The following is a 41,794-nucleotide window of genomic DNA, read 5'->3' as shown; positions in this document are numbered from 1 at the left end:
GTATTAGTAGCGAGCAAGATGCAAAGCCTGCGGCATGGCTTCGCTTAACGCACTACAAGAATTTCGTCATTGTGTAAGCTAAAGGTGATTGGTGATTTGGCGACTTGAACTCACGATCGCATGTCTCAGAAAAACGAAATTCAATGTACAATAAAACTTTACCGATTGGACGCAAACCCGATGAACTAATTCCGCCTTACCAGGAACCCTTTGTGCCGCTTTCCCAATGTCCCGGACGCAATGTCCCGGACGGCGAAATCAGCTCAATAAGCAGGCGTTTCATTCAGGAAGTTATCCGATTACCCGCCGATTATTTATCATTGTTAAACAAATATGTCACAGAAGAACGAAACTGGAACACTTATTGCTGCGTTGGTAATTACACTTGTTATATTAGCGGGTGGTTTTTGGTGGTTTACTCGTCAATCGGGTATGAATTTGGGAACATTGACGGGAGGTGAGAATAACTCGACTCAAAATCCATCCCCACCCACTCAACCTGTTAATCCGGGAACGCCAGCCGCGAATCCTAACACGGCTTTTGCACCGCCTCAAACTGTCCCCAGTGGTACAATTGTTCGGATCGCCGGTTCGACGAGTATGGTGCAAATTAATCAAGCCTTGAAACAAAGTTTTGAACAGCAGTTTCAAGGTACAACTGTGGAAACCCAAGCTGGGGGTTCAGATCAGGGGATTCGGACGCTGTTAACTGGAGGTACAGATATTGCGGCGATTTCTCGTCCTCTAATCTCCCCAGAACCGTCCCAAGGCTTAGTGGCTGTACCTGTGACAAAAGATGCGATCGCGATCGTGGTGGGTGAGGCAAATCCCTTTCAGCGAGGTTTAACTCAGGCGCAAGTGCAGCAAATTTTTCAAGGACAGATTACCAATTGGTCACAAGTCGGTGATGCTTCAAAACAGATTCGCGTGATTAATCGTCCCCCGGTTAGCGGAACTCGTCAGGCGTTTCAAGAACTGGTACTCAATGGTGGGCAATTTGGTACAACACCCAACATTGTCACAATGCAGCAAGATGCAACAACTCCAATTTTGCGAGAATTGGGCAACAACGGAATTAGTTATACCACCTACGCCCAGGTTGCGGATCAACAAACGGTGCGAACTGTACCCGTCGATGGGTTAACTCCAGAAGCGGCGAATTATCCCTATCAACGAGAACTTTACTACGTCTACAAGCAACCTGCAACTCCTCAGGTGCAAGCCTTTCTGGGTTATGTTGGTTCACCCCAAGGACAAGGTGCGATCGCGGCGACTAATCAGTAAATGGATATAGATATAACGATATCATGCTAACAACTCATCGACGGCTACGCTAAACCCAGTCAGAACAACCTGCGTACTCACTACGTCACCGGAACGAAATGCTAATGTCTGATTCTGAGTGATCACCAAAATCCAACGAGTCTCCGGAAACACTAACCAAACTTCTTGACAGCCTGACTCTAAATACTCCGTCGCCTTGGCAAATAAGTCCTCGGCTGTATCTGTCGGTGAGGCAATTTCGGCAATCAGAGGGGGGCTTTGGGGTTGGAAATTCATAGATCCATTAGGATGGAGATCCCACTTGTCTTTCAGTGTATATGGAGTCAAAAGTAGCTAAAGATACATTTAACCACCGAGTTTTCACGGTGAAATCCTTTAGTAACGATGTGAGTATCAAATCTCAGTTTCAACGACAGCTTTGGCAGGCAATTGACAGAATCAACACCTTACCCATAGCGGCTCAGTTGACACCGAAGACTGTACCTTTACACCGTGTATCTACTTATAATTATGTATGCTATCGGTCTGCGATCGCACTCAAGTTATCTTCGGCTTGGCAACAGACTCCCTTAGACATCGCCCATCAGCTTACCGCCGCTTTGTTGACGCTTTCTCAAGAGTCTGCTGACGCGATTGGTATCAATTTTACCGTTGAAGTATTGCCTCCAGGCTGGATTATTTTCCGACTTAGCGATCGCGCCTTAGCCATCTACTTACAAGGGTGCTTTAAAATTACCCCTTTTCCATCAGTCCCCGAAAATTACTTAAACGAGAAACTTCAGAAAAAAGGGGGAGCCGGGGATAGGGAAAAACAACAACAAAATCAGCTAAATTCTGACAAAATTTTTCCCGTTCAATATATTCATGCCCGTTGCTGTTCGCTTTTACGCTTGGCTGACGAGCAGGGGTTAATTCAGGTATTAATTACGATCATTTTCCCAAATCCAATTCCTTGGGTTGAAGTAGCAAGAGAGTCGGATCGGGAGTCGGTGCACCTACGTTTAACCCATCCTGCTGAATGGGAGTTGATTGTCCAGCTTTTAGATTTGTTAGACGTGATGAGTGCTTCCGATTGTCAGCGTTGGGTTAAACAAGGATTGGCTGTAAGTGAGGCTTATGAGCAATTTGACAAATCCTGCCGAATTTGGGGAGAGGTGAAGATTCATGACTTGCCCTTGGCTCAAGCGAGATTGGGGTTAATCGGGGTTACGCAGGTGGTGTTGCGATCGCTCCTGGAAAAATTGGGTGTATCTGCTCCTAGAGCGTTGTAGGCACTGGGGAAGATGGGGGAGCAATGTTCCAGACGTAGCATGCTACGTCTGGGATCTGGGGGAGAAGAAATTAAATTTAGCTGATCCGGCGATAGGTTCCCCACGCTCTAATCTTCGATTGAGCGTGGGATGAATCGCCAGTACCCGTAGGGTCGGTGTAGGAGGACGTCACAGCTTATTTGAGGAGCATAGAAAAACAACTTTTCTTACGAGGCGTGACATTTTCCACTTATTCCGGTATCATTCTGAATGTGTGAGGAGCGAACCAGCGAGGGAACCGAGACGAAACACGGACAGTCGTCGGTTCCCTTTCTGATCTAGGGAATGTCACAGAATTAACGCTTCAATGGCTGTGGCTACGCCATCTTGTTCAACCGAGGGAGCTACCCACTGCGCGATCGCCTGAACTTCGAGAGGCGCATTGCCCATGGCGACGCCAAACCCTGCATAGTCCAGCATTTCGATATCGTTAAAGTTATCGCCAATTGTCATAATATTTTGGGCAGATAATCCCAGCAAGTCTTCGGCTAGGTAGCGCACGGCTTCTCCTTTGTTGACGAGGGGATTGGTGGCTTCAAAGAAGGTGGCGACTGATTTAGTCAGGTAAAGTTCAGCGGGGGTGTATTGCTGGCGCAATCTGCTAAATAATTGGTCGATAACCGTTGTATCCTGACAGAGGGCTAATACCTTGGTGGGTTCGTTGGTGAGTACCTGACGCAAGTCACCCACTGATAGCGGTTGAATATCTGCCCGTTGAGCATAGCGCTGGGTTTCGGGGGTCATTTCCCGAACATACAACTGATCGTTGATATAGAAATGGACGGAAAGCTGCGATCGCAGCATGTCACTCTCAAAATAATCCAATAATTGTTCAGCCCTAGCACGGGAGACGGATAAATGGCGGTGAATTGTCTCTGTGGCGGGATCTTGAATCCATGCGCCTTGATACGCCAGAATCGGTAGGGTAGAACCCACCTGCCGATGGAAGCGTAAAGCAGAACAGTACATGCGTCCGGTTGCGATCGCGACTTGAATCCCCTTTGCTTGTACCCTACGAATGGCTTGCTTGACAGGTTCTGTAATCGTGTTGGATTCACCTGCGATCGTGCCATCAATATCCAGAACCAGTAATTGAATGTCCAGGCTATCTCGCTCTTGAGGTTCTAAGGATTGGGACATCTGTTTTATAGTGTTTATTTAGGGCTTACTGAATTAAGCTGAAAGCTATACTATACAAGGGTTTTAATCCATTTTTACACAGGGCGATACCGGGGAAAACTTGGTAACTCAATTGATGACAATGACTTAATTTTTTTCGGGCGTCGTAGGGGATAAACCACAGGTGAGGGCCAATTGGGTTGGGGGAGAGTCACCTCATTCTCTTCATCCCATTCATCTTCAGTCGCCTCAGTCTCTGCTGAGGATAGTTCGGATTCATCACCGGTTTCTGTGTCCCTTCCGGGTTCGAGCATCCAAGGGTTTGGCTCCTGAACTAAATCGTATGCGACTTCTGATAATCCTGAAGCTTGCGCCAGGGAGTTCATTTCCGCCAGAAGTTGTCGTTCGGCTTCTAACTCCGCCGCCGTACTGTCTGAAATCGGGGTTACGGTTGAGTCGATTGGCGTTGTTAATGGGTGAGACTCCGAGGGTTCAGTAACGTCTTCGGTATCTGAAGCAGATGTCGCCAATAATGAATCGAGCTGGAGGGGACGATTCCAAAGGGGTTCGGTATCAGTTGAGGATTCATCGACTAAGAAATCCTGTTGAGCAGACCAAGGTTGGATCGGTTGGGCTTTGGGGACAACACCGCCTACATCCCGTTTTGGACGGGTGGCTTGGGCAACGCTATCCTGACGATTCGGCATTTCCAGGCATTTTTCCAGGGCGACTTTGAATTGTAAGGTTTGCTGTTGTTGTCGGTGTAAGCGGGTTTTAAGTTCTCGACAGGTATTGGCGGATTGCAGTAAGTGATGGGATTGTTCGTTATTCCGTTGCTGGGTGAGAGCGCATTCCCGTTCTAGTTGTGCCACTCGTTCTTGAGAGCTTTGTAGTTGCTCGGACAAGGTTTCAATCAGAATTTGCTGGCGAGTTGCGGCTTGATGGGAGGATTCTAGGGTATGGAAGAGACGAGTTAATTGGTCTTGCAGCGTGTTAAGTTCCTCGCCTTGGCGGACAATTAGACTATCCTGCTCTTGCGATCGCACCATCTCGGCGTTTAAGGCGTCCTGTTTTTCACTCAGGGCGTTCTGTAGTTGGGCAATTTGTTCCAGCAAGCGGCGATTGCGCTGGCGCATTTTTTGGGCAAGGGCAAACCAATCCGCGTCTTTGTTGCGAGATTCTGCCAGGGTGGGGAGTGATTCAGGATAGCTTGTGTCTGCCTCAACGTTGACTGTGGAGTCTGACTCGACGGTTTGGTCGATTTCCACATCCGGCTGTGGTTCATCCTCATTCATGTCGGCTATCTGAAAGAGGTTGATCAGCGTCTCAGATGCAGGATTCTCTTGCTCATCGGGGTTGGGTTCAGCACTCTCATCTGTCCATTCACTGGACTCCGGGAGAGGCTCTTTATTGGGGGTGTCAGAATCACTCATAGCTCTTCATCCAGAGGGTCACAAATCAACCCAATTATGAATTATGGGTTATAAATTTTAATAAGACACAAAACTCGCCAGATTACAAATTGTGCTGGGAGAATTTGAGAACCGCCGAAGACGAGTGATAAGAGCATTGGCATAAAGTCCCTCTGCTCCTCTGCCCCTCTGCCTTTGTTTTTCATGACTCCTTGACGAGAATGTCTACCAATAAATCTTGATGCATCAACGCCCGATCCACTAAGGATTGGATTTGATCGCGGCTCTTGGAATTACCATTGGCATAGTAATCGATCCAGGTATGCGCGATCGCGTTTTGGTCATCGGGTATGTCGGTTAACTTCCATCCGGGTAAGTCAAGTTCTGCCATTAGGGAATCAACCTTCGGGTCATAGCTTAAGGCAAAACAGCGACAGTCTTGGGCTGCTGCCATAATCAGACTGTGGTAGCGCATCCCAATTGCCATTTCTACTCCCCGAAACAATCCTTTTAATTGTTGGGGTTCATCGAGCTGAAAAATCTGATGGGTATCCGGAAGCTGGGAGGCAATGGATTGGGCGATGCTCAGATCTTGAGATGCCTGAAATGGCACCAGTAGTATACAGGTTTTGGTTGCCCCCTGAAAGTTTATCAGAGCTTGGGTGAGGTTGGCGAGACGCTCTTGGGTAAGATGGGGGTGCGATCGCAAGGTGACGGCGACTCTCGGTGCAGGTAAGTCCCATAATCCAGGGACTGGGGTTGAGTCTAATGCCCAGACTGGATCAGGAGCAACCCGAAACGGAACCTGCCAATCGGCGAGGAGGGCGGCTGAGGTGCGATCGCGCACACTGACGCCTGTACACCCTTGAAAACATTGTCGCGCCATCCAGCGCGTTAGAGGACGCTGCAAGGGACCAATTCCCTGCGCCCAAGCAATGGTTTTTAAGCCCCGCTTTTGAGCTAATCCCATAAGTCCACTGTAGTACACTGGACTCATGGCACTGGTGGCGTCTTGGATTAAACTCCCACCCCCCCAGATCAAACTATCGGCTTGGTTAAAGGCTTCTAGCACACGAAACGCTGAGGTGCGATCGCAGGTTTCTACCCCATACCGTTTACGTGTCTGGTTCGGATTACCAGAAAGCACCAGTGGTGTTATCGATTTAGGCAACATTTGTAGCAACGACGCCAGTAACGCCTCATCACCCCCATTGCCCTTGCCATAATATCCGCATACTATTGCCCGTTTCTGCCCCATGCCCTGATTTGTGATCCGTGTTTGCCTATCAGTTTAGGACAGTCCGCGATCGCTGTGTCGATTATGTTTGAGATAGTTATGTCGTTTTCTTGTTACATTTGTAATACGTTGAGATTACTAACGATCTGTTTCTGGCGATCGCACATCCAATTCACAGAATGAATCCTAACTTAATCCTGCCCGTCGGCACACAAGTTGTTAGTCGTGTCGAGGTAAAAAATTCTGCCAATGAACCCTTATGTGTACGCGGTGCGGTTGGTGTTATCGTCAAATCACCCACCGATAATTCCCATGCGTATCTTATCCGTTTGCCAAACAACGTTGAAATCACCCTAAATCGACAGGAATTTAGTATCCGCAAGCATTTTCAAAACGAAGGATTACAGCAAGCCGCTGATAGCCTGAGTGATTACAATTTATACGAATATGTCATCTATCGTTGTATTGTCGGGTCTAGAGCTTTTGGTTTAGATCAGGAAACCTCAGATATTGACCGTCGCGGGATTTACTTACCCCCTGCTGATATTCACTGGTCACTTTACGGCATTCCCGAACAGTTAGAAAATCAGGAAAATCAGGAATGTTATTGGGAATTGCAAAAGTTTTTAATCTTAGCGCTTAAAGCCAATCCCAATGTTCTAGAATGCTTGTATACACCCTTAGTCGAGACAGCAACCCCCATCGCCAAAGACCTACTAGACCAGCGAGAAATGTTTCTCTCGCAATTAGTCTATCAAACCTATAACGGTTATGTAATGTCCCAATTCAAAAAAATGGAGCAAGATCTCCGTACAAAAGGACAGATTCGCTTAAAACACGCCATGCATCTGATCCGCTTGTTATTATCAGGGATTACAATTCTCAAAGAAGGCTTTGTTCCCGTTAAAGTCGAGGACTATCGACAGCAATTGCTAGCGATTCGCCAGGGAGACATGGCGTGGGAGGAAGTAAATGCTTGGCGGTTAGCGTTACATCATCAGTTTGATGAAACCTTGAGAAAAACCTCATTACCCGAACGCCCAGACTATGAAAAAGCCAACACCTTCTTAATAAAAGCACGGCGAAGTCGCTCGTAATTGTGCTTGTAATTGCGCTTGTAGTTGAGCTGTCTTCGCCCTAAACGTTTACCTCCCTTCCTATAATGAATAATGGATCAAAATATTTGCCACACATCATAACCTTGTAGAGACGTAGCATGCTACGTCTCTACTGTTTAGAAAATTAAATCGCAAATAAACCTCATGTGTGATACATTTGTTGCCCTACCAAACTCAACACTCAACGGTGATATTATTTTCGGCAAAAATAGCGATCGCCCCCAGGGTGAAATTCAAGATGTTGTCGTCATTCCCGCCAGAAACTACAACTCAAACACAACAGTTGAATGCACCTATATCTCAATTCTCCAAGTTGAGAAAACCCTAGCCGTGATCCTCTCCAAACCCCGATGGATGTGGGGTGCAGAAATGGGGGCAAATGAATGTGGCGTTGTGATTGGCAATGAAGCCGTTTGGACAGTTGAACCCTATAAAACTAAAGGTTTGCTGGGCATGGATTTAGTCCGCTTAGGATTAGAACGAGGCAAAACAGCATTAGAGGCGCTTCATGTCATCACCCAGTTGCTAAAAGAATATGGACAAGGAGGGAATTGTGCCGAAAATTTTTCCATGAATTATCATAACTCATTTATTTTGGCAGACTCCCAAGACGCCTGGGTATTAGAAACCGCCGGTGAGTATTGGGTAGCTGAACGAATACAACAAGGAACCCGCTCAATTTCTAATAATCTCAGTATTCGGAATTCAGGTGATCTGCGCCATCCAGAGATAATTAACTATGCAGTGAATCGGGGATGGTGTACGGGAGAGGAAGATTTTGATTTCGCCAGCATCTTTTCGGAAGGAGGATATTCAGAATCACTATCCATTGATTCCAGAGAAGGGCGAGTCAGACAGTTATGTCAAGTTAATGAAGGCAAATTTTCGATTGAGACAGCACAATCAATTTTACGAGAACACAAAGGTAATATTTGTATGCACGGCGCCTTTGAAAGTGCCGGAAGTCAAGTTTCGTCTCTATCCCACGATGGATGCAAACACTGGTTTATTGAGCAGCCGTTTCCCTGTCAGCAAACTTATAAACAAAAGCGTTTTTTAGTCGATTCAGTGTCAGTATAGCCTCGTTCCCCGGCTTTACCTCCGGTAGTCGCGGCTCCATCCGCCAAGAATTTCCGGATCAAAATTGGTAAAAATTGTAGCTTAAGTTGACACGGATGCCGCCTATTAGAGGCGTATCCACCTACTAAAAGTGTCCCTGGAAGACTACTCACTGGTTTTAGGCAAGTCATGATTGAAAGACAAAATCGCTTACTTCCCGCTGTTGGCAAACAGCCGTATCCACTATTATTTGTCACCATTAGCGGGTCACATTTGTATGGGTTTCCCTCACCCGATTCGGATTACGATTTGCGCGGTAGTCACATTTTACCAATACAAGACGTCATCGGACTAGAAACCGGACGTGAGACGATTGAAGTGTCGCAAATTCGAGACGGATTGGAACTAGATTTAGTTACTCACGATATCAAAAAGTTCTTTTCTCTACTCCTAAAAAAGAATGGATATGTCTTAGAGCAATTGTACTCTCCGCTTATTGTTCATACAACACCAGAACATCAAGAACTCAAAGCGATCGCGCAAGGGTGCATCACTCGCCACCACAGCCATCATTACTTAGGTTTTGCCCGCACTCAATGGCGACTGTTTGGCAAAGAATGTCCGCGTCGCATTAAGCCCTTGCTTTATGTCTATCGGGTTTTACTCACGGGTATTCATTTAATAAAAACGGGTGAAGTGGAAGCCAATTTGCTCAAATTGAATGAAGAATTTGGATTATCATATATTTCCGATTTAATTGCCCAGAAATTAGCCAGTGCGGAAAAATCTCCGATAGAAGAGGGAGATTTAGCGTTTTATCGGGGAGAATACGAACGGCTGTATGAGGAATTAGAACAAGCCAGTCAGTCGAGTGAACTCCCTGCCGCACCCTCGGCAAAAGAGGCGTTAAATGACCTGCTAATTCGGTTACGCTTGAATGGGGAAGATGGGGCAAATAAATGACATCGTGTCTTGCTACGCAAGGATTATATAAATCCCCAAAAATCAATTTTAACAAAAAGTAATTTTTGTTGGTAGTGCGAGCATCTTGCTCGCTACCCATTCCCAATTTAAATGTATAACAGCTTATGTCTGTATAACGATGTTCAAGGAAAAATCAAGCCAAATCATGGCAACTCTCATTCAGATTTGGCGATCGCAAGCTAATAAGCCTCTGTTCTGGAAGCTTGCTATTATCCCGATTTTAGGGGTAATCCTAACAGTTGCGGGGCTTTGGGTATTTCTAGAAATTGCGGATGAGGTGTTAGAAAAGCAAACTCAGGCAATTGACACAACCCTAATGTTGCTGGTTAAACAATTTCATTCACCGCTGCTGGATTGGGTAATGCGGGGTGCTTCGATTATTGGTGGAACCGTAGTTTTTACTCTAATGTGTTTAATTTTAGGGGCAATATTTTGGGGGCGACAACAGCGGGTTTATTTTACCGCGTTAGCGATTACAGCTATTGGTGGAACTGGATTAAACCTGTTAATTAAACAGTTATTTAACCGTCCACGTCCCCAACTCTGGCAAATTACCAAGGGTGAACCCAATACATCAAGTTTTCCCAGTGGTCATGCCATGTTATCACTGGTTATCTATGGTTTTATTGGCTATTTACTAGCCCGTCATTTTCGCCGTTGGCGGTGGTGGATTGTCAGCTTAATTATTGTATTGATTGTCCTGATTGGCTTCAGTCGGGTTTATCTGGGTGTTCATTGGTTCACGGATATTGTAGCCGGACAAGCGGCGGGATTAACCTGGCTGATGGCTTGTTTGTTAAACCTTGAGATTTACCGACGCTATCACCAATACCGTAAAAAATCACCGCCGTCACTCTCATCCTAATTTGAGGACAATGGCACGCTCAATAAGCATTTTTATTCACCGAAATTCTTGATATACCGTAGGGTGGGCATTGCCCACCAGCCAAAATTTCAGTACCCTTCAATTTAAGGGTTATGGAGTTGTCGCAGCAATAAAGCAAAACCACCATGGAAGCGGTTATCTTAATCGGAATTCAGGCGTCAGGGAAATCATCATTTTGCCGCGATCGCTTTTATAATACTCATATCCGGATTAACTTGGATATGCTCAAAACTCGGCATCGGGAAAAGATTCTGGTTCAAGCTTGTCTCGATGCTCAACAGCGGTTTGTTGTAGATAACACGAATCCAAAGCCGGCAGATAGGGCGCGTTATATTGTACCCGCGAAGGACAATAGATTTCGGGTAGTGGGGTATTATTTTCAATCGGTTCTAGAGGATTGTAAGCGACGAAATTCTCAACGCCAAGGGAAACAAGTGATTCCTGTAACAGGGATTTTAGCAACGCACAAAAAGCTGGTTTTACCGCGTTGGCATGAAGGCTTTGATGCGCTTTATTATGTGAAAATAGGGACAAATTATTCGTTTATTGTCAAAGAGTGGGATCAATACAGCAAGGGATAGTTGTACTTATATCTTGCGCCACTCCCGTTAAACCACCTTGGGTTCAAACCCAAGGATTAACGCGAAAGTCAGCTAAGGTTGTCAAGTTCTAATAATTTAAACTATTAGTTTATCCAGAACGGTTTAAATTTTCCAATCATGTTACTGTCTTAACAAAACGTCATAATTGCTCGTTTTTTACCTCTGTTTGGGAAAAAGCTACGATTTTTCAGGGGTTTCGGCGATTGTGAGGGGATTGTACCATTTTAAGGTATACTCTTTACTGTGGGTGTTTTGTAAGTCAAAATAATCTTGACCCAGCTAAATCCCTTGAATATTCGTAGAACTTTGTATAATTTATGGTTTTCGTCTCACGCCCAATATCCCATTGGACGCATGTATTTTGTTAAAGTTACGATAAAAATTATTGCCAAGTATTGACAAAAACACAGATTACACAGATGAGATGGTATGTTCCCAAACACTGAATAGTGAGAGACACAGATTGACACAGACAACTAAACTGAAGTTCCCCCCATTCAGATGTACTACACCCAGGCTAAAGCATTACACCGTAGGGGTTTTAGCGCTAAAACCCCTCAAAAATCGTACATAAGTAGCACTTGCCAAAATAGCGCGTTGGCGGAGCCTGTTCCTTCAGAACGTATCGCTAATGATTGCAATATGACAAGAGATCGGTTGAAACCCACGCTACATCAAGGTTGAGCGCGATTGTACACATGTAGGGCGGCTAAAAAATCGCGGAAAGCCGCACGGTGAGGCAGTTTTGATTTTTTGGCTGGGGGAACTTCAGTTTAAAAGGTCAGCATCAGCGCCGAGGAATAATAATGTTACTACCTCTATGTCTCAGTCTTGGTCTATTCACTGAGGGGCAAATATCACTGACTCGCGTTGAACCAGTAGGGACAACTTTCTCTCTCCAGTCCGAACAACGAATCTTAGCAGAATTTCTTTGAGTCACTCTGATTAAATCATTGGGATTCAGAGATTCAGGAGCATTGATACGTCTATACCGTAACCAGTGACTAATCTAGCCCAGCCTAATTCTTATATAAACTATATTGGACAAACTCTTTACCCTCAAGAGATGAATAATCTGAATCTGGTCTTTCGAGGGCAAAAATACCTTTGAGGAGCAGGTTAACAGCAACCGGATAGTTTTTGGATAAGATATGTAAACGAGCTAAATTACTGTTAGCCACGGGAAAGCCACTTTGTACAGCAATACCATACTCTTTACGAGCGCGTTTTAAATCTTGCAGATCCTCGTAAATAATCCCTAAGTGATAATGAGCTTCCGCGTAGTCTGGGTTAAGTTTTATGGCGCGTTGAAATTGAGACTCGGCACTGTCTAAACGTCCGGCTTGATAATCTCGATATCCCATATTGTTGTAGATAAGAGCAATGCGCGGCAGAGACAAGCGAAAACCCACAAAAAACAACAACAGTAAACTAGCCGCGCCAAACTTAGCTTCTTGCCAAAATTGCTTGGGAATCCGCCATCGTTTCAGCGTTCCTTCAACAACTGTCTGTCCTGTTTTCGTCAGTGCGCCTCCCCCAGCCAAAGCCAACATACTTTGACCAATGACCGCAAAGGCACCAAATGTACCCACTCCACCATTTAAAAAACGGGACGAGATATCAGTCAATAGGCTAAATGTCGCTGCTAGCCAAACAATAGCCAGGGTATCCCAGGCGAGATCTAACTGATCCCACCAATGGACGGGAATTTTGGCAAACCACCACCACGCCTTAACTGGAGGATGGCGGATGTCGCGCAGTTCGTCCAGTTTAGCCACCATGAGGCTAAGATGTTCCCGACCAATTTTTTTGGGTAGGGTTTCATACTGTTGTTCTAGGCGACTATCCAGATCACTAATTTTGACTAAACTCTCTGCATCACTCTCGGCGTTATCGAGTTGGTTTTGTAATCCATCACGCGCCACAACAGTATCTACAACCTGTTGCAGCAATACCTTATAATCCGTGGTTTTTGATTGAGCTGTTGTTTCTTCCAGGGTTTTTATGGCTGTTTCATAGCGGGTGAGCCAGTTGTGTAACTCACTGGAGGGTTGGGGATTGGTCAAAAACCACCACCAGGCTGCTGATGGAGGATGAAAACTTGCTCGCCAGTTGGCTAAGTCAACACTTTGAACAATTTTTTCGGTTTGTCCCTTGAGGCGTTCGTCGAGTTGCAGCAGAGCTAGGAGAAGTTGGGCTGATTGGTGAGAAGATTGAGAAAGGGCTACTCCAACGGCGTCACGAGCGATTAAAACGTCTAGGATTTGCTCCGGTGATGGGGACTCAACTGCCTCGACTGTATGCAAGGCAGTATCATAATCCTTTAATGCCGTCTCTAATGGAGAGCTCATTCTCAATCCCAGAGATTTTTTCTAGATTTTGGATAATATCCAGTATGCCACAGCTTAAATAACAGCACTGGCTTGGATAAAGCAAAAGCATTATCCATTCAAGCTATTTAGGGGACTACCTTGGATTCTCGGGTAGGGGCGACCCGCTTGCATAAATGAACAACTGTATCCACTCAATTGGGTCGGGTCGCCCTCCACTTACGGCAGATTGCAGGGGGAGTGACAAGCTAGGGCGGGTTTTGTTGTTCATTTAGTGAGGAGGGCGGGTTTTGTTATTCATTTATCGGTGGGGAGGGCGGGTGCAAGTTGTTCCGTTATTGGTGAATATTTGAATTGAGTCCCTAAACCCGCCCCTACAATTGTCCCTAAACCCGCCCCTAGACTATTGCTTTATCATCTTGATTCACGACCCGATTTAACTTACCACTGTGATACCCTTCTAAATCTAGGGTGACATATAAAAAGCCTAAATCTTGAAACGCTGACACCAGGGTCGGTAAATCCATGGTCAACACAAATTCTTTAATTTGTTCCGGCGATAATTCAATGCGTGCGGTATCCCCTTGGGAACGCACCCGCAAATTTTTCCACCCTAATTTCCGTAAATAAACTTCTGCCCGCCCTACCCGTTGCAGTTTCGCGATCGTAATTTCTTCGCCGTAAGGAAAGCGAGAACTTAGACAAGGTTGTGCAGGTTTATCCCACCAGGGAAGTCCTAACTGTTGCGAAAGTTGGCGCACTTCCGCTTTCGTCACCCCCACTTCCGCTAAAGGCGATCGCGCCCCTCGTTCTTGCGCGGCTTGAATCCCTGGGCGATAGTCCCCCAAGTCATCAGCATTGATGCCATCCACGACATAGGGATAACCCCGTTGCAGTGCCAAAGGTTTCAGCGTATCGTGAAGTTCACTTTTGCAAAAATAGCAACGGTTAACCGGATTCGCCTTATAATTGGGATTATTCATTTCATCGGTTTGCACCAATTCATGAGGAATGCCAATCACCGCTGCTTGAATCCGGGCATCTTCCAATTCTTCAGGTAGCAGAGACGGGGATTCGGCAGTTACAGCTAAAGCGCGATCGCCTAAAGCCTGATAAGCAATCTTGGCAACTAAGGTGCTATCCACTCCTCCAGAATAGGCAATCAATGCCCGATCCATTTGAGCAAATAAGCGGGTGAGTTGTTCAAGTTTATTATTTAACATAGTTGTCAAGACAGATGACTCCAAGGCAGAAGGCAGGAGGCAGAAGGCAGAAGTTATGCCTTATTGTAGGGGATTGTAGGGGATTGTAGGGGCGGGTTTAGCCGTTTAATTGGCGGGTATACCGATAAGTTATCAACAAAACCCGCCCTCTTATCGTTTAGATTTGAGCGGAATGGTAAATGACGAGCCGTTTAATTGACGGGTATACCGATAAGTTATCAACAAAACCCGCCCTCTTGTCGTTTATATTTGAGCGGAATGGTAAATGACGTAGCTTGCTTGGAGAAGAGCGAGTATGACACAAACAAAGGACAAATGACCAATAACAATTAAGCCAAAAGCGATTCCCCTTGTTCATCCGAAGTTGCCAACTCTTCTAAACGTTCCTGTTGATCCTGGGTAATACAAGATTGAATCACAGACTCCAAATCCCCTTCCAGCAAGCTATTCAGAGAATAGTTTTGACTCAAGCGATGATCCGTGACCCGATTGTCCTTATAATTATACGTGCGAATCTTCTCCGATCGCGAACCCGTCCCCACCTGCGAGCGCCGCATCGAGGTTACAGCTTCCTGTTGCTCCCGCAGCTTCATTTCATACAGTTTAGCGCGGAGAATTTGCAACGCCCGCTCTCGGTTTTGCAGTTGAGAACGCTCCTCAGTACAAAAGATCCGAATCCCAGTCGGCTTGTGGAACAGATCAACCGCTGTTTCCACCTTGTTCACATTCTGTCCACCAGCACCACCGGAACGGGCTGTGGAAACCTCTAAATCCTTCGGATCAACCTCAATTTCCACATCATCCACTTCTGGCATTACCGCCACAGTCGCGGTTGAGGTATGAACTCGTCCTCCTGCTTCCGTCACCGGGACTCGTTGCACCCGATGAACACCCGCTTCAAACTTCAGCTTGCTATAAACCTGTTCCCCTTGAATTTCCAGAATCGCCTCTTTAAAGCCACCCATGTCAGCCGGGGACTCGCTCAATAGCTTCACCCGCCAGTTCTGAGTTTCGGCATAACGCGAGTACATTCGTACCAAATCCCCCGCCCAAATACTGGCTTCGTCGCCCCCGGTTCCTGCCCGAATCTCCAACATGATGTTCTTATCATCATTAGGATCACGCGGCAAGAGTAAGATTTTCAGGCGTTTTTCCAGTTCCTCAAGCTTGGTTTGCAGTTCCTCAACTTCCAGGGCTGCCATTTCATGCATTTCCGCATCCCCATTGGCTTCCTTAAGGATTTGCCGAGCGCCAGTTAGTTCCTCCTGGGCTGTTTTCCAGAGTTCGTAGGTGATAACCACTTCCTCTAGGGACGAACGGGCTTTTGCCACCCGTTGCACTTCCACCGGATCAGTGGCAATATCAGGGTCAGCCAAACGGCGCGTTAATTCGTGAAAGGTTTGTTCAACCGATTGTAATTTATCGAGTAGGTAAGTTTCCGCCATGGTTACAGCGATCGCTCCATTAAAATAGCCTAAAAAAGCATTGAAGAGCGAAGTCTAACGATTAAGAGTTAGGCTCCGCTACCGTCGAACACACTTCAAGCTACCTCGCTATTTCTCTTTAGACGATTGCTGCTCCGAGGCATTTCCTTCTAACATGCCGTATTTCCGCATAAAGCGTTCCACACGACCTTCCGTGTCAATAATTTTTTGGGTTCCCGTGTAGAAGGGATGATTTCCCGACCACACATCAACATGAATTTCGGGCTGGGTTGAGCCAACCGTCATCACAACTTCTCCGTTGCAATAGACTTTGGCGTCTGGATACCACTGGGGATGAATATCAGGTTTTGGCATGGTTACTTTCCTCTATAAGCAAGCGTTTCTTCGTTCTGTAGTTTTGGGCAAGTCCCCCCAATTTATCTATTGTATTACCCAAATTCTAACGCTTCGAGTATTGGGGAGCTTTGCGGGCTTTATGTAAGCCATATTTCTTCCGTTCTTTGGCACGGGGATCGCGCGTTAAATACCCTTCCATCTTCAACGGAGAGCGATTTCCCGGGTCAAGTTCACAAAGCGCCCGCGCCACACCTAAGCGAATCGCATCCGATTGTCCCGTCAACCCACCGCCGTGAGCATTGACTAAAATGTCGTAATCATTTTCTAGACCCAGGGTTTCCAAGGGTGATTTGGTCACCATTAAATAGGCTGGATTGAGATTAAAGTAGACATCGCCGGGACGCCCGTTAACAACGAGTTGACCCGTCCCTGGAACTAGGCGCACCCGGGCAACTGAGGATTTACGGCGACCCGTTCCCCAGTAAACAGCGCGATTTTCCATCGGTTCTGTTGCTTGCATTAGTCTTGTTCTCCTGGAATAGTTTTAATGGTTAAGGTTTGAGGCTTTTGAGCGTCATGGGGATGAGCTGCACCCGCGTAGACTTTCAGCTTAGTAAAAAGTTTACGACCGAGGGAATTCTTGGGCAGCATCCCTTTAACCGCCTTTTCAATAATCCGTTCTGGTATACGGGCTTGTAAATGGGCAAAGGTTTCCGTCTTCATCCCACCCGGACGACCGGAATGGCGGCGATAGAGCTTCTGGCTGCTTTTCTTGCCGGTGACGACGACTTTCTCGGCATTGACCACGATCACGAAGTCCCCTGTATCCATATGCGGGGAATAGATCGGTTTATTTTTCCCTCTCAGAATCATGGCAATTTCAGTTGCCAATCGTCCCAGACGTTGACCTTCGGCATCAATAACGTACCAATTTTGTTCTAGGGAATCCTGAGTTGGCAGGTAAGTTTTTTCCATGAGTTTTTTTTGATTACTTCAAACGGTAAACAGTTAACCTAAACACAATTGGGCGGGCGTCTCAGTCGGCAAGATAAACTTCGGCTGAGTATCAAACCACGTTTTTGGCGGAAACGGCGAGTTAGGGTAACCCACTCGTAACAAACACAGACCCTTTGCTGGTGCTGAATATTTAATCCGCTCCCGTTGTTGATTCACCCACAGTTGAGTAAACTCGTGGGGATCAAGGTTGCCCCGCCCTACCTCCACCAGCATGCCGACGAGTAGCCGCACCATGCCGTATAAAAATCCATCCGCCTGAATTTCAATATGAATAAATGAACTATTCCGGTAACAGTGGGTGTCCTGAACCGTGACCCAGGAATGCTTCCGTCCAGAGTTGGCGCGATGGAATGCCGCCAGGTGGTGTTTTCCCCGTAGCGGGTTCAGTGCTTCCTGAATCCGATGTTCATCTAAGGGAGCGTGATAGTAATGCCAACTAAACGGTCGCACAAACAAGTTGGGACAAGCGTCTGTATAGATACTGTACCGATACCGACGCCAAATCGCCGAAAAGCGAGCGTGCCAATTGGCGGGTACGGGGGCTGATGCCCGAATCAAGATATCCTCCGGTAGTCGGCTATTGAGCATAGCCATCCACCGCTCACCGGGAATCGGAGTACTACTGTTAAAATGGGCGACTTGGGCAGCGGCATGAACCCCTGTATCAGTACGCCCTGCAGCGTGTAAGGTTACAGGTTTTCCTTCGACGGTGGACAGAACTTGCTCAATGTCCGCTTGTACCGTGCGATGGTGAGGCTGTCGTTGCCAACCATAGAACTTTGTGCCCAGGTATTGAATCACCAGGGCAATGCGTTGAGTTGGCTTAGCCTCGCACTCGGACATGACTTGAGTTCACACCAGCTCGATAATTGCCATTTCCGCATTATCCCCACGACGGCGCAGGGTTCTGAGTACGCGAGTATACCCACCGTTACGATTGCCATAGCGATCATTCACCCCTTCAAACAAGGCATGAACTAACTGCTTGTCGTAAATATAACCCAAGGCTTGACGGCGAGACGCTAGGGAGCCATCTTTTGCCAAGGTAATCATTTTTTCCACTTGGGAACGCACAGCTTTTGCCCGCGTTTTAGTGGTGGTGACTCGACCATGACGAATCAACTCTGTAGCTAAGCTTCTGAGCAGCGCTCGACGCTGGTCGGCTGGTTTTCCCAGTTTGGGTACGCGACAACGATGACGCATTTTCTTTTATTCCTCTACAATCCCACAACAACGAAAACTTTTTCAATCAAATGGCTAATCGAGTTGACGATTAGCCATTTAGTCTCAATCCTTACCTTAAGTTGGTTTAGCCGATTTTTCGTGGGGCAATGTAATCCCCAAGCGTTTTTGCAAGGCATCGATGACTTCTTCGGCAGACTTTTGACCAAAGTTCTTGATTTCGAGCAGATCCTCCTGGCTATAATCTAGTAAATCAGCAACGGAGTTAATTTGCGCTCGCTTGAGGCAGTTATACGCCCGCACCGACAGTTGCAGTTCTTCAATCGGAATTTGGCTGGTTGGATCTTCATCTTCAGGACGACCCACAGGCTCTGGCTTCAGCTCGATATCTTTCAGGGGATTGAATAAATCCACCAGAATATTAGCGGCTTGACTCAGTGCTTCCTGGGGTGACAGGCTGCCATTTGTCCAAACATCTAAAATTAAGCGGTCTTTTTCCAGGGAACCGTCAATACGAGTATCCTCGACGCTGTAGTTGACTTTGGTCACCGGCATGAATACGGCGTCAAGTTGCAGGAAATCGACTGAAGATGTTTCATCACGACCCCGTTCTACAGAGCGATATCCTTTGCCTCTTTCTATACGGAACTCCATTTCCAGTTTGGCACCGTCGGCTAGGGTCGCGATATACTGACCGGGATCAACAAATTCTACGTCCGACGGTAGGTCAAACTGAGCCGATCGCACGGTTGAGGGTCCAGTGATCATGACTCGACCAATATGGGGTCCGGGTGTATAACTTTTGAGGACGACTTCCTTCATATTCAGAAGAATTTCTAGGACATCCTCTCTGATTCCCTCAATGGTGGCAAACTCATGATTGACTCCAGCAATCCGGACAGCCGTAATCGCTGTACCTTCTAGGTTAGACAGGAGAACCCTTCTCAGGGCATTCCCAACTGTTGTACCTTGACCGCGTTCGAGAGGTTCTAGGACAAATTTGCTATATTGACTTTGATTCTTTAGTGTTTTGGATTCTACGCACTCAATCTGAAACTGCGCCACGGAGTGACCTCCCTCCTTTAATTCATAGGAACCCATCAAAAGCACCAAGCGAGTACTTTTGAATTTTTGTTGCGCCTAACCCACAATTTGGTACAAGTGGCAATAAGCAAAGTATTAGTGGTTAGCATAATTCGCTCAATGCTGACACTTGATTTTGTTGTCGAGTCGAGACGGATGCGGGTTAAACCAACGTGAAGGTTTGATTGAGATATACCCTAAATCAAACTCTGGCTTTGGCTTCCCCAATTCCCGCTCCCAATTTCCCGTTCCTAGACGCGGCGTCGTTTCGGGGGACGGCAACCATTATGAGGAATTGGCGTGACATCCCGAATTAGGGTAATTTCTAGTCCTGCCCCTTGCAGGGCGCGAATAGCCGTTTCTCGACCTGCACCAGGACCGCTAACCATTACCTCAATTTGACGCATTCCTTGGTCTATCGCTCGACGGGCGGCGTTATCGGCAGCGGTTTGAGCGGCAAATGGGGTGCCTTTCTTAGCTCCCTTAAACCCACTTGATCCCGCCGATGCCCAGGAAACAACATCACCTCGCGTGTCAGAAATGGTGACAATGGTATTGTTGAAGGTGGACTGGATGAATCCCATTCCATTGGGAACGTTTCGTTTCTGCTTTTTTGTACCAGTTTTTTTAGTTGGTCGCGGCATATCGCTTTAGTTGGCTATCTTAATGATGGGTGTGAACTGAATAAGAGTGTTACTTCTTCGCTGGTGCTTTTTTCTTACCGGCAACGGCAATACGTCTACCCCGGCGGGTACGGGCATTGGTGCGGGTTCGTTGACCGCGCACAGGTAACCCTTGGCGATGACGACGCCCGCGATAGGTACCAATATCAACCAGGCGCTTGATATTCATGGCTTCCCAGCGCCTTAAGTCTCCCTCGACTTGATAGTCGCCCTCTACCACTGATCGCAGGGTGGCTACGTCAGCATCGCTTAAATCCTTGACGCGGATATCCGGATTAACGCCCGTTTTTGCCAGAATTTCTTTGGAGCGAGATAGACCAATTCCGTAGATGTAGGTTAGACCAATTTCTATTCGTTTATCACGAGGTAGGTCTACACTGGCAATTCTTGCCACGGTATTTTTCTCCCTTTTGCTGGTTTTGTGCTACAAATGAGTCTTATAGAGTCTGGTGGATTACCCCTGACGTTGTTTGTGCTTGGGGTTTGGACAAATAACCATTACTCGACCTCTACGTCGAATAACGCGACATTTTTCGCAAATTTTGCGGACGGATGCTCTAACCTTCATGGTTTTTTTAGTGACAACGCAAGCACATTATTATATCATTTTTTGGTTTTCGCGTCAAATAATTCCCGAAATCAACCCTACCGATTTTTATTTTTTGCGAAGTCGGTAGGTGATTCGCCCCTTGCTCAAGTCATAAGGGGTCAGTTCAACTTTGACGCGATCGCCCGGTAAGATTTTGATGTAGTTACGGCGAATTTTGCCAGAAATATGGGCAAGGACGTTGAAGCCATTATCCAAATCAACCCGAAACATGGCGTTCGGCAAGGATTCGGTTACCGTCCCTTCCATTTCAATTAAGTCTTGTTTAGCCAATTTTGTCGTTCCTCAATACAATTGGTCACTGATTACCCTCCACACAGATAGAGATTTGTCCAGGGAGTGTTAACTTATGTTATCAAAATCCTCCCACAAAGAGCCTGTCCCAATTAAGGGAAGCCTTAGAAATAGTAACGACTTACCAGAGAGGAGAACATCCGTTACGTAAAACTGAAACAAATCTCCCCATACCGGGTAAAATCTGCTGTTTACTTCCTGCTTCATTCTGGTAGTGTCGGCACTTGTCCAGTCCACAGGCTACCACCACTTAACTAGCGGCTATCTCCAACTTGATTGATGACTTAACTCGACATCACCTGCTTGAGAGAGTCAGTAACCGCCTCCATTGGTCTATCCCCATCCATCTCGCGCAAGATTGAGTGATCGCGGTAAAACTCAATCACCGGCGCCGTCTGTTGGCGGTAGACGTCTAGGCGTCGCAGAATCGTCTGCTCATTATCATCTTGGCGTCCCCGTGAGAGTAACCGTTTCAGGATTGATTCATCAGGGACATCCAAATAAATGGCATAATCGCACCGCTGATCAAGATCCTGAAGCAGATTTTCCAGAAAAGCCGCTTGGCTAACATTACGAGGAAACCCATCCAAAATCCAACCCGCTTGAGTATCAGGTTGTTTAAGGCGATCGCGAATCAAATCCAGAATCAATTCATCGGGCACCAACTCCCCTCGTTCCATATAAGACTGAGCCTTTTGTCCGAGTGGTGTAGATGCGGCGAGCGCACTCCGTAGAATATCCCCGGTAGATATATGAGGAATCTGATAAAGCTGAGCGATATGCTGAGCTTGTGTTCCTTTTCCTGCCCCTGGTGGTCCTAAAAAAACTAATCGTGTCATTGGTTATTTGTCATTCGTCCTTTGTCCTTTGTCATTTGTCATTTGTCCTCTCCTCTGTCAATTTGATGTCTTTTCTACAACGCGGCTCAAATCCAGCTCTCACCTCTATAGAAAAACTGCCGATTTAGGGTTCATCAACACTGAACAAAGGACAAGTAACCAATGACATAGCCCAAATTTTACTGCTTAACCATACCCTCGTAACGCTGTGAAATCACATACGTTTGAACTTGTTTCGCCGTGTCAATTGCCACACCGACCAAAATCAGTAACGAGGTAGCCCCTAGCCCTCTAAACGTGGTCACTCCCGTGGCACTTTCGACAGCCGTTGGCACAACCGCCACCAGTCCCAGGAAAATAGCACCCAAAAATGTTAACCGATTCAGCACTCGCTCAACATAGTCGCTTGTGGCTTTACCTGGACGAATTCCCGGAATACTCGCTCCCATTTTCTTCAAATTCTGCGACATATCAACCGGATTCACGATCAACGACGCATAGAAATAGCTGAAAAAGAGAATTAACACCAGATAAACCAGTACATACAGCCACGGTGTCGGACCATTCGGGCTGATATAAAGTGCCACCTGATTTACCCCTTGCATGAGCGAACCTAAAAAGCCTTCACCCGTGCCACCACGAGCAAAGCCAGCCAAAGACGTAGGCAGAATCAACACCGCTGAGGCAAAGATAATCGGCATTACCCCACCTTGGTTCAGTCGTAGTGGCAGATAACTCGTCCGTTCTCGATAGAGGCGACGTCCAACTTGTCGTCTTGCCGAAATAATCGGAATCCGGCGCGTTCCCTCCTGAACGAAGACAATCCCGACAATCATCACCAGGAAAACCAGGAGCAAAATGACCACCTTACCTGCCATTTCTCTCCCCCCCGTCTGTGCCAATTCAATCGTTTGACCCAATGTCCGAGGCAAAACTGCCACAATATTGACAAAAATCAACAAGGATGCACCGTTACCAATCCCGCGTTCGGTAATCACTTCCGAAATCCACATCACAAACATTGAACCCGCCGTGATGGCTAGCACAGTTTCCACAAAAAACAGTGTTCCCGGATTTGTGGCAAATCGGCTGGCAAAGATTGCCAGACCCACACTTTGCAATATTGCCCAACCCAGGGCAACATACCGGGTAATCTGAGAAATTTTCCGACGTCCGGCTTCCCCTTCATTCTTCTGCAAATTTTCCAGCGTGGGGATAGCTGCCGTCAGCAACTGTAAGATAATTGACGCATTAATATAGGGCAAAATCCCTAGGGCAAAAATTCCCAAAGCCGAGAATCCTCCCCCAGAGAAAAAATCTAAAATGCCAGCGATGGGAACGTTGCCACCTTGGATGGCTTGGGCAAGTTGTTCCCGATCAATTCCCGGTACAGGTAAAAAGACACCAAACCGGGCTAGGATCAACAAACCGATGGTCAAAAGCAACCGACCTCTAAGACCGGCAGCTTGTGCCATCTGCATAAATGTTTCTTGAGCCGTTGGAGCTTTGTCTCGACTGACGACCATAAAGGGGTACCTCCAGATGACACAGTGTTGACCTCTCCCTGGTATAAATAAACAGGGATTCTAATAGGATACTTCGGGGCTAATTAAAATCGCGTCCCTTCTGATCTTAATTAGAGTTCCAGATCAATAACCTGGATGGCGCGGTCAAAAACGCCCTACAGACCTTGGTTAGATCAAGACCTAACTGTATCTCTACTTTTGTGACATACTCCCACGCTCAATCATAGATTAGAGCGCGGGCTTCTCCATCCCGTTTCCGAGACTTCGCGTTTTTGAGTGAGGCGATGCCCAACCCCACTTTTTTAATCAAAATACCTGAACACAAGTCTCTGGGCATAGATGCACCGCAATGAGGGCAGTCATGCCAACGCTCTGACAGAGACTTAGAGACTCGGTTTAAGCAAACAGCACAATGCTGAGATGTCCCCGCAGGATTCACTTTGATTACCCGCTTACCAGCTTTTTCAGCTTTGTCAGGCAGTATTTCATTGAGGAATCCTGCTATCCCTGCAGGGGTAGGGCGATGCTGAATAAACTTGATTGCTCCAAACTTCGGGAAGATAATTCGATTTCCCTGAATACAATCGGGCTTAATCGAGGGAAAGGTGATAGTGCGATAGCGGTTCTTTCCCTTGAATCGAGGTTTCCCACTACGTTTCCCATTGCTATCCCCCTTTAGGAATCGTTGAAAAGCCAAGTTTACTCGCTTAACGACTTCTTGAAGCACATGAGCATGGATATCTTGATACCCGGGACGCTCTTGCTTCAGTTGTACCAAAGAACGCTTCTGACCATAGTATTCTGGCTGCTCTTTCGGTTCAGCAATACTGCAAGTATTGGGGCAAGCATTAACCGTAGTACGATTCATCTCCCACCAATCAAAACGTTCTGCCAACAGCCAGTTGTACTGACAACGCAACATATCGAGCCAACGAGTCAAACGACAACGTTGTTCGTAATTCGGCTTTAAACGGTACTGGTAGGAGGTGATCATCGGTTATGATTGTACTGTAATTTGCATACTATAACCCCAAATATCAATGGCGACAATAACAATTAGACTTCCAGATCAAGAACTGAATGATCTAAAGAAATATTGCCAACAGAACGACAGGACACAGACCGATGTAATTAGGGAATACATACATTAGAGGACTTGCAGATCGTACCGATTGACAATTCCGCTTCACTCCATTGTCGGGCTATCCTTCCCGACGCTGACCCTATCGGGTACAGCGCGGGGCTGTCGCCCAAAGCTCAAACTATTAGCAGCACCATTACCCGCCAACGCTAAAAAGTTACGCCTCAATTACTTCACAACTCCCGCCAGCCGCCTCAATTTTTTGGCGGGCGCTAGCCGTGAAGGCAGCAGCTTTAACATTTAGCGATACATTCAACTCCCCGTCGCCCAGAATTTTCAGCGGTCCGTCGTTAGTGGTGACGATACCCGCTTCCATCAGTGACGATAATGTCACCTCTGTACTGGCAGGGAGTGATGCCAACTTACCTACATTTATCGTAGTGTAATGTTTGGGATTAATCACCGTAAAGTGTTTTAGCTTAGGTAAGCGGCGGTACAAAGGCATCTGACCCCCTTCAAACCCCGGTCTTGTACCCCGACCTGATCGCGATTTTTGACCCCGCATGCCAAAGCCACAGCTAGCACCTTGACCCGCGCTAATCCCGCGACCAACACGACGACGACGTTTCTTTGCACCTTTTTGGGGTGCTACAGTATGGATTCTCATAATTTAGATCGTGAACCTCAAAACTCTCTCATTTAGGGCGGATTTTGGACAAAGGTTACTATTCATGGCGAAAAGCGAGTCCCTAAACCCGCCCCTACACAATCAGACATAGAGCTTCTCAATCTCAACCCCGCGTTCTTGCGCCACTTCGGAAAAAGTCCGCAGAGCATCTAGGGCATTAACGGCAGCTCTGGCATTATTCAAGGGATTATTAGAACCCAATTGCTTGGCTAAAATATTACGAACCCCTGCCAATTCCAACACCGTCCGCACAGCGCCGCCGGCAATTACCCCTGTACCGGGTGCAGCAGGTCGTACCATAACCTTGGCACCAACAGCCGCTCCATTAGAGGGGTGAGGAATGGAATTCGACTTGGTTAACGGAACGTCGATGACTTGCTTTTTGGCATCGACAACCCCTTTGCGAACAGCGCCAATCACATCACTGGCTTTGCCCACACCAACGCCAACTTGACCACGCTCATTGCCAACGACAACGATTGCACGGAAACTTAATTTTTTCCCGCCTTTGACCACCTTGCTAACCCGACGGATTTGAATAACCCGTTCTTGCCAGGCGCTGTCTTTTTCTTTAGCGCGGCTACTTTTGCGACGATTTGCCATAATTTAAATTTTGCTTTACTTACTTCTAGAAGTTTAACCCAGCTTCACGCGCCGCTTCTGCCAAAGCTTTCACGCGACCATGGTAAAGGTTTCCTCCCCGGTCAAAAACAACCTGAGATATGCCTTTTTCCAATGCTCGCTGGGCAATTAACTGACCCACTTTAACCGAGGCGTCACAGGTGGCACCTGATTTTACCTCTGACTTCAGTCCAGGTTCTAAAGTAGAAGCTGCCACTAGGGTATGTTGCTGAAAATCATCAATAACCTGCACATAAATGTGCTGATTTGAGCGAAAGACCGCTAATCTTGGACGTTCAGCACTACCTTGGACTGTTCGGCGCACGCGCCGATGTCTACGGTGGACTGATTCTTTACGAGTAAGTTTCATGGTTACTTCTTACCTGCTTTACCAGCTTTACGTCTAATCATTTCACCGGCATAGCGAATGCCTTTCCCTTTATAAACTTCAGGGGGACGCACCGCTCGAATTTTAGCCGCTGTGTTGCCGACGATTTCTTTATTGATCCCGCTAACAATCACGTTAGTATTCCCTTCAACGGCTAGCTGCACGTCTTGGGGCGGGACAATTTCCACGGGTTGACTGTATCCGACATTCAGAATTAAGTTACGTCCTTGAACTTGGGCGCGATAACCGACACCTTGGATTTCTAAACGTCTCTGAAAGCCTTGGGAAACTCCTTCAACCATGTTGGCAACCAGGGTACGAGACAATCCGTGGCGCTGACGGGCAAGTCTGGATTCATCCCGTCGCCGCACTTGAATGGTTTCGCCTTCTTGTTCAACGGTGACTTGTTTCGGTAGAACTCGTTGGAGTTCTCCTTTGGGTCCTTTGACGGTAACCTGTTGACCTTCAATGGTCACGGTCACTTTATTGGGAATTGTTATCGGGCGTTTGCCAATACGCGACATAATTTTATACTCCTTATCCGGGCAAAAGAATTCAAAAGAGCTAAAGTGCTGATTTGAGCCGTGCTACCAGATGTAACACAGCACTTCACCACCAACTCCTTGTCGTCGGGCTTCCCGGTCAGTCATGATGCCACTGGAGGTGGAAATAATCGCAATCCCAATACCACCCAGAACTCGCGGTAATTCCTTGCGGTTTTTGTAAACTCTGAGACCGGGTTTACTCACCCGTTTCAGCGCTCGGATAATAGGTTGACGAGTTTTTCCTTTGTATTTCAAAGAAATCACTAAGTATTTTTTGATGCCTTCTCCAGCTTCTTCAAACTCGGCAATAAAACCTTCCTCTCTCAAGACCTGGGCAATTGCACGGGTCATTTTTGTTGCTGGGACATTTGTTGTTTGATGCCGCACCAAGCACGCATTCCGAATGCGGGTCAGCATATCTGCAATTGTATCGTTTGCCGCCATTAGTTCCTTCCTATTCTTACAGGCTTATTTCTCCCGGAAAGGCATTCCCATCTCTTTGAGTAAAGCGCGACCCTCTTCATCGGTGTTTGCGGTTGTGATAATTGAAATATCCATGCCACGAATTTGATCGATACTGTCGTAGTCTATTTCCGGGAAAATCAGTTGTTCTCGGATGCCTAAGGTGTAGTTACCGCGACCGTCGAAACTGCGAGGGCTGATCCCGCGAAAGTCACGAATTCGCGGCAGGGCTAAGCTAATTAGGCGATCCAAGAACGAGTACATCCGTTTCGATCGCAGGGTCACCATGACCCCCACGGGCATTCCTTCACGGATTTTAAATCCCGCGATCGCTTTTTTGGCACGGGTGACCACAGGTTTTTGACCGGTAATGATCGCCAGTTCACTCAATGAGGATTCCAGGGCTTTCGCATTTTGAGAGGCTTCTCCTAATCCCCGGTTGACGGTGATTTTGGTCACACCCGGGACTTGATGGATGTTTGTATACCCAAACTGTTCTTTAAGTTTGGGAACAATTGTGTCTTGATAGAGTGTTTTCAATCGGTCAGACATGGTGGTTATCCTTTTTCCCTGGGCTTGGTCAGGGGGTGTCATTTGTCCTTTGTCCTTTGTCATTCGTCCTTTGTAATGACTCAAAGGACTTGACGAAGATATTAGTCAATTATTTCACCCGTTTTCTTCAGCATTCGTACCTTGCGTCCCTCTTCAGTCAAGGTATAACAGATACGACTTGCCACTTTTTGCTTATTAGAATAAAGCATGACATTGGAACTGTGAATCGGGGATTCAATTGTAGCAATTTGACCCGTTTCGCCTTCTTGCTGAGGCTTGACGTGTTTGGTTTTGACATTCACGCCTTTGACGACAACCTTACTGTCTTTCGGTAAGGTTTGCAGAATTTCTCCGACCTTACCTTTATCGTGACCACTAATCACTTGCACAGTGTCGCCTTTTTTGATATGCATTTTGTAGCGCGGTGGCGCATTTTCTGTCTTTTTAGCCATCAGAGTACCTCCGGCGCTAAGGACACAATTTTCGTGTAATTTCTTTCCCGTAGTTCTCGCGCTACAGGACCAAATACGCGAGTTCCTCTAGGATTGCCTTCCGGGTTAATAATCACAGCCGCGTTATCGTCAAAACGAATACTCATGCCGCTTTCCCGGCGCAATCCTTTACGAGTGCGGACAATAACCGCCCGAACGACATCGGACTTTTTAATTGCCATGTTAGGAATCGCATCCTTAACCACAGCAATAATCACGTCACCCACACTACCGTAACGTCGGTTTCCAGAACCGAGGACGCGAATGCACATTACTTTACGCGCACCGCTATTGTCAGCCACATTTAAATAGGTTTGTTGTTGAATCATCTGATTTGTGCTCTTGATTCAGAGTTATGAGTTGTGAGGCAAGTCGGAGTGGATTTCACGATTATCGTTTCCCACCGATTCGTGAACATTTAAAACCCAAAACCAAGTTCCTTCGAGGGTGGCGAAGGGTCAATACGCCTTAATTAAATTGAGGCCCTATTGAGAATATCCGTAACCTGCCAGCGTTTCGTGCGACTGAGAGGTCGGGTTTCTTGAATGCGGACGCGATCGCCTTCTTGACAGCGATTTTCTTCATCGTGTGCCTTGTATCGCTTGGTATTGACAATGATTTTGCCGTACTTCGGGTGGGGCGATCGGTTTTCGACAGCAACAACCACGGTTTTATCCATTTTGTTGCTCACAACCAAACCAACTCGTTCTTTTACTGCCATCGTGATTTACTCCTCTTCTTTTGCCTCAGATGGTGAGGATTCAGGGGTGACTTCAGTCGCATCGGGTTCACTCACTGACTCTTGCTCATCGGCTTGAACCGACTCTTCCACCTCGGCTTGAGGGGGTTGAGTCGTGGCTGTAGCCGTTGTCGCTGCATCGGCTGAATCACTCACCGTTTGTGGGGTTGTCTCTTCAGACACTGCTGCCAATTGCCGCTCTCGCGCGACAGTCATCATCTGAGAAATGCGATGTTTGAGATGCTTAAACTGATGGGGTTTTTCCAAACGGCGGGTGGCTTGTTGCAACCGCAGTTCAAATAGCTCACGCTTGGCAGCTAAAATTTCATCCGCTAACTCTTGATCGCTTAAGGTTCTGGCGTCGTCTATTTTGGGCAAAGGCATAAATACTTATTCCCCTTCACGAGTAACGAACTTTGTTTTAATGGGAAATTTGTTAGCCGCTAGACGCATGGCTTCGCGGGCAAGGGGTTCGGGAACACCAGCGATTTCATAGAGAATTCGACCGGGTTTAACCACAGCTACCCAATATTCAGGTGACCCTTTCCCGGAACCCATACGAGTTTCAGCGGGACGCATGGTCACAGGTTTATCTGGAAACACGCGAATCCAGATTTTTCCGCCCCGGCGAATATAGCGAGTCATGGCTCGACGACCGGCTTCAATTTGACGAGCCGTAATCCAGGACGGTTCAGTCGCTTGCAAGCCAAAGTCCCCAAAATTGAGGGAGTTGCCGCGAGTCGCTTGACCTCTCATCCGCCCGCGATGCTGTTTGCGGAATTTCGTTCGTTTAGGACTTAACATAGTTATTTTTGTCCGTTATCGGTTATTCGTGGTTGTTTATCGTTTGCCCGTTGTCACCTCACCCCAGACAAAGGACAAATGACTCTTCAAATGACTATTCATTAGAACGATCTTCAAATTGCTGGCGACGCCGTTGTTGACGACGACGGGGTTGAGCCGTTGGCGGGGGAGCGACTTCTTCGGTAGACGGAATGATTTCGCCTTTGAAGATCCAGACTTTCACACCGAGAATCCCGTAGATGGTGCTAGCGGTACGGTAGGAATAATCAATATCCGCTCGCAGGGTATGTAGGGGAACTCGACCTTCACGAGTCCACTCCGTTCGCGCAATTTCAGCACCATTCAGGCGACCACTCACTTGCACTTTGATGCCTTGGACATCTGCCCGTTGCGCCCGTTGAATCGCTTGACGGACAACTCGACGGAAGGATACCCGGCGTTCGAGCTGTTGGGCAATGTACTCGGCAATTAGCTCCGCATCGGCATCCACCCGGGCGACTTCAATGACATTGATGCGAATTTGACGATTGCTCCCTAAAAGGTCTTGGAGACCTGTACGCAAGGATTCAATGCCACTACCGCCACGACCAACCACGACACCAGGTCGCGCTGTATGGACTTCTAAATCAATTTGATCGGCTTTGCGTTCGATCCGGATCATCGAAATTCCGGCGTTACTCAGATTTTTTTCGATGTATTGTCGGATGATGTAGTCCTCTTGCAGGACTTCTGGGTAACGCTTGGTATCAGCAAACCAACAGGAGCGATGCTCTTGAGTGATACCTAAGCGAAAACCAATTGGATGAATTTTTTGTCCCACGAAACCTTCCTTTACTTTGTGTTTGTCCGTTGTCAATCGTGATCATTGATAACGATTAACTAGTCCTCAACTTGGGGTGAAACCGCCACCGTTATATGACAAGTTGGCTTGCGAATCTGATAAGCTCGACCTTGGGCTCTGGGGCGATAGCGCCTAAAGCTGGGTCCCATATCAGCAGAAGCATGGCTAATCACCAAGTTTGTTGGATCTAAACCCGCATTATGTTCGGCATTCGCCACGGCGGATCGTAGGACTTTCAGCACGGGTTCGCACGCCCGGTAGGGCATAAATTCTAGAATAATCAGGGCTTCGCGGTAGGAACGTCCGCGAATCTGATCAAGAACCCGCCTAACTTTCAAGGGGGACATACGAATGTAACGTGCGATCGCTTTGGTTTCTACTGTCGTATCTATCGTCGCCATAGTTTTTGTGATCTCTAATGGGGAAGAGCGAGATAAAAGCTGCCAACTCCGCGAACAGCATCGTGCCGATTAACGCGCCCGGCGATCACTTTTAGAATGACCGCGAAAGGTACGAGTTGGGGCAAATTCGCCCAGTTTATGCCCCACCATCTGCTCATTGATAAAAATCGGCACATGGGTTCTGCCATTATGAACGGCGATGGTATGACCCACCATTTGCGGCAGAATGGTTGAGGCGCGTGACCAGGTTTTAATCACCTGCTTTTCGCCTTTAGTATTTAAGGCTTCAATCTTACTCAGAAGACTGTCGGCAATAAATGGACCTTTTTTTAACGAACGACCCATAATCTCAACATTGTAAATGGTCAGTGATTGGATACAAGCGTTAAGCTTGACGCCCACCCCGTCCTCGCTTCGAGGATTTGCGCCGACGGCGGACAACTAAAGCCGTGCTTTGTTTTTTCGGCTTCCGAGTTTTAGCACCCAAAGTGGGTTTACCCCATGGTGTGACTGGACCTGATCGACCAATAGGCGCTCTACCTTCGCCACCACCGTGGGGATGATCCACCGGGTTCATGACGCTTCCTCTGACTTTAGGACGGCGTCCCAAGCGACGGCTACGACCGGCTTTCCCTAAACTGAGGTTACGAGCATCACTATTCCCAACCTGTCCAATCGTGGCATAGCAATTTCGCTGCACCATGCGAACTTCCGTCGAGGGTAACTTCAGCGTGACATACTTTCCTTCTTTGGCAACGACTTGGGCACTCACCCCAGCCGCACGGACGATTTGACCGCCTTTTCCGGGTACCATTTCTACGTTATGCACGCTGGTTCCTAGAGGGATATTGCTCAGAGGTAAAGCATTACCCACCTCAATCGGAGCATCGGGTCCAGAAATCACAGATGCGCCCACTTCTAAACCAGCCGGATGCAAAATATAGCGTTTTTCGCCATCCTGATAGTAAAGCAGGGCAATCCGGGCGTTCCGGTTCGGGTCATATTCAATGGATGCTACTTTAGCCGGAATATTGTGCTTGTTCCGGTGAAAGTCGATGATGCGATAGAGGCGCTTGTGTCCACCTCCCCGACGCCGACTGGTAATCACCCCCCGATTATTGCGACCCTTGGGACGGTGATTAGATGTCGTTAGCGATTTTTCTGGTTCATCGCGGGTAATCTCGGCAAAGTCTGAGATCGTAACCTGACGGGTACTAGGTGTATAGGGTTTATAACTACGAGTTCCCATAAAACTATCCTTTATTTGTCATTTGTCATTCGTCTTATGTCATTCGTCTTATGTCTTATGTCCCTGAAAACTCGGTCGGGGCGGGTTTAGTTGCATCTGGATTGGGTAATAAAAGATAGTAGTCAAACCCGCCCCTACACATTCAACACTCACCATTGTTTTATACGTCTGGGAACAGGGTAATTGAGTCTTCAGGCGCTAAGGTGACAATTGCCCGTTTATATTGGGGCTTGTACCCGATAAATCTGCCGACGCGACGCTTTCTGCGAGGTGGCATTAAGGTATTTACACCCGTAACTTTGACATCAAAAAGGCTTTCTATTGCCGCTTTGATTTGAGGTTTAGTGGCTTTGGGAACAACATCAAAGACGTATTTGTTATCTTCTAATAGCAACGTGGCTTTTTCCGTCACAATTGGGCAAAGCACCATGTCTGCCAGGTCGCGGGGGTTAGTAGATTTAGTCACTGTAAACCTCCTGAATTTTGGCAAGGGCTGTATTGGTGGTGACAATTTTGTCAGCGTTCAATACATCGTAGACATTTAAGCTGTCAGCATAGATTAGCTTGAGGCTTGGCACATTACGCGCTGACAAATAAACCTGCTGTGCGGATTGCGGTAGAATCAAAAGGACTTTCTGATTTGGATCAATTCCCCAACGCGCGATCGCGTCCATCAAGTCTTTGGTTTTAGGACGGGGCAGTTGATCGGCAAACTCTTCGACGACAATCATATCCTCGGCTCGACCCTGCAATGCTGTTCGCAGTGCCAAGCGCCGCTCTTTGCGGTTCATCTTCAGGTTATGATCTCTAGGCTTGGGACCAAAGATGATGCCCCCACCTCGCCACAAGGGTGAGCGATTTGTGCCAGCCCGAGCGCGACCTGTTCCTTTTTGCCGCCACGGTTTACGTCCGCCCCCTCTAACTTCGGCGCGGGTTTTCGTGGATGCGGTTCCTTGACGAGCATTGGTCATTTGTCTAACTAATGCTCGATGAACAATGTGAGACGCACTATCTTCTTTGGCGACTTTCAGCTCTAGGGTTGCCTGTCCCACTTCTTCCCCTTGCCAGTTTCGCACTATACAATCGACCATAGTTTTTAGTCCTTAGTCTTTATTCTGGTTGTTCATAATTCATCGGTGGGTATAAACAATGAATAATGAACAATCAACAATCAACAATGCATGACTATCGCCCGACTTTATTCGTGGGTGCAATATTTAAAAGCGCTCCTGGCTTACCGGGAACTGCCCCTTTAATAATCAGTAGGTTTCGCTCTGTGTCTACGCGCACCACCTGTAGTTTGCGAATGGTCTGACGTTTACCGCCATAACGACCTGCCATTTTCTTCCCGGGGAAGGTACGACCGGGCGTTGTTCCGGCACCAGTGGAACCGGGTAAGCGGTGGTTTTTTGAACCATGCGCCATAGGTCCGCGCTTAAAGTTATGGCGTTTTTGATAGCCAGCAAAGCCGCGACCAATGGTATTACCAGAGACATCGACCAGTTGACCCGCACTAAATATTTCGGCATTAATAACTTGACCGAGTTGAAATTCGTCGGTGTTATCTAGGCGATATTCGCGCAGGTGACGTAAGGGGGGAGCCTCAGATTTGGCTAAATGCCCCTTTTCTGGCTTATTGACTGCCTTGTCTTTAACTTCGTGATAGCCCAGTTGCACAGCACTGTAGCCATCCGTTTGCTTGGTTTTGATTTGAGTCACCCGACAAGGACCCGCTTGAACGACTGTGACAGGAAGGGCGCGTCCTTCCTCGTCAAAGACTTGGGTCATGCCGAGTTTCGTGCCGAGGATACCGACAGACACGGGCTTCTCCTTTCTAGACGTTACAGCGAGGCAGGTTTGGCGTTGATTCACAAGTGAATCCGCTAGTGCCTCAGCAGGTTATCTTCCTGACTAATCGACAGGGATTTCCTCGATTGAGGGTAATTCTTGCCTGGTTAGTTGTGGAAATTTGGGTTAGTACTGACTAACCGCGTCGCCGTGGAACGCTGGGACTTAAAGAGTTATCTCCTCAGTATCCCCACGAGGCGAATGGCAATTGCCTAAGGTCAGAAGCTGCTACTACAAGCGCCTTATGGCTTTTTTATCTGAGTTCGCTCTAGTTCTAAAGTAGAACGAGCTGCTCTCAACTTGGTGGTTTGACTGGATAAATCCAAGACCACAGCTTCTGTTGACCTGAGTTGCGATCGAGTAAGTCGCGATCGCGCAACTGGCAATTAATTTGGTCACAATTGCTCAGTATAGAATAATTCCCTAACTTTGTCTAGGAAATTGGCGACAAATTTATACATCCGAGCCAGCTCGCCTGGAAAGCCGCACGCTCATTCACAATCCGGGGAACCCGCAAACCCGCCATGCACCTGGTCTAAGCCTCCACCTTAAATGGTACGCTCAAAAGCTGGACAATTAATTTGTGGAACAGGTGTAAGGGAGTGATTCCAGACTTCGACGAAAACGGCAATCTACCACCAGGAGTGCATTTTTGCGAATGGGAGGAATTTGTAGAACGATTTGGAACCAATGCGCTTAGGTTGCGTTTAATACGGGGACTGCAAATGGCAATGGATCAGCTAAAAGCAGCAGGTTGCCGGACAATATATATCAATGGCAGCTTTGTTACCATCAAAGCAGACCCAAGGGATTTCGATGCCTGTTGGGATAGAGAAGAGGTAGATATAGACTATCTCAGAATTCATGCTCCTCGATTACTGAATCATTATGACCGTGCTGGACAGAAAGCTAAATATGGAGGTGAAATCTTTCCATCCGACCAACCCATCGGCAATTACGGAATGGATTCTTTTGAATTATTTCAGCAAGATAGAAAGTATAATAAAAAAGGGATTATTGCCATAGATTTAGTGAGGTGGAAATTATGATTAAAGATGAAAAAGAGTATACAGTTACTCAGGGGCTTATCGGAGAATTTGAAAAATCTATAGCCGCAACAGAGAGGGATGAAGCCAGGAAAACAAATGATCCTGACGGCTGGGAGCTGATGAGAAGTTCATTACAATCTCATCTCGATAAATTAAAAGCAGAAATCGCTGAATATGAAAGGCTTACATCCCACGATCGCCACAGCCCTATCGTACTGAAGCTCGACGATCTTGACTATTTCCCGCAAGTTTTAATTAAAGCGCGTATGGCGGCTAAACTCAGCCATCAAGAACTAGCGAACTTAGCTGGACTTACGGAAGAGCAAATCAAACGCTATGAAGGTAATGATTACGAAGATGCCAGTTTCCTGGATGTCAGATTTGTGATTGATGCCCTAGATATTAAAATTCAAAACGGGGAGTTTTTAATTCCTTTAGATACGCTGAGAATAACCCCAATTACTAAAGAAGAATTGCTAACGTCTCATACAAGAAATCGGGATTGATTGTTTAGTTTGGTAAAGTTAAATTTTTAAGGTTATCTTCTATGAAGCTGCGTGATTGGTTTAAATATTCAGACAGGGAAAAGCCTAACCTGGATTCTCATAAAACTTACGATCCTACAGATCGGGTAATCATTCATCGGGACTATTTACGTGATTTCTTATCAGCCTTGGGCATGGGGTTACTAATTTCTGTAACTGCTGATCGTTTTGCAAATGCAGCAACAGAAGAGGAGCTTGAGATTGAGCCAAGTGAAAACAAGCAAATTGATGAGCTTACTTGGATTTCAACAAATATACATACTCCTGATTTCACTAAGCATAGTTCTTTTCGCGGACGCTCTATTTTGCGCCGGAATTTCATAATCGAACCTTATGATAGACCGAAGTTTGAGCGTAGTCCTTGGTATTTTTTTGGAGAAGACCCGATACAAGAATCAGAGTTGCCAAGCTTTATAGTGAATGATGAGGGAAAGAGACAAGCTTTGCAAAAAAACACTTATTTGGTAAATTCTAGCAGCGAGATTGGATGGTTAGGATATTTATATTTCCGTCCAGAGGTTCTGCAAAAGTATCTGCAAGTTCCTGGATACAGGGTATTTTTTCATATGCGGAACTGGGGAGTAGCTTCCTTACCTGGTGATAGAGGTACGATTGATGTAGGGATTAATTCCCAGGGATTAGTTTAATGTTTTTGCTCCCGATATAGCTAATCTGAGTCTTGCGGAACAAGCCTATTGGGCATCATTTTCTTCGCTGCCGAGTGGTGATATTTGTGAAGAGATGTTCCAAACAAGAATGCAACAGAATCCACCTCACTCACCTGGGGTAGTCAATTTAATCCGAGATGTTCGCTCTCAACTTAATGCTAGTTTTCAACATCAAGCCTCTGCCCATTTATTTAGTGATGCAGAGCCAAGTAATCAAGAGCTACGTAGACTAAGTGTAGGACCAGTCAGTAACCAATTTTCAGAGGTTCTTGAACTTGCAAAAGTTCTCTATGGGTGGGTCGTTGAAACAATGCAGGTTGAGCTACTTCGTAATACCTTGAGTAATCTGGGGGGAGTAGTAGACAAAAAGCTAAGGCAGATAAAGCTTTTAGAGAAGATTTTGATGGCTAAGGGATTGGACGAGCCACAAGCTCGATCAATGACGGCTCCTCTTGTCGGTTTAAATGAACTCCGCATAGGTTCAGCACACATCGGTAATCCTAAACTGGAGCCTATTTTTCAATTAATGGGAGCGTCAACAATTCCCGAAACGCCAAGAGCTGGCTGGAATTTCTGTGTTGATGCTGTTGGAAATTGTTTATGTTCAATTGCTGGTATCTTGGAAAGTTAATTGGACTTTGGGCAAAAGGCTGTAATCGCGCGATGCTCAACCTCAGACACTATCTCGCACTTGTCAGACGTACCTAAATAGAACCCCTGAGTTGTCCCCACCCAAACCAATTCCGACTCATCACCCGGAATTGCCAACAGCGATCGCCACACCAAATCTGACCAACCCAATTAGTGCGATAAGTTAAAATGAGGCTGAATACTTTGGCAAATCTTTAAATTCACAGAATGCAGATTAGCGTTGAAGTCTCAGATGAGTTGGCACTCCGATTGAGTCCACTGCAAGATCAGTTGCCGCAGATTTTAGAACTAGGGTTGCGGGAATGGAATGGGGATGCTCAATCTGGATTTTCTGGACTGACAGACGTTTTGGAGTTTTTGGCGAATCTGCCAACTCCAGAGGAAATTTTGGCACTGAAGCCATCTCCGGTGTTGCAGCAGCACATTGAACACCTGCTAGAAAAGAATCGGACAATCGGGTTAACAGCCCAAGAGGAGCGATTGTGGCAGCAGTATGAATATGTTGAACATTTGGTACGGATAGCTAAGGCGAAGGCATTGCTGAAGCTTAAGGCAACATAAGGGTTAATTCAAGATTATTTTGCAAAAAAAGATACATCAACTCTTGGTCAAGGTGCCGAATTAATACAATTTTTTAAGAACTCCCTACTTCGCTCTCGTATAGAAACCACAAAATATGAGTTTAAGCAAGGTTTAGTGAATTTATCAGCAGCAAAGAGAGAGTTGAATGAAAATTTAGTTCAGAGACTAATGGAAACGATTTGTGGAATTGCAAATTCCGATCCTGATAGTGATGGATACATTTTTCTTGGAGTGGCTGATAAAAAAGATCACGCAGATAGAATTAAAAGTTTAGATGGAGTTAATCCTGTTGATAATGCTCACTATTTTTTCGCCAGATCAGGGATAACCAACATAAACAGAATACCGAAAACAATAATAGCCAGAGCTTGTTCTGTGGTCAGTAGATTCGGTCTGACCAGATACAAGACAGCAAAGCCAAGCAACGCAATTGTCAGATTCCGAGACAGCAGCCCCGGCATTACCAGAGTCGCAATGATGCAAAATGCGATTATTGCAATGGCTACTTCCATGGTTCCTGTTTCCTTGTTTCGGGTAATTACAGGGCGTTTAGCAAGGCAGAAAGCCTAACTGATCGCCTACTATCAATCAACCGTTACCTTTAACCCGATTCCTCGTGGACAAGACTTGCCTGTTTCTGTCGGGCTGGCTTGTGTACGGGTTCCCCCTATACGCTATACGGCACTCGGCAACGTAACTCTAAACTATCTCAAAACCGCTCATAAGTCAGTAGTGAGTAACTGCTCATTTGGACTCTACGCGATCGCGAACCCCCGAAAACACGTCTATCCCTTATCCCAATAAGGCTTTCCCTGACTCCGAGTCCGGGTAAACTTGTGTTAAAATATAAATATTAAAAGAAAGTGGCACATTTTAGCAACTATTTGGGTTAAACATAGCGGTTTAGCTCACTTTTTGCGCTTTTTTTGCCTAAATCCTGAATTTTTATGGAGTTTTTCGTTCTATGAGTACCTCCCAAGAGCGGATTGTCCCGACAAATCTTCGCAGCGAAATGTCTAGGTCATACCTAGAATATGCCATGAGCGTCATCGTGGGTCGGGCGCTACCCGATGCGAGGGATGGACTCAAGCCAGTACATCGGCGGATTCTCTATGCGATGCATGAACTGGGACTCACGCCCGATCGCCCCTTCCGTAAATGCGCCCGTGTTGTGGGTGAAGTCTTAGGGAAATATCACCCCCACGGCGATACAGCGGTGTACGATGCCTTAGTTCGCATGGCGCAGGATTTCTCCATGCGATCGCCCCTAATTAACGGACATGGTAACTTTGGCTCGGTGGATAATGATCCACCAGCGGCAATGCGTTACACAGAATGCCGCTTGCAATCCTTAGCCACAGACTCCCTACTCCGGGATATTGAGTCGGAAACTGTCGATTTCCTGGATAACTTCGATGGATCACAACAAGAACCGATCGTCCTCCCCGCCCGGGTTCCCCAGATACTCCTGAATGGATCATCGGGTATTGCTGTTGGTATGGCAACCAATATCCCGCCCCATAATTTGGGTGAATTGGTGGATGGCTTAGTCGCCCTAATCCATAACCCAGAAATCACCGAAAAAGAATTGATGCGGTATATTCCCGCCCCTGACTTTCCCACGGGCGGTCAAATCCTGGGCAGATCGGGCATCAAAGACGCCTACACCACCGGGCGCGGTTCAATCACCATGCGGGGTGTGGCGCAAGTTGAAACCATAGAACACCGGGGACGCCCTGATAAAGAAGCGATTATTGTCACCGAACTACCCTACCAAACCAATAAAGCGGCACTGATTGAAAAAATTGCCGAACTGGTTAATGATAAGCGCATTGAAGGCATTTCGGATATTCGGGATGAAAGCGATCGCCAGGGAATGCGGATAGTGATTGAACTGAAGCGGGATGCCTATCCCCGTGTGGTTCTCAACAATCTCTACAAGCAAACTCCCATCCAAAGCAATTTTGGTGCCAACATGCTGGCATTAGTCGGGAATGAACCCCAACTATTGACCATCAAACAGTTCCTCGAAGTTTTCCTCGAGTTCCGCATCGAAACAATTACCCGGCGCACCCAATACGAACTTCGCAAAGCCGAGGAACGGGATCATCTGTTGCAAGGGTTACTCATTGCCCTAGATAACTTGGATGCGGTAATCGCTGTAATTCGTGCCGCTGCCGATACCGCCACCGCCAAGAGTCAATTAATCGACCAATTTGGACTGTCCGAAGCCCAAGCTGATGCCATTTTGCAAATGCAACTGCGACGCTTGACGGCATTAGAAGCCCAGAAAATTCAAGCCGAACACGAAGAGTTACAAGTTCGCATTGCGGATCTACAAGATATTCTGGCGAATCGACAGCGCATCCTAGAAATTATCGAAACTGAAGCGCTTCAGATCAAAACAACCCATGGTACACCTCGCCGCACGGTGATTCAAGAGGTGGAAGGGGAACTGGATGATATTGACCTAATCGCCAATGAAAAAGCAATAATTTTAGTCACGGAACAAGGGTATATCAAACGGATGCCCATTCACTCCTTTGCTGCCCAAGCTCGGGCAACCCGGGGCAAAGCCGCCGCCCGGATTAAGGAGGATGACGGGGTTGAGCATTTCCTGAGTTGCTGTGATCACGACACCCTGCTATTTTTTAGCGATCGCGGTGTGGTTTACTCCCTACGCGCTTACCAAATCCCCGCCACATCTCGTACCGCCAGAGGGGTACCGATCGTGCAAATGCTGCCGATTCCCCACAATGAAAAAATTACCTCGGTTGTACCGGTTAGTGAGTTCACCGATGATGTGTATTTGGTGATGTTAACCCGCAAAGGGTATATCAAAAAAACGGCGTTGGATGCCTTTAGTAATATCCGGGCAAATGGTTTAATTGCCATTTCTCTAGGTGAGGGCGATCAACTGCGCTGGGTGCGTCTATGCCGAGCTGAAGATAGTATTATCATTGGTTCGAGTAAGGGAATGGCAATTCATTTTAAAGCCGATCATGACCAACTCCGTCCCCTGGGTCGGGCTACACGGGGGGTTAAGGCGATGAAGCTGCGCTCTAAGGATGAGTTGATCAGTATGGATATTCTCCCGGCTCAAGTTGTGGAGAGACTGATTGCTACAGCCGATGAAGAGGCGGAAATGGAAGACGATACCAGCAGCAGTGATGAACTCAATGGGGAAGAGATTCACGAAACCGCCGGTCAAGGACCCTGGGTTTTGGTGGTTACCACAGGCGGTTTAGGCAAGCGAGTGCCAGTGTCTCAATTCCGACTGCAAAATCGCGCCGGAATGGGATTAGTGACGATTAAGTTCCGCCATAGCAAAGATAAACTCGCCGCGTTGCGGGTGGTGAATGAAGGGGATGAATTGATGGTGGTGACGATGCGAGGCATTATTATTCGCCAAGCCATTGATGCCATTTCCCCTCAATCCCGAATGGCGACAGGGATACGAGTACAACGCTTAGATGAGGAGGATGCGATCGCAGCGGTGGCGTTAGTTCCTTTATCGGGTTCTGAGGAAGAAGCTGAAGCATTGGATGAGGCGTTGTAACGTTAATTAGGGAACAGGGTGATATCAACTTAAGCTACAGCCCTCAAGCTACAGCCCTCACCCCCAACCCCTCTCCCAAGCTTGGGAGAGGGGAGCAAGAGGGGAGCAAGAGAGGAGTCGTGTTCCAGACTTTGCCAACTACATCTTTTATGATGAATGCCACTGAATTAAGCAACAGTCAAGCGTGAAACCCTTGTAAATTGGTAGTTTAGCACACTAAATTGCCCTTAAGTCAGTGCCATTTCTTTTATGATGGTTCCCCTTCTCCTATGCAACAAAAGCTCTCGCATCCTCTGTCCTCCCCCCTCTTCGTAGCTACGGTGTACACACAAGTGGAGTCTGAGCAAGTTTCCACCCCAGGAAAAGCGACTCAAACTTCCGCAAACCCTTGACGAGAGTGGGCATTCCTGGAGGACGTTGGGAACGATAACCCGACCATCCTCCCAGGCGTGCA

54 protein-coding genes and 2 pseudogenes are annotated in these 41,794 nt (G+C 47.0%); 17 read left to right on the top strand and 39 right to left on the bottom strand.

The features are described from left to right. Nucleotides 1-152 precede the first annotated feature (152 nt). Nucleotides 153-331: pseudogene (locus RIG27_RS01990) on the top strand (phosphate ABC transporter substrate-binding protein); the annotation flags it as partial. A gap of 2 nt (nucleotides 332-333) precedes the next feature. Continuing rightward, a complete protein-coding gene (locus RIG27_RS01985; RefSeq protein WP_446341917.1) occupies nucleotides 334-1,284 on the top strand; it encodes a phosphate ABC transporter substrate-binding protein in 951 nt (316 codons plus the stop codon). A 21-nt stretch (nucleotides 1,285-1,305) separates the two neighbouring features. Here the strand turns inward: RIG27_RS01985 and RIG27_RS01980 are convergent. Then, nucleotides 1,306-1,581: pseudogene (locus RIG27_RS01980) on the bottom strand (Uma2 family endonuclease); the annotation flags it as partial. A gap of 20 nt (nucleotides 1,582-1,601) precedes the next feature. On the opposite strand from RIG27_RS01980, the gene RIG27_RS01975 reads away from it, so the two are divergent. Beyond that, nucleotides 1,602-2,555: a DALR anticodon-binding domain-containing protein gene (locus RIG27_RS01975; protein ID WP_446341915.1), complete on the top strand. Its 954-nt coding sequence runs from the start codon at nucleotides 1,602-1,604 to the stop codon at nucleotides 2,553-2,555. A 327-nt stretch (nucleotides 2,556-2,882) separates the two neighbouring features. On the opposite strand, the gene RIG27_RS01970 is transcribed toward RIG27_RS01975, so the two are convergent. The 3 genes from RIG27_RS01970 to csaB form a co-directional block, all read right to left on the bottom strand. After that, nucleotides 2,883-3,734 (bottom strand): Cof-type HAD-IIB family hydrolase, encoded by an 852-nt coding sequence (locus RIG27_RS01970; RefSeq protein ID WP_446341913.1) that lies wholly within the window; start codon nucleotides 3,732-3,734, stop codon nucleotides 2,883-2,885. 74 nt (nucleotides 3,735-3,808) lie between these two features. Beyond that, the gene (locus RIG27_RS01965; protein WP_446341911.1) at nucleotides 3,809-5,146 is read right to left on the bottom strand and encodes a hypothetical protein; all 1,338 of its coding nucleotides are present in this window, start codon (nucleotides 5,144-5,146) and stop codon (nucleotides 3,809-3,811) included. 181 nt (nucleotides 5,147-5,327) lie between these two features. Further along, nucleotides 5,328-6,383, bottom strand: a complete 1,056-nt coding sequence (csaB, locus tag RIG27_RS01960; protein ID WP_446341909.1) for a polysaccharide pyruvyl transferase CsaB — start codon at nucleotides 6,381-6,383, stop codon at nucleotides 5,328-5,330. Between the two features lie 158 nt (nucleotides 6,384-6,541). On the opposite strand from csaB, the gene RIG27_RS01955 reads away from it, so the two are divergent. From RIG27_RS01955 to RIG27_RS01935, 5 genes are all read left to right on the top strand, one after another. Then, complete coding sequence (locus tag RIG27_RS01955) at nucleotides 6,542-7,459, top strand: nucleotidyltransferase domain-containing protein (RefSeq protein WP_446341907.1); 918 nt, start codon at nucleotides 6,542-6,544, stop codon at nucleotides 7,457-7,459. 165 nt (nucleotides 7,460-7,624) lie between these two features. Next, nucleotides 7,625-8,560, top strand: coding sequence for a C69 family dipeptidase (locus tag RIG27_RS01950; protein ID WP_446341905.1), 936 nt, complete (start codon nucleotides 7,625-7,627; stop codon nucleotides 8,558-8,560). 168 nt (nucleotides 8,561-8,728) lie between these two features. After that, complete coding sequence (locus RIG27_RS01945; RefSeq protein ID WP_446341903.1) at nucleotides 8,729-9,502, top strand: nucleotidyltransferase domain-containing protein; 774 nt, start codon at nucleotides 8,729-8,731, stop codon at nucleotides 9,500-9,502. Nucleotides 9,503-9,668: 166 nt separating this feature from the next. Beyond that, entirely contained in the window at nucleotides 9,669-10,388 is a 720-nt protein-coding gene (locus RIG27_RS01940) for a phosphatase PAP2 family protein (protein WP_446341901.1), read from the top strand. A 146-nt stretch (nucleotides 10,389-10,534) separates the two neighbouring features. Next, entirely contained in the window at nucleotides 10,535-10,990 is a 456-nt protein-coding gene (locus RIG27_RS01935) for an AAA family ATPase (protein WP_446341899.1), read from the top strand. A 1,040-nt stretch (nucleotides 10,991-12,030) separates the two neighbouring features. Here the strand turns inward: RIG27_RS01935 and RIG27_RS01930 are convergent. The 14 genes from RIG27_RS01930 to RIG27_RS01865 all read right to left on the bottom strand — a co-directional run bounded on the left by RIG27_RS01930 (nucleotide 12,031) and on the right by RIG27_RS01865 (nucleotide 22,050). Further along, nucleotides 12,031-13,362, bottom strand: a complete 1,332-nt coding sequence (locus RIG27_RS01930) for a tetratricopeptide repeat protein (RefSeq protein WP_446341897.1) — start codon at nucleotides 13,360-13,362, stop codon at nucleotides 12,031-12,033. Between the two features lie 377 nt (nucleotides 13,363-13,739). Next, on the bottom strand, nucleotides 13,740-14,564 hold the full coding sequence (larE, locus tag RIG27_RS01925; RefSeq protein WP_446341895.1) for an ATP-dependent sacrificial sulfur transferase LarE: 825 nt from the start codon (nucleotides 14,562-14,564) through the stop codon (nucleotides 13,740-13,742). A 329-nt stretch (nucleotides 14,565-14,893) separates the two neighbouring features. After that, nucleotides 14,894-16,009: a peptide chain release factor 1 gene (gene prfA, locus RIG27_RS01920; protein ID WP_446341893.1), complete on the bottom strand. Its 1,116-nt coding sequence runs from the start codon at nucleotides 16,007-16,009 to the stop codon at nucleotides 14,894-14,896. A 108-nt stretch (nucleotides 16,010-16,117) separates the two neighbouring features. After that, nucleotides 16,118-16,363: a 50S ribosomal protein L31 gene (gene rpmE / locus RIG27_RS01915; RefSeq protein WP_006100490.1), complete on the bottom strand. Its 246-nt coding sequence runs from the start codon at nucleotides 16,361-16,363 to the stop codon at nucleotides 16,118-16,120. A gap of 85 nt (nucleotides 16,364-16,448) precedes the next feature. After that, complete coding sequence (gene rpsI / locus RIG27_RS01910; RefSeq protein WP_446340168.1) at nucleotides 16,449-16,865, bottom strand: 30S ribosomal protein S9; 417 nt, start codon at nucleotides 16,863-16,865, stop codon at nucleotides 16,449-16,451. Further along, on the bottom strand, nucleotides 16,865-17,320 hold the full coding sequence (gene rplM / locus RIG27_RS01905; RefSeq protein ID WP_446341891.1) for a 50S ribosomal protein L13: 456 nt from the start codon (nucleotides 17,318-17,320) through the stop codon (nucleotides 16,865-16,867). Before rplM ends, rpsI begins: the two co-directional genes overlap by 1 nt. Before the next feature lie 33 nt (nucleotides 17,321-17,353). Further along, complete coding sequence (truA, locus tag RIG27_RS01900; protein WP_446341890.1) at nucleotides 17,354-18,205, bottom strand: tRNA pseudouridine(38-40) synthase TruA; 852 nt, start codon at nucleotides 18,203-18,205, stop codon at nucleotides 17,354-17,356. 9 nt (nucleotides 18,206-18,214) lie between these two features. After that, entirely contained in the window at nucleotides 18,215-18,565 is a 351-nt protein-coding gene (gene rplQ, locus RIG27_RS01895; protein ID WP_446340171.1) for a 50S ribosomal protein L17, read from the bottom strand. Between the two features lie 96 nt (nucleotides 18,566-18,661). Beyond that, nucleotides 18,662-19,609, bottom strand: coding sequence for a DNA-directed RNA polymerase subunit alpha (locus tag RIG27_RS01890; RefSeq protein ID WP_446340172.1), 948 nt, complete (start codon nucleotides 19,607-19,609; stop codon nucleotides 18,662-18,664). Nucleotides 19,610-19,878: 269 nt separating this feature from the next. After that, nucleotides 19,879-20,271 (bottom strand): 30S ribosomal protein S11, encoded by a 393-nt coding sequence (gene rpsK / locus RIG27_RS01885; RefSeq protein WP_446340173.1) that lies wholly within the window; start codon nucleotides 20,269-20,271, stop codon nucleotides 19,879-19,881. Nucleotides 20,272-20,320: 49 nt separating this feature from the next. Beyond that, nucleotides 20,321-20,704, bottom strand: coding sequence for a 30S ribosomal protein S13 (gene rpsM, locus RIG27_RS01880; protein WP_006100714.1), 384 nt, complete (start codon nucleotides 20,702-20,704; stop codon nucleotides 20,321-20,323). A gap of 60 nt (nucleotides 20,705-20,764) precedes the next feature. Beyond that, nucleotides 20,765-20,878 carry a 50S ribosomal protein L36 gene (gene rpmJ, locus RIG27_RS01875; protein WP_071777214.1) on the bottom strand — a complete coding sequence of 38 codons (114 nt, stop codon included), beginning with the start codon at nucleotides 20,876-20,878 and terminating at the stop codon, nucleotides 20,765-20,767. Nucleotides 20,879-20,965: 87 nt separating this feature from the next. Beyond that, nucleotides 20,966-21,190 (bottom strand): translation initiation factor IF-1, encoded by a 225-nt coding sequence (gene infA, locus RIG27_RS01870; protein ID WP_006100613.1) that lies wholly within the window; start codon nucleotides 21,188-21,190, stop codon nucleotides 20,966-20,968. A gap of 305 nt (nucleotides 21,191-21,495) precedes the next feature. Next, on the bottom strand, nucleotides 21,496-22,050 hold the full coding sequence (locus tag RIG27_RS01865) for an adenylate kinase (protein WP_446341888.1): 555 nt from the start codon (nucleotides 22,048-22,050) through the stop codon (nucleotides 21,496-21,498). Between RIG27_RS01865 and RIG27_RS01860 the strand changes: the two genes are divergently transcribed. Continuing rightward, nucleotides 22,044-22,178, top strand: coding sequence for a hypothetical protein (locus RIG27_RS01860; protein ID WP_446341887.1), 135 nt, complete (start codon nucleotides 22,044-22,046; stop codon nucleotides 22,176-22,178). The genes RIG27_RS01865 and RIG27_RS01860 overlap by 7 nt on opposite strands. A gap of 51 nt (nucleotides 22,179-22,229) precedes the next feature. Here the strand turns inward: RIG27_RS01860 and secY are convergent, their stop codons facing one another. After that, the gene (secY, locus tag RIG27_RS01855) at nucleotides 22,230-23,576 is read right to left on the bottom strand and encodes a preprotein translocase subunit SecY (protein ID WP_446340176.1); all 1,347 of its coding nucleotides are present in this window, start codon (nucleotides 23,574-23,576) and stop codon (nucleotides 22,230-22,232) included. A gap of 217 nt (nucleotides 23,577-23,793) precedes the next feature. Continuing rightward, nucleotides 23,794-24,570, bottom strand: a complete 777-nt coding sequence (locus RIG27_RS01850; RefSeq protein ID WP_446341885.1) for an RNA-guided endonuclease InsQ/TnpB family protein — start codon at nucleotides 24,568-24,570, stop codon at nucleotides 23,794-23,796. 46 nt (nucleotides 24,571-24,616) lie between these two features. Between RIG27_RS01850 and RIG27_RS01845 the strand changes: the two genes are divergently transcribed. After that, nucleotides 24,617-24,727, top strand: coding sequence for a DUF6290 family protein (locus RIG27_RS01845; protein WP_446340178.1), 111 nt, complete (start codon nucleotides 24,617-24,619; stop codon nucleotides 24,725-24,727). Nucleotides 24,728-24,874: 147 nt separating this feature from the next. Here the strand turns inward: RIG27_RS01845 and rplO are convergent, their stop codons facing one another. The 18 genes from rplO to rplC form a co-directional block, all read right to left on the bottom strand. Beyond that, nucleotides 24,875-25,324, bottom strand: a complete 450-nt coding sequence (rplO, locus tag RIG27_RS01840; protein ID WP_446341883.1) for a 50S ribosomal protein L15 — start codon at nucleotides 25,322-25,324, stop codon at nucleotides 24,875-24,877. A gap of 102 nt (nucleotides 25,325-25,426) precedes the next feature. Continuing rightward, nucleotides 25,427-25,948 carry a 30S ribosomal protein S5 gene (gene rpsE / locus RIG27_RS01835; protein WP_446340180.1) on the bottom strand — a complete coding sequence of 174 codons (522 nt, stop codon included), beginning with the start codon at nucleotides 25,946-25,948 and terminating at the stop codon, nucleotides 25,427-25,429. Between the two features lie 25 nt (nucleotides 25,949-25,973). Then, a complete protein-coding gene (rplR, locus tag RIG27_RS01830; protein WP_446341881.1) occupies nucleotides 25,974-26,336 on the bottom strand; it encodes a 50S ribosomal protein L18 in 363 nt (120 codons plus the stop codon). A gap of 2 nt (nucleotides 26,337-26,338) precedes the next feature. Beyond that, nucleotides 26,339-26,878 (bottom strand): 50S ribosomal protein L6, encoded by a 540-nt coding sequence (rplF, locus tag RIG27_RS01825; protein WP_446340182.1) that lies wholly within the window; start codon nucleotides 26,876-26,878, stop codon nucleotides 26,339-26,341. Nucleotides 26,879-26,941: 63 nt separating this feature from the next. After that, nucleotides 26,942-27,343 carry a 30S ribosomal protein S8 gene (gene rpsH, locus RIG27_RS01820; protein ID WP_446340183.1) on the bottom strand — a complete coding sequence of 134 codons (402 nt, stop codon included), beginning with the start codon at nucleotides 27,341-27,343 and terminating at the stop codon, nucleotides 26,942-26,944. Nucleotides 27,344-27,367: 24 nt separating this feature from the next. Next, entirely contained in the window at nucleotides 27,368-27,913 is a 546-nt protein-coding gene (gene rplE / locus RIG27_RS01815) for a 50S ribosomal protein L5 (RefSeq protein ID WP_446341921.1), read from the bottom strand. 101 nt (nucleotides 27,914-28,014) lie between these two features. Then, complete coding sequence (gene rplX / locus RIG27_RS01810) at nucleotides 28,015-28,365, bottom strand: 50S ribosomal protein L24 (RefSeq protein ID WP_446341878.1); 351 nt, start codon at nucleotides 28,363-28,365, stop codon at nucleotides 28,015-28,017. Further along, complete coding sequence (rplN, locus tag RIG27_RS01805) at nucleotides 28,365-28,733, bottom strand: 50S ribosomal protein L14 (RefSeq protein WP_446340185.1); 369 nt, start codon at nucleotides 28,731-28,733, stop codon at nucleotides 28,365-28,367. Before rplN ends, rplX begins: the two co-directional genes overlap by 1 nt. 143 nt (nucleotides 28,734-28,876) lie before the next feature. Continuing rightward, entirely contained in the window at nucleotides 28,877-29,125 is a 249-nt protein-coding gene (gene rpsQ, locus RIG27_RS01800) for a 30S ribosomal protein S17 (RefSeq protein WP_446340186.1), read from the bottom strand. A gap of 6 nt (nucleotides 29,126-29,131) precedes the next feature. Then, nucleotides 29,132-29,527, bottom strand: coding sequence for a 50S ribosomal protein L29 (gene rpmC, locus RIG27_RS01795; protein ID WP_446340187.1), 396 nt, complete (start codon nucleotides 29,525-29,527; stop codon nucleotides 29,132-29,134). Nucleotides 29,528-29,533: 6 nt separating this feature from the next. Beyond that, nucleotides 29,534-29,947, bottom strand: a complete 414-nt coding sequence (gene rplP, locus RIG27_RS01790; RefSeq protein WP_446340188.1) for a 50S ribosomal protein L16 — start codon at nucleotides 29,945-29,947, stop codon at nucleotides 29,534-29,536. A gap of 94 nt (nucleotides 29,948-30,041) precedes the next feature. After that, nucleotides 30,042-30,767 (bottom strand): 30S ribosomal protein S3, encoded by a 726-nt coding sequence (gene rpsC / locus RIG27_RS01785; RefSeq protein ID WP_446341874.1) that lies wholly within the window; start codon nucleotides 30,765-30,767, stop codon nucleotides 30,042-30,044. A 59-nt stretch (nucleotides 30,768-30,826) separates the two neighbouring features. After that, entirely contained in the window at nucleotides 30,827-31,189 is a 363-nt protein-coding gene (rplV, locus tag RIG27_RS01780) for a 50S ribosomal protein L22 (RefSeq protein WP_446340190.1), read from the bottom strand. Nucleotides 31,190-31,258: 69 nt separating this feature from the next. Beyond that, entirely contained in the window at nucleotides 31,259-31,534 is a 276-nt protein-coding gene (rpsS, locus tag RIG27_RS01775) for a 30S ribosomal protein S19 (RefSeq protein WP_006100735.1), read from the bottom strand. A 40-nt stretch (nucleotides 31,535-31,574) separates the two neighbouring features. After that, a complete protein-coding gene (gene rplB, locus RIG27_RS01770; protein ID WP_446340191.1) occupies nucleotides 31,575-32,438 on the bottom strand; it encodes a 50S ribosomal protein L2 in 864 nt (287 codons plus the stop codon). Nucleotides 32,439-32,598: 160 nt separating this feature from the next. Further along, nucleotides 32,599-32,904 carry a 50S ribosomal protein L23 gene (locus tag RIG27_RS01765; RefSeq protein WP_446341871.1) on the bottom strand — a complete coding sequence of 102 codons (306 nt, stop codon included), beginning with the start codon at nucleotides 32,902-32,904 and terminating at the stop codon, nucleotides 32,599-32,601. Continuing rightward, on the bottom strand, nucleotides 32,897-33,529 hold the full coding sequence (gene rplD, locus RIG27_RS01760; RefSeq protein WP_446341869.1) for a 50S ribosomal protein L4: 633 nt from the start codon (nucleotides 33,527-33,529) through the stop codon (nucleotides 32,897-32,899). The genes RIG27_RS01765 and rplD overlap by 8 nt, the downstream gene beginning before the upstream one ends. A 94-nt stretch (nucleotides 33,530-33,623) precedes the next feature. Continuing rightward, on the bottom strand, nucleotides 33,624-34,259 hold the full coding sequence (gene rplC, locus RIG27_RS01755) for a 50S ribosomal protein L3 (protein ID WP_446340216.1): 636 nt from the start codon (nucleotides 34,257-34,259) through the stop codon (nucleotides 33,624-33,626). A 629-nt stretch (nucleotides 34,260-34,888) separates the two neighbouring features. Between rplC and RIG27_RS01750 the strand changes: the two genes are divergently transcribed. The 4 genes from RIG27_RS01750 to RIG27_RS01735 all read left to right on the top strand — a co-directional run bounded on the left by RIG27_RS01750 (nucleotide 34,889) and on the right by RIG27_RS01735 (nucleotide 37,179). Then, the gene (locus RIG27_RS01750; protein WP_044206588.1) at nucleotides 34,889-35,335 is read left to right on the top strand and encodes a DUF6932 family protein; all 447 of its coding nucleotides are present in this window, start codon (nucleotides 34,889-34,891) and stop codon (nucleotides 35,333-35,335) included. Continuing rightward, nucleotides 35,332-35,841 carry a helix-turn-helix domain-containing protein gene (locus tag RIG27_RS01745; RefSeq protein ID WP_446341866.1) on the top strand — a complete coding sequence of 170 codons (510 nt, stop codon included), beginning with the start codon at nucleotides 35,332-35,334 and terminating at the stop codon, nucleotides 35,839-35,841. The genes RIG27_RS01750 and RIG27_RS01745 overlap by 4 nt, the downstream gene beginning before the upstream one ends. Before the next feature lie 41 nt (nucleotides 35,842-35,882). Further along, nucleotides 35,883-36,527, top strand: a complete 645-nt coding sequence (locus tag RIG27_RS01740; protein WP_446341864.1) for a hypothetical protein — start codon at nucleotides 35,883-35,885, stop codon at nucleotides 36,525-36,527. A gap of 94 nt (nucleotides 36,528-36,621) precedes the next feature. Further along, a complete protein-coding gene (locus RIG27_RS01735) occupies nucleotides 36,622-37,179 on the top strand; it encodes a hypothetical protein (RefSeq protein ID WP_446341862.1) in 558 nt (185 codons plus the stop codon). Here the strand turns inward: RIG27_RS01735 and RIG27_RS01730 are convergent. After that, entirely contained in the window at nucleotides 37,176-37,349 is a 174-nt protein-coding gene (locus RIG27_RS01730) for a hypothetical protein (RefSeq protein WP_446341860.1), read from the bottom strand. The genes RIG27_RS01735 and RIG27_RS01730 overlap by 4 nt on opposite strands. Before the next feature lie 57 nt (nucleotides 37,350-37,406). Here RIG27_RS01730 and RIG27_RS01725 point away from each other — a divergent pair, with 57 nt between their 5' ends. The 3 genes from RIG27_RS01725 to gyrA all read left to right on the top strand — a co-directional run bounded on the left by RIG27_RS01725 (nucleotide 37,407) and on the right by gyrA (nucleotide 41,340). Next, nucleotides 37,407-37,760 (top strand): hypothetical protein, encoded by a 354-nt coding sequence (locus tag RIG27_RS01725; protein ID WP_446341858.1) that lies wholly within the window; start codon nucleotides 37,407-37,409, stop codon nucleotides 37,758-37,760. A 6-nt stretch (nucleotides 37,761-37,766) separates the two neighbouring features. After that, on the top strand, nucleotides 37,767-38,351 hold the full coding sequence (locus RIG27_RS01720; RefSeq protein ID WP_446341919.1) for an RNA-binding domain-containing protein: 585 nt from the start codon (nucleotides 37,767-37,769) through the stop codon (nucleotides 38,349-38,351). A 394-nt stretch (nucleotides 38,352-38,745) separates the two neighbouring features. After that, nucleotides 38,746-41,340, top strand: coding sequence for a DNA gyrase subunit A (gyrA, locus tag RIG27_RS01715; RefSeq protein ID WP_446341856.1), 2,595 nt, complete (start codon nucleotides 38,746-38,748; stop codon nucleotides 41,338-41,340). Nucleotides 41,341-41,794: the final 454 nt, after the last annotated feature.

This window comes from Coleofasciculus sp. F4-SAH-05 (assembly GCF_040222985.1).
In the GTDB taxonomy this organism is placed as follows: domain Bacteria; phylum Cyanobacteriota; class Cyanobacteriia; order Cyanobacteriales; family Coleofasciculaceae; genus Coleofasciculus; species Coleofasciculus chthonoplastes.
This window is presented reverse-complemented; position numbering and strand designations above follow the sequence as displayed.

Bases quoted from the DNA above. Each gene is read 5' to 3' on its own strand.
- RIG27_RS01985 (WP_446341917.1), top strand. From the start codon at position 334: ATGTCACAGAAGAACGAAACTGGAACACTTATTGCTGCGTTGGTAATT.
- RIG27_RS01975 (WP_446341915.1), top strand. From the start codon at position 1,602: ATGGAGTCAAAAGTAGCTAAAGATACATTTAACCACCGAGTTTTCACG.
- RIG27_RS01970 (WP_446341913.1), bottom strand. From the start codon at position 3,734: ATGTCCCAATCCTTAGAACCTCAAGAGCGAGATAGCCTGGACATTCAA.
- RIG27_RS01965 (WP_446341911.1), bottom strand. From the start codon at position 5,146: ATGAGTGATTCTGACACCCCCAATAAAGAGCCTCTCCCGGAGTCCAGT.
- csaB (WP_446341909.1), bottom strand. From the start codon at position 6,383: ATGGGGCAGAAACGGGCAATAGTATGCGGATATTATGGCAAGGGCAAT.
- RIG27_RS01955 (WP_446341907.1), top strand. From the start codon at position 6,542: ATGAATCCTAACTTAATCCTGCCCGTCGGCACACAAGTTGTTAGTCGT.
- RIG27_RS01950 (WP_446341905.1), top strand. From the start codon at position 7,625: ATGTGTGATACATTTGTTGCCCTACCAAACTCAACACTCAACGGTGAT.
- RIG27_RS01945 (WP_446341903.1), top strand. From the start codon at position 8,729: ATGATTGAAAGACAAAATCGCTTACTTCCCGCTGTTGGCAAACAGCCG.
- RIG27_RS01940 (WP_446341901.1), top strand. From the start codon at position 9,669: ATGGCAACTCTCATTCAGATTTGGCGATCGCAAGCTAATAAGCCTCTG.
- RIG27_RS01935 (WP_446341899.1), top strand. From the start codon at position 10,535: ATGGAAGCGGTTATCTTAATCGGAATTCAGGCGTCAGGGAAATCATCA.
- RIG27_RS01930 (WP_446341897.1), bottom strand. From the start codon at position 13,362: ATGAGCTCTCCATTAGAGACGGCATTAAAGGATTATGATACTGCCTTG.
- larE (WP_446341895.1), bottom strand. From the start codon at position 14,564: ATGTTAAATAATAAACTTGAACAACTCACCCGCTTATTTGCTCAAATG.
- prfA (WP_446341893.1), bottom strand. From the start codon at position 16,009: ATGGCGGAAACTTACCTACTCGATAAATTACAATCGGTTGAACAAACC.
- rpmE (WP_006100490.1), bottom strand. From the start codon at position 16,363: ATGCCAAAACCTGATATTCATCCCCAGTGGTATCCAGACGCCAAAGTC.
- rpsI (WP_446340168.1), bottom strand. From the start codon at position 16,865: ATGCAAGCAACAGAACCGATGGAAAATCGCGCTGTTTACTGGGGAACG.
- rplM (WP_446341891.1), bottom strand. From the start codon at position 17,320: ATGGAAAAAACTTACCTGCCAACTCAGGATTCCCTAGAACAAAATTGG.
- truA (WP_446341890.1), bottom strand. From the start codon at position 18,205: ATGTCCGAGTGCGAGGCTAAGCCAACTCAACGCATTGCCCTGGTGATT.
- rplQ (WP_446340171.1), bottom strand. From the start codon at position 18,565: ATGCGTCATCGTTGTCGCGTACCCAAACTGGGAAAACCAGCCGACCAG.
- rpsK (WP_446340173.1), bottom strand. From the start codon at position 20,271: ATGCCGCGACCAACTAAAAAAACTGGTACAAAAAAGCAGAAACGAAAC.
- rpmJ (WP_071777214.1), bottom strand. From the start codon at position 20,878: ATGAAGGTTAGAGCATCCGTCCGCAAAATTTGCGAAAAATGTCGCGTT.
- RIG27_RS01865 (WP_446341888.1), bottom strand. From the start codon at position 22,050: ATGACACGATTAGTTTTTTTAGGACCACCAGGGGCAGGAAAAGGAACA.
- secY (WP_446340176.1), bottom strand. From the start codon at position 23,576: ATGGTCGTCAGTCGAGACAAAGCTCCAACGGCTCAAGAAACATTTATG.
- RIG27_RS01850 (WP_446341885.1), bottom strand. From the start codon at position 24,570: ATGATCACCTCCTACCAGTACCGTTTAAAGCCGAATTACGAACAACGT.
- RIG27_RS01845 (WP_446340178.1), top strand. From the start codon at position 24,617: ATGGCGACAATAACAATTAGACTTCCAGATCAAGAACTGAATGATCTA.
- rplO (WP_446341883.1), bottom strand. From the start codon at position 25,324: ATGAGAATCCATACTGTAGCACCCCAAAAAGGTGCAAAGAAACGTCGT.
- rpsE (WP_446340180.1), bottom strand. From the start codon at position 25,948: ATGGCAAATCGTCGCAAAAGTAGCCGCGCTAAAGAAAAAGACAGCGCC.
- rplR (WP_446341881.1), bottom strand. From the start codon at position 26,336: ATGAAACTTACTCGTAAAGAATCAGTCCACCGTAGACATCGGCGCGTG.
- rplF (WP_446340182.1), bottom strand. From the start codon at position 26,878: ATGTCGCGTATTGGCAAACGCCCGATAACAATTCCCAATAAAGTGACC.
- rpsH (WP_446340183.1), bottom strand. From the start codon at position 27,343: ATGGCGGCAAACGATACAATTGCAGATATGCTGACCCGCATTCGGAAT.
- rplE (WP_446341921.1), bottom strand. From the start codon at position 27,913: ATGTCTGACCGATTGAAAACACTCTATCAAGACACAATTGTTCCCAAA.
- rplX (WP_446341878.1), bottom strand. From the start codon at position 28,365: ATGGCTAAAAAGACAGAAAATGCGCCACCGCGCTACAAAATGCATATC.
- rplN (WP_446340185.1), bottom strand. From the start codon at position 28,733: ATGATTCAACAACAAACCTATTTAAATGTGGCTGACAATAGCGGTGCG.
- rpsQ (WP_446340186.1), bottom strand. From the start codon at position 29,125: ATGGCAGTAAAAGAACGAGTTGGTTTGGTTGTGAGCAACAAAATGGAT.
- rpmC (WP_446340187.1), bottom strand. From the start codon at position 29,527: ATGCCTTTGCCCAAAATAGACGACGCCAGAACCTTAAGCGATCAAGAG.
- rplP (WP_446340188.1), bottom strand. From the start codon at position 29,947: ATGTTAAGTCCTAAACGAACGAAATTCCGCAAACAGCATCGCGGGCGG.
- rplV (WP_446340190.1), bottom strand. From the start codon at position 31,189: ATGGCGACGATAGATACGACAGTAGAAACCAAAGCGATCGCACGTTAC.
- rpsS (WP_006100735.1), bottom strand. From the start codon at position 31,534: ATGGGTCGTTCGTTAAAAAAAGGTCCATTTATTGCCGACAGTCTTCTG.
- rplB (WP_446340191.1), bottom strand. From the start codon at position 32,438: ATGGGAACTCGTAGTTATAAACCCTATACACCTAGTACCCGTCAGGTT.
- rplD (WP_446341869.1), bottom strand. From the start codon at position 33,529: ATGGTCGATTGTATAGTGCGAAACTGGCAAGGGGAAGAAGTGGGACAG.
- RIG27_RS01745 (WP_446341866.1), top strand. From the start codon at position 35,332: ATGATTAAAGATGAAAAAGAGTATACAGTTACTCAGGGGCTTATCGGA.
- RIG27_RS01740 (WP_446341864.1), top strand. From the start codon at position 35,883: ATGAAGCTGCGTGATTGGTTTAAATATTCAGACAGGGAAAAGCCTAAC.
- RIG27_RS01735 (WP_446341862.1), top strand. From the start codon at position 36,622: ATGTTCCAAACAAGAATGCAACAGAATCCACCTCACTCACCTGGGGTA.
- RIG27_RS01725 (WP_446341858.1), top strand. From the start codon at position 37,407: ATGCAGATTAGCGTTGAAGTCTCAGATGAGTTGGCACTCCGATTGAGT.
- gyrA (WP_446341856.1), top strand. From the start codon at position 38,746: ATGAGTACCTCCCAAGAGCGGATTGTCCCGACAAATCTTCGCAGCGAA.